The organism is Acinetobacter sp. ANC 4654, from assembly GCF_002135425.1.
Taxonomy (GTDB): domain Bacteria; phylum Pseudomonadota; class Gammaproteobacteria; order Pseudomonadales; family Moraxellaceae; genus Acinetobacter; species Acinetobacter kyonggiensis.
Window position 1 is genome coordinate 1 of sequence record NZ_NEGL01000016.1, and the last position, 48,674, is coordinate 48,674.

Annotated in this window: 43 protein-coding genes, 1 tRNA gene and 1 pseudogene; 21 read left to right on the top strand and 24 right to left on the bottom strand. The window is 37.9% G+C overall.

Features of this window, described 5'->3' with window-relative positions; genetic code table 11:
• Positions 1–42 precede the first annotated feature (42 nt).
• From B9T24_RS16165 to B9T24_RS16180, 4 genes are all read left to right on the top strand, one after another.
• Positions 43–423, top strand: coding sequence for a hypothetical protein (locus B9T24_RS16165; protein ID WP_086166734.1), 381 nt, complete (start codon positions 43–45; stop codon positions 421–423).
• Complete coding sequence (locus tag B9T24_RS16170) at positions 417–1,595, top strand: CsgG/HfaB family protein (RefSeq protein ID WP_086166735.1); 1,179 nt, start codon at positions 417–419, stop codon at positions 1,593–1,595. The genes B9T24_RS16165 and B9T24_RS16170 overlap by 7 nt, the downstream gene beginning before the upstream one ends.
• A 97-nt stretch (positions 1,596–1,692) precedes the next feature.
• Positions 1,693–2,295, top strand: a complete 603-nt coding sequence (locus B9T24_RS16175; protein ID WP_086166736.1) for a hypothetical protein — start codon at positions 1,693–1,695, stop codon at positions 2,293–2,295.
• A 331-nt stretch (positions 2,296–2,626) separates the two neighbouring features.
• Positions 2,627–3,979 carry a PQQ-dependent sugar dehydrogenase gene (locus B9T24_RS16180; RefSeq protein ID WP_086166737.1) on the top strand — a complete coding sequence of 451 codons (1,353 nt, stop codon included), beginning with the start codon at positions 2,627–2,629 and terminating at the stop codon, positions 3,977–3,979.
• Here the strand turns inward: B9T24_RS16180 and B9T24_RS16185 are convergent.
• Positions 3,976–4,401, bottom strand: coding sequence for a DNA breaking-rejoining protein (locus tag B9T24_RS16185; RefSeq protein ID WP_086166738.1), 426 nt, complete (start codon positions 4,399–4,401; stop codon positions 3,976–3,978). The genes B9T24_RS16180 and B9T24_RS16185 overlap by 4 nt on opposite strands.
• Positions 4,402–4,485: 84 nt before the next feature.
• A complete protein-coding gene (locus tag B9T24_RS16190; RefSeq protein ID WP_086166739.1) occupies positions 4,486–4,806 on the bottom strand; it encodes a hypothetical protein in 321 nt (106 codons plus the stop codon).
• A gap of 736 nt (positions 4,807–5,542) precedes the next feature.
• On the opposite strand from B9T24_RS16190, the pseudogene B9T24_RS16195 reads away from it, so the two are divergent.
• From B9T24_RS16195 to B9T24_RS16205, 3 genes and pseudogenes are all read left to right on the top strand, one after another.
• Positions 5,543–5,750, top strand: a pseudogene (locus B9T24_RS16195) (hypothetical protein).
• Positions 5,751–5,857: 107 nt separating this feature from the next.
• Positions 5,858–5,934, top strand: a tRNA-Met gene (locus B9T24_RS16200).
• A 799-nt stretch (positions 5,935–6,733) separates the two neighbouring features.
• A complete protein-coding gene (locus B9T24_RS16205) occupies positions 6,734–7,006 on the top strand; it encodes a hypothetical protein (RefSeq protein ID WP_086166740.1) in 273 nt (90 codons plus the stop codon).
• A gap of 363 nt (positions 7,007–7,369) precedes the next feature.
• On the opposite strand, the gene B9T24_RS16210 is transcribed toward B9T24_RS16205, so the two are convergent.
• Complete coding sequence (locus B9T24_RS16210) at positions 7,370–8,923, bottom strand: sensor domain-containing diguanylate cyclase (RefSeq protein ID WP_086166775.1); 1,554 nt, start codon at positions 8,921–8,923, stop codon at positions 7,370–7,372.
• Positions 8,924–9,369: 446 nt separating this feature from the next.
• Between B9T24_RS16210 and B9T24_RS16215 the strand changes: the two genes are divergently transcribed.
• The 4 genes from B9T24_RS16215 (at position 9,370) to B9T24_RS16230 (ending at position 12,648) form a co-directional block, all read left to right on the top strand.
• Positions 9,370–10,071 (top strand): DUF1003 domain-containing protein, encoded by a 702-nt coding sequence (locus B9T24_RS16215; protein WP_086166741.1) that lies wholly within the window; start codon positions 9,370–9,372, stop codon positions 10,069–10,071.
• A gap of 217 nt (positions 10,072–10,288) precedes the next feature.
• Positions 10,289–10,468: a hypothetical protein gene (locus tag B9T24_RS16220; protein ID WP_086166742.1), complete on the top strand. Its 180-nt coding sequence runs from the start codon at positions 10,289–10,291 to the stop codon at positions 10,466–10,468.
• A 517-nt stretch (positions 10,469–10,985) separates the two neighbouring features.
• A complete protein-coding gene (locus B9T24_RS16225; RefSeq protein WP_086166743.1) occupies positions 10,986–12,032 on the top strand; it encodes a linear amide C-N hydrolase in 1,047 nt (348 codons plus the stop codon).
• Between the two features lie 304 nt (positions 12,033–12,336).
• The gene (locus B9T24_RS16230; RefSeq protein WP_086166744.1) at positions 12,337–12,648 is read left to right on the top strand and encodes a hypothetical protein; all 312 of its coding nucleotides are present in this window, start codon (positions 12,337–12,339) and stop codon (positions 12,646–12,648) included.
• 188 nt (positions 12,649–12,836) lie between these two features.
• Here B9T24_RS16230 and B9T24_RS16235 read toward each other — a convergent pair whose 3' ends face one another.
• The 7 genes from B9T24_RS16235 to plsB all read right to left on the bottom strand — a co-directional run bounded on the left by B9T24_RS16235 (position 12,837) and on the right by plsB (position 21,970).
• Positions 12,837–14,108, bottom strand: a complete 1,272-nt coding sequence (locus tag B9T24_RS16235) for a mechanosensitive ion channel family protein (protein ID WP_086166745.1) — start codon at positions 14,106–14,108, stop codon at positions 12,837–12,839.
• Positions 14,109–14,316: 208 nt separating this feature from the next.
• Positions 14,317–14,853 carry a DUF2058 domain-containing protein gene (locus B9T24_RS16240; RefSeq protein WP_086166746.1) on the bottom strand — a complete coding sequence of 179 codons (537 nt, stop codon included), beginning with the start codon at positions 14,851–14,853 and terminating at the stop codon, positions 14,317–14,319.
• Between the two features lie 14 nt (positions 14,854–14,867).
• Positions 14,868–15,542: a YoaK family protein gene (locus B9T24_RS16245; protein WP_086166747.1), complete on the bottom strand. Its 675-nt coding sequence runs from the start codon at positions 15,540–15,542 to the stop codon at positions 14,868–14,870.
• A gap of 32 nt (positions 15,543–15,574) precedes the next feature.
• The gene (gene sstT, locus B9T24_RS16250; protein ID WP_086166748.1) at positions 15,575–16,768 is read right to left on the bottom strand and encodes a serine/threonine transporter SstT; all 1,194 of its coding nucleotides are present in this window, start codon (positions 16,766–16,768) and stop codon (positions 15,575–15,577) included.
• Positions 16,769–17,135: 367 nt separating this feature from the next.
• Positions 17,136–18,863 carry a SulP family inorganic anion transporter gene (locus B9T24_RS16255; protein ID WP_086166749.1) on the bottom strand — a complete coding sequence of 576 codons (1,728 nt, stop codon included), beginning with the start codon at positions 18,861–18,863 and terminating at the stop codon, positions 17,136–17,138.
• A 101-nt stretch (positions 18,864–18,964) separates the two neighbouring features.
• Complete coding sequence (locus tag B9T24_RS16260) at positions 18,965–19,282, bottom strand: ArsR/SmtB family transcription factor (protein ID WP_086166750.1); 318 nt, start codon at positions 19,280–19,282, stop codon at positions 18,965–18,967.
• A 189-nt stretch (positions 19,283–19,471) separates the two neighbouring features.
• Positions 19,472–21,970: a glycerol-3-phosphate 1-O-acyltransferase PlsB gene (plsB, locus tag B9T24_RS16265; protein ID WP_086166751.1), complete on the bottom strand. Its 2,499-nt coding sequence runs from the start codon at positions 21,968–21,970 to the stop codon at positions 19,472–19,474.
• Between the two features lie 266 nt (positions 21,971–22,236).
• Here plsB and cysK point away from each other — a divergent pair, with 266 nt between their 5' ends.
• The gene (gene cysK / locus B9T24_RS16270; RefSeq protein ID WP_086166752.1) at positions 22,237–23,235 is read left to right on the top strand and encodes a cysteine synthase A; all 999 of its coding nucleotides are present in this window, start codon (positions 22,237–22,239) and stop codon (positions 23,233–23,235) included.
• Between the two features lie 361 nt (positions 23,236–23,596).
• On the top strand, positions 23,597–24,532 hold the full coding sequence (locus tag B9T24_RS16275) for a LysR substrate-binding domain-containing protein (protein WP_086166753.1): 936 nt from the start codon (positions 23,597–23,599) through the stop codon (positions 24,530–24,532).
• Positions 24,533–24,639: 107 nt separating this feature from the next.
• Here B9T24_RS16275 and B9T24_RS16280 read toward each other — a convergent pair whose 3' ends face one another.
• Positions 24,640–25,248: a TetR/AcrR family transcriptional regulator gene (locus tag B9T24_RS16280; protein WP_086166754.1), complete on the bottom strand. Its 609-nt coding sequence runs from the start codon at positions 25,246–25,248 to the stop codon at positions 24,640–24,642.
• Positions 25,249–25,728: 480 nt separating this feature from the next.
• On the opposite strand from B9T24_RS16280, the gene B9T24_RS16285 reads away from it, so the two are divergent.
• Positions 25,729–26,898, top strand: coding sequence for a thiolase family protein (locus tag B9T24_RS16285; RefSeq protein WP_086166755.1), 1,170 nt, complete (start codon positions 25,729–25,731; stop codon positions 26,896–26,898).
• Between the two features lie 304 nt (positions 26,899–27,202).
• On the opposite strand, the gene pcaD is transcribed toward B9T24_RS16285, so the two are convergent.
• The 12 genes from pcaD to B9T24_RS16345 form a co-directional block, all read right to left on the bottom strand.
• Complete coding sequence (pcaD, locus tag B9T24_RS16290; RefSeq protein WP_086166756.1) at positions 27,203–27,979, bottom strand: 3-oxoadipate enol-lactonase; 777 nt, start codon at positions 27,977–27,979, stop codon at positions 27,203–27,205.
• A gap of 105 nt (positions 27,980–28,084) precedes the next feature.
• A complete protein-coding gene (gene pcaF, locus B9T24_RS16295; RefSeq protein WP_086166757.1) occupies positions 28,085–29,287 on the bottom strand; it encodes a 3-oxoadipyl-CoA thiolase in 1,203 nt (400 codons plus the stop codon).
• Positions 29,288–29,503: 216 nt separating this feature from the next.
• Positions 29,504–30,157, bottom strand: a complete 654-nt coding sequence (locus B9T24_RS16300) for a 3-oxoacid CoA-transferase subunit B (protein WP_086166758.1) — start codon at positions 30,155–30,157, stop codon at positions 29,504–29,506.
• Between the two features lie 17 nt (positions 30,158–30,174).
• A complete protein-coding gene (locus B9T24_RS16305; protein ID WP_086166759.1) occupies positions 30,175–30,861 on the bottom strand; it encodes a 3-oxoacid CoA-transferase subunit A in 687 nt (228 codons plus the stop codon).
• 27 nt (positions 30,862–30,888) lie between these two features.
• A complete protein-coding gene (benE, locus tag B9T24_RS16310) occupies positions 30,889–32,109 on the bottom strand; it encodes a benzoate/H(+) symporter BenE (protein WP_086166760.1) in 1,221 nt (406 codons plus the stop codon).
• Between the two features lie 60 nt (positions 32,110–32,169).
• A complete protein-coding gene (gene benD / locus B9T24_RS16315; protein WP_086166761.1) occupies positions 32,170–32,955 on the bottom strand; it encodes a benzoate diol dehydrogenase BenD in 786 nt (261 codons plus the stop codon).
• 17 nt (positions 32,956–32,972) lie between these two features.
• Complete coding sequence (gene benC / locus B9T24_RS16320; protein ID WP_086166762.1) at positions 32,973–33,989, bottom strand: benzoate 1,2-dioxygenase electron transfer component BenC; 1,017 nt, start codon at positions 33,987–33,989, stop codon at positions 32,973–32,975.
• Between the two features lie 81 nt (positions 33,990–34,070).
• Positions 34,071–34,562 carry a benzoate 1,2-dioxygenase small subunit gene (benB, locus tag B9T24_RS16325; RefSeq protein WP_086166763.1) on the bottom strand — a complete coding sequence of 164 codons (492 nt, stop codon included), beginning with the start codon at positions 34,560–34,562 and terminating at the stop codon, positions 34,071–34,073.
• On the bottom strand, positions 34,559–35,944 hold the full coding sequence (benA, locus tag B9T24_RS16330) for a benzoate 1,2-dioxygenase large subunit (RefSeq protein ID WP_086166764.1): 1,386 nt from the start codon (positions 35,942–35,944) through the stop codon (positions 34,559–34,561). The genes benB and benA overlap by 4 nt, the downstream gene beginning before the upstream one ends.
• Positions 35,945–36,025: 81 nt before the next feature.
• Positions 36,026–36,946: a catechol 1,2-dioxygenase gene (catA, locus tag B9T24_RS16335; RefSeq protein ID WP_086166765.1), complete on the bottom strand. Its 921-nt coding sequence runs from the start codon at positions 36,944–36,946 to the stop codon at positions 36,026–36,028.
• A 161-nt stretch (positions 36,947–37,107) separates the two neighbouring features.
• Positions 37,108–37,398 carry a muconolactone Delta-isomerase gene (gene catC / locus B9T24_RS16340; RefSeq protein WP_086166766.1) on the bottom strand — a complete coding sequence of 97 codons (291 nt, stop codon included), beginning with the start codon at positions 37,396–37,398 and terminating at the stop codon, positions 37,108–37,110.
• A gap of 15 nt (positions 37,399–37,413) precedes the next feature.
• Positions 37,414–38,523: a muconate/chloromuconate family cycloisomerase gene (locus B9T24_RS16345; RefSeq protein WP_086166767.1), complete on the bottom strand. Its 1,110-nt coding sequence runs from the start codon at positions 38,521–38,523 to the stop codon at positions 37,414–37,416.
• Between the two features lie 115 nt (positions 38,524–38,638).
• Between B9T24_RS16345 and B9T24_RS16350 the strand changes: the two genes are divergently transcribed.
• The 3 genes from B9T24_RS16350 (at position 38,639) to B9T24_RS16360 (ending at position 42,644) form a co-directional block, all read left to right on the top strand.
• The gene (locus tag B9T24_RS16350) at positions 38,639–39,553 is read left to right on the top strand and encodes a LysR family transcriptional regulator (protein WP_086166768.1); all 915 of its coding nucleotides are present in this window, start codon (positions 38,639–38,641) and stop codon (positions 39,551–39,553) included.
• Positions 39,554–39,841: 288 nt separating this feature from the next.
• Positions 39,842–41,215 (top strand): MFS transporter, encoded by a 1,374-nt coding sequence (locus B9T24_RS16355; protein ID WP_086166776.1) that lies wholly within the window; start codon positions 39,842–39,844, stop codon positions 41,213–41,215.
• Between the two features lie 118 nt (positions 41,216–41,333).
• Positions 41,334–42,644: a DcaP family trimeric outer membrane transporter gene (locus tag B9T24_RS16360; RefSeq protein WP_086166769.1), complete on the top strand. Its 1,311-nt coding sequence runs from the start codon at positions 41,334–41,336 to the stop codon at positions 42,642–42,644.
• 429 nt (positions 42,645–43,073) lie between these two features.
• On the opposite strand, the gene B9T24_RS16365 is transcribed toward B9T24_RS16360, so the two are convergent.
• Positions 43,074–43,961, bottom strand: coding sequence for a DUF4198 domain-containing protein (locus tag B9T24_RS16365; protein ID WP_086166770.1), 888 nt, complete (start codon positions 43,959–43,961; stop codon positions 43,074–43,076).
• A gap of 105 nt (positions 43,962–44,066) precedes the next feature.
• Between B9T24_RS16365 and B9T24_RS16370 the strand changes: the two genes are divergently transcribed.
• The 4 genes from B9T24_RS16370 (at position 44,067) to B9T24_RS16385 (ending at position 48,360) form a co-directional block, all read left to right on the top strand.
• Positions 44,067–45,626 carry a DUF2271 domain-containing protein gene (locus B9T24_RS16370; RefSeq protein WP_086166771.1) on the top strand — a complete coding sequence of 520 codons (1,560 nt, stop codon included), beginning with the start codon at positions 44,067–44,069 and terminating at the stop codon, positions 45,624–45,626.
• 10 nt (positions 45,627–45,636) lie between these two features.
• Positions 45,637–46,227 (top strand): PepSY-associated TM helix domain-containing protein, encoded by a 591-nt coding sequence (locus B9T24_RS16375; RefSeq protein WP_086166772.1) that lies wholly within the window; start codon positions 45,637–45,639, stop codon positions 46,225–46,227.
• Between the two features lie 13 nt (positions 46,228–46,240).
• A complete protein-coding gene (locus B9T24_RS16380; RefSeq protein ID WP_086166773.1) occupies positions 46,241–47,731 on the top strand; it encodes a sulfite reductase subunit alpha in 1,491 nt (496 codons plus the stop codon).
• Positions 47,732–47,871: 140 nt separating this feature from the next.
• Complete coding sequence (locus tag B9T24_RS16385) at positions 47,872–48,360, top strand: MarR family winged helix-turn-helix transcriptional regulator (protein WP_086166774.1); 489 nt, start codon at positions 47,872–47,874, stop codon at positions 48,358–48,360.
• The last annotated feature ends 314 nt before the right edge of the window (positions 48,361–48,674 follow it).

Consider the following 48,674-nt stretch of genomic DNA (forward strand, 5'->3'; position numbering starts at 1 on the left):
GAAAAATAAATAAACATCTTAGATCAAAGGGTGGTAAGAATTATGAAAATATCAGTGATCAATGTTGGTTTATTTTGTGTATGTTTTCTGAGCAATGCTTATGCAACCTCTGATGAGTGGAGTCAGCGCTGGAAAGCATCAAGTAGTCGCACCAATGATAATTTAGTCCAAGCAAATCTCATTGAGCTTAAGGATTCAGATTATTATTCTGGACTGGGAAAAACCACAATAAACAGCACATCGACAAGTTCTATAGGTACACTTAATTCATCTACTAGCAATGTAAATGTAAATGGTTCAAACAACGGTGTAGATATCTCGAATGATACTGCAAATGACGGTTCTGTAAATTCAACTACCACTCAAAATAATCAGCAATGTCCTAACTTAAGCACTCAACCAGGGGGAGAATCACTATGTTGAATTTTCCTTGGTTGAATAGAAGAAAAATATCTTCTGTGAGCATCACGATCCTTTTTAGCCATCTTCTGACAGGATGTACTGGCATGGCTCTTTCAAACAAGGAGCCTGTCAGCCTTGTACAAGGACCGCCTATTACTGATATTTTTACGCCTTTTGATATGGCCTTATCCTGTCTGAAAGGACAATTGCGCAATGATGTTAGTTTCTCCGTTGGCGCGATTTTAGACCAAACAGGGAAAGATGTTGTAACGAATGGCGGTAGTGGCAAAATGGTTACGCAAGGCGCTGGAGATATGGTGCAATCTGCATTGTTTCAGGCGGGTGTCAACTTATTGAATCGGCGTGATCCTCGTATTATAGAAAGCGAAGCCAAGTGGGGAATTCGTGACCCAAGGCAAATTCAAGCTTCTGATTATTATGTGACAGGTAGTATTAACAGTTTGGATTTTATTCCCGGTGGCGGTTTTGACATGCAGATTGGCGGTGTTGGTCCCAATTATAGTCAAACTCGAATTATGGTCGGTTTAGATTTATCTTTGACAGATACGCGTAGTAGTAAAGTCGTTGCTAATGTTTCGCTACAGAAGCAAATTGCAGCACAGGATTACGGCATAAATGCAGGCAGGTTTGCTGGTCATACTTTACTGAACATTCAGATTGGAAAAGGAGAGAGAGAAGCGACCAACTTTGCTTTACGTCAAATGTTGAATTTGGCTACTTTTGAATTGCTCAGTCAGGTCATTCCGCCCGTAACATTTGAAAGTTGCCGCGCTGAAATACCACCTGAATTTGGCAGCTTAGGTTTAACGAGAAGTTCTGTTGCTCTGTATAAATATAAAGAAAGCCAGCAGAAAAACACTGTGGATTCAAGCGGGTCTCTTCTGGACTCCTCATCAGATAAAACAAGTTCATCGAATGAAAAAAATAAATCGACAAACTCACCAAACAAAGATACGCAGCCGCATAAGAATAAAGAATCTGACCTGATTAAAAATCCTGAAGGTGATTCTGAAATGAGTAAAAAGGATTTAATTAAATATATCAGTATGAAACAGCGCTCATCTCCAAACAAAGTGAATGAGGAAAAAAAAGAAGATGAGAAGGCTAAAATGTTATGGGATGTAAATCCTGCGATGATCGAAAATTACTGGTCAACAACTCAGCGTGATTAAAAGATATATAAAAATGGGCTCGCTCCCATTATAAAAAGAAGTGCTTAGCGAGAAGTGCTTCAAAACTAGAAAAGAAAACTAGAAAAGGAAATTAACCATGAATAAGACTATCACAACAATCGCCTTATCCGTCGCCTTCCTGTCCAGTGCAGCCATGGCAAATAATGTACATGTAGATACTGGTCTACAAGCAACCCTAGATCTTTTATCTCAACATGCCAAAAATGGTAGTGCACTTAACCTTGCAATCAATACCAATAATATTGATGCAACTGTCAACATAGATGGTCGTTATAATTCACTCAATAATGTTGGAGACAAAGTCTCGGCAGAAACTTCAGCAATTGGTGCCGTGAATACAGGTAGTATTAACTTACAGCAAGGCAACTTCAGCGCTGTTACTGCGGGTACATTCAATGGAACTTTTGACGCTGAAAAAAATAAATGGAGTACAGTGGAAGGATGGCATAATGAAAAGTCATCTGAACTCGAAAGCTCTATCAGTGCAGGAGTGAATACTAGCTATTATGATCAATTCTCTACAACGCTGAGCAATTACAGCGCAGCAAATTTAGCCTTTAATTCAGGCGCTATTGATGCATCTGTAAATGTAGATGGAAAAGTGAATCATATTGATGGCATCAAAACTTCTGCCATTGGTGCTGTGAACACCGGTAGCATTACAGTGACCGTAAAGTAAATCAACCCTTCAACATGATTCAGGGTCTAACTATTAACGGATAGTTAGACCTTTTTTATTTTGGAATAAATTTGCATTTAAATGCAACAGTTTTTTTATTTACTGATATTACTCAGTCAATGGGCTGCTAACTTAATCCTGTTTCAGATGTTGGGCTTACTTATAGAAGCTAGAAGCGGACACTTCTACTTGGAAATAACAGTAGGTGTTGAATCTGCATTTTTTAACTTGGTATAGCCACAAAAAATATGTTCAATAAAAGTCTGTATCTCTATCATACAAAGAATTATTCTCTATTTAGTGCGACAAAAAAATAAATTGGAGATAAAAAATGTCTGTTCGGTTTTTACTGCCCATTGCGAGTTCTGCCATTGTATTGGCACTAACAGGATGTGCTTCATCATCTAGCTCTCCAAGCACAGACAGCTATGGCCCACAACCTAATTTGCCTGAACCTAAATCAAGTTTACTGCCTACGGTTAATATTGCCACTGCCAAAGGCTGGCCTGCGGGTATTATGCCAACGCCTGCTGCAGGTTTAAAAGTACAAGCATTTGCGGGAGAACTTGAACATCCGCGCTGGCTGTATGTGTTGCCGAATGGTGATGTGCTAGTGGCCGAAACAGATGCGCCATCTAAGCCTGATGATAGCAAGGGAATTAAAGGAAAAATAGCGAAACTGGTGATGAAGCGTGCAGGGTCATCGCATCCGAGTGCCAACCGCATTAGTTTGCTTCGTGATAGCAATGGTGATGGTATCGCTGACCAAAAAACCGTATTTCTACAAAATTTAAACTCTCCATTTGGCATGGCACTGGTAGGAAACATGCTGTACGTGGCCAATACTGATGCCTTAATGCGCTTTTCTTACCAAGAAGGTGCAACTCAAATTACAGTAAGTGGAACCAAAGTATTGGATTTGCCGGGTGGTACGTTAAACCATCATTGGACCAAAAACGTAATTGCCAACCCTGCGGGTACCAAACTTTATATTACTGTGGGTTCAAACAGTAACGTGGCTGAAAATGGCTTTGACCAAGAAGTGGGTCGTGCACTGATTATGGAATTTGATATTGCCAGTGGCAAGGCACGACCATTTGCGACAGGGCTGCGTAATCCAAATGGCATGGATTGGCAACCTCAAAGTGGTGCGCTATGGACAGTCGTGAATGAGCGTGATGAATTGGGCAATGATTTAGTGCCCGATTACATGACTTCAGTTAAAGAAGGCGCTTTTTATGGCTGGCCGTATAGCTATTATGGTCAACATGTGGACACACGAGTAAAACCACAAAATCCTGAGTTGGTCGCACGAGCAATTAAGCCTGATTATGCACTGGGTAACCATACAGCATCGTTAGGCTTGACATTTTATGCTGCCGAATTAATGCCACAATACCGCGGTGGTGCGCTCATTGGTCAGCATGGCTCATGGAATCGTAAACCGTATAGTGGCTATAAAGTCGTTTTTGTGCCGTTCCAAAATGGTCAACCTTCTGGTAAACCGCAAGATGTATTGACTGGCTTTTTAAGCGATAAAGGTGATGCGTTTGGGCGGCCTGTTGGTGTAGCAGTGGATTTTTCAGGAGCTATTTTGGTCGCCGATGATGTGGGTGATATGATTTGGCGCGTATCACCAGTTGGCGCAACGATTTATGAGAGTCCAATGAATCAAACACCTTAAGGTGCTTGATTTAAAATTTGGATATCAACATTGAAATTTACAGTTTTGCCGCGCCGTGCTGTATTCCGCATTTGATAAACTTGAAGTGTATATTTTCCCGTGGAGGGTAGAACCACTTCTCCAGCTGAGCCTGCTGTAGAACCAATCCATAAGGCTTCAGCTTTACCTGGCTTATCTTCTGGTGCATAAATATTGATATACGCTAAGTCGCCCGTGCTGGTTGTTTTAAATTTCAATCGTTGGCCCGCTTTGGCATGCAATGTATAACGGGCATCATCATAGCCTTTGAAAGTACCTTTTAAACTTGCGCCATAAGTCCCTTTTTTGAAAGTCACAGGTGTTTCTAATGACTTTGCAACTACAGGAGCAGAACCTAATGCAACTGAAGCAGCTAAAATAGCGAGGCTTAAACTCTTTTTCATTTTATGCTCTCAAATAATAAAATTATGGATTTAGCATATCATTTTCTGTCGGTCTGAATTTAATTATGCGATTAGACGATAAGCTTATTTCTTTAATTTTAAGAGTGTATCTGCTTCAATGATGGACACTTTTTGTTTAGATCGCTGCCATAGACATAATTCACGTCCAAGCTGATTTTTCATATGCGCTTGAGGATAGCGACCCTCTAAAACTACAGCAGAATATCCCACACGATCATCAAAAGGCATAATGTCACTGACGACCTTTGTATTTTTTAACAGACTCGCTTTTATACACGCTGCTTTAAGCTTTTGATCATGTTTTTTCCATGCATCGTCTGAACTGGCTTGAGCGGTGTAAGATGTACACATTAAACTTAATAAAATAAAACTTATCCTTTTCATTCTTTTTATGACCTTGCTTTAAATATTAAATTTAATAATACAGAGGTCATTCAATTTTTAAGAGTTAATTTACAATACTTAAAACTGTTTATTTAACTTTATGCTCACTCTTTCTTCTGTGGACACTTTTTCCGATTTTCATTCAGAAGGCAGTCACATGCGCGACCATATTCATCGAAACTTTTCCAACTTTTTGTGAGCTAAACTCAGCAAACATTGTATTCACTTTTCTTTGTCATAAAGATTACATAAATTTTGATACGCTATATGAATGGAAGATAGTGCTGTCTGAGTGTAAATGAAAATTCACGTGTAATTTTTAAATTTGAAGATGGTGATGCTTACGTTGCAGATTATCCGAACGATCACTAAGCCTTAAGTGTAGGAGAGCTAAAGATACGATGAGTCTTTACTTAAATGAGGTCAGTGCGGTATATAGCAAATCTAAAATGAATACGCTCAAGTTAGTCAAAAGATTTCCCATTTTAATGAAGCCTATCATAAAACTAAAGAGTGTGGATTTATCGGATTATGTAGTCTTAAAAAAGCACTTATTCCAATCGAAGTCGTGTGCGTAGGCACATCAATATGAATAGCTAGAAATATATTTCTTAACGAAGATTTTTTAACGTATATTGATTAGCGTTCAATGTATATAACTACAAAATCTAATAATCATTGAATGCTATTTTTGGCAGTCTCAGACTGTGTGTTATTTTCTTTTTAAGGTGTATTTATGAATAAATTTAATATTAGTGTGAAGGATCAATTTGGTGTGCATTACGCTATTGAAGCAACCTTGGATGAGGTTGTATCAAGTACTGTTAAAACGTATGAACGAATAAAGTATATTATTGTCGATAATGAGGTGATTCGCCCTAGCATTTGAAATACTTTTTCAAAGTACAAGCAGCGGAAAAATATTTAAAATTATTAAACCTTAAATGACATAAAAATATAGGTCTACCTAGCGAATATTGATCAATATCATATTTATATTGAATAATGTTTGTGTTCCTGAGGATTAAGGCGTATAAAGGCACTTCGTTGATGCGGGATGGAGCAGTCTGGTAGCTCGTCGGGCTCATAACCCGAAGGTCGTTGGTTCAAATCCAGCTCCCGCTACCAACGAAAAAATTTAAAGTTTATGCCCTAATTTGCTTCATGCATATTAGGGTTTTTTTATGCTTATATTTTTATTGATATTCTAACTTTCATTGATGTGCTTCTTATTTGTTTCTAGTAGAAATTGACCACAGTTAACAATGTGATTTGTTTTGCATTATTTTTAATTATTGTTATTTTTTGCCACTGTAACTCACTCGATTAGTGTGGAAAATGGCTAGCAGAAACTAGCTGTGGTTTCTAATACCTTTAAGGTATTTAAAGTTTTAGCCCATACTTCCATGTGTGGGCTTTTTTTTGCATTTATGCTTATGAAGAGGCTTTCGATCTTGATGATGGTCACGTAAATACCGAAAATGTGGTAAAGATAGTTAGTATTGCAAACTGTTAAGCATATTACGGCACATTAAACTTTGTCATATTGTGGATGTTAACGGGGTTTTGCTTTTTTGTTTGGTGGTGAATATAGGATAATTTACAATAAAAATTATCGCGAAAACTGTATAAATTATATTATCAACCTACCTGAATACCCAATTAAATTTAAGCCAAATAATATTAAAATGTTGTTTTGTGAAAGTATACATACAATAATTTCGATGTGATTGAGCGAAAGAAAAGGGATTATAGATATTTCAAATTCGTTTAATTATATTTTGTTTAGTTAAACTTAAAACAGTTTTTTTATTTATTAAAGTATTTATGTTGCTAGAATATGAAAATGTAATAATATGACAATGCACTCTATAGAATATATATAATAAAATTATTACAACTTTAGCACAAAGTATGGAACATAATAATGCCTCAAAATAATCCTAAATTTATATTAGAACAAATTTACAATTTCATTGTAGAAAAACCAACCATCGATTCTCAAAGTCAGTTTATGCAATTGAAGACTTTTTTGAGTGAACTACATGAGAGCGATAAATCTACATTTGAAGCGGTGAAACCTTATAATTATAAGGGTATATTTAATGGCAAACAGCAAACCATACTGGCTCATGCAGCTCCCAGTTTTCTGCAAAAAAATGAATTTTTGCATTGGATGAGTAATCAATTAGAGCAATAAAAAGCAGTTTAAAATGAACCACTCGAGGGTGGTTTTTTGATATTAATATTTCATTAATCTCTTATATTATTGAAAATTAATGATAAATTTTAATAAATAATATTCAATAATTATGCTATGTAAAAATAGAGTGCTTGTGTCATGATTCAACTTTAAAGTGAGAAACAGAAAATTTATCTTTAATAAATATGATGATGCTTAAACGGGCATTGAAAGAAAATTATAAACTTAAAATATACCATCTCAGCCGAAATTAAATGCTTTGGCGCAAGCATCTAATAATACATCGTGTGCATCTATTCATTTAGAGCAGCATAAAGATGCATGCTTTAGGTCGGGTAGAATGTCAAAAATAAGAAATGATTACCGAATACAATTTCGGCCAGCGGCTTTGGCTTTATATAGGTTATTATCGGCTTTTTTAAATACCTCTTGAACATCAAAAGAGTCATTAGGCCAATGAGCTATTCCGATTGAGACTGTGACAGGGCCTATTGAGCCAATCATCGTAGATTCTAGTCGTTTTCTCAGTCTTTCAGCAATGGTGTATCCAATTTCAATATTTGTTGTTGGTGTAAGGATTATAAATTCTTCGCCTCCAATACGACAGCAAATATCATTACTTCTAAAATTTTCACGAATGTAACTAGCAATCTGGTTTAGTACTACATCACCTTGATTATGACCATATGTATCATTAATTCTTTTAAAGAAATCGATGTCTATGTAAATAACTGAAAATTTAGTTTCAGTCTTGATAAAACTATCAACGAATAGATCCATACCTCGTCGATTATAGAAACCAGTGAGTGGGTCAGTATTAACCCTATTGTTTAATTCTGATATTTTTTCAGAAAAATTACGTACACTCATTAATAAAGAAATTTTGAATCTTCTTACTTCAAAGTACCATGGTTCAATTTTAGCAATATTTAAATCAATATTGGGCTGATTAAGTCGGCTAGCCATTTTTGCTAAGCTATTTAATGGTGAGGAAATAAGTAAAGAAACTTGCCATACAATGAAAAATATAAAGGCATAAAAAACAAGCATAACCAGTGCAACTTTATAAATGATGGTTGTTGCTTGTTGAAGTAGTTCTTTGGTCGGTTGTTGAGAGACAATAATCCAGTCTGTTGTTGGAATATGAGCAAAACCTGCTAAATTTTTAATCCCGTCAGAATTGATTAATTCAAGACTTCCTGACTCTTTCTCTCTCATATAGGCCAAGCCTGTGTTATTTAAAATTTGCTTACCAATTTTACGAGTATCAGGGTGGAAGACTATTTTATTTGATTTATCAACAACATACATGTAGCTATTTTTGTATCCATATTTTATTGTAAGTAAGTCACTAATAATATTTTTATCTTTCAGATAAATAGCACCTCCAATAAAGCCAATGAATTCTTTTTTGTTATTAAAAATTGGTTGAGAAATGAATATAATTAAGTTATTTCTTACAGAGTAATATGGAGTTGAAATATAAGTACTTTTTGCTTTTAAAGACTCTCGTAGCCCTAAGGTTGTATTTGCTGTCTCTTTTTTTAAATGAAGTTGAGAAGGGGCATAATCTATAAAGTCACCTTTAGAATTGACTATGACAATACTATTAAAGTAATCAGACTGATTTTTTAGGCGCTCAACCTCGGAATGAGTGATTTGATTATTTTCAAAGTTATTACCGAGGACATACGCACTATATTCTAATTCTTTTAATATCGTTTGAAAGTGGTTGTCAGTGCCTATAGCAATTTTTGATGCATATTCAAGATTAACTGACAAAGAGTTACTGATAAGTTGTTGTTTTTGTATATAGTAACTCACAACAACTGAAACAATAAACAAGCTTGAAACACTAAAAACTGATAATAATAAAATCAACTTTCTAAGATTGAGCTTTAGCGGATAAATCATGTACTTAAATAACATAACAGTATATTAGTTTGATTATTGTTTTCCCATTTAATAGTATGTTGTTTTAAATCATAAATCAAAAGAATAGTTTATTTTTTATAATTTAAATTTTAGATATTTAATCAGAGTAATTGCTATAAACTCTCATATCTAATTAGATCGATCCAATTTTAAATTGGCACTATCAGCTTTTTGCCTGTTTAACCGTATGAATTTTGTTTCAATAAAGATGATGGAAAAAAGATTTTGAGAGTGCACTAGGTAGGCCAAAACTGGTCCTTAGGCATTGAAGAGTTATTGAAGATGATTGTTTTTGATCATTTTGCTGGTGCTATCTACAGTTGAAAAAATTAACAATATAGACAATCAAAAATTTTGAATATGAGTAAAATGTACTTAGGTATATTTATCCATTAATTCAACAATGATTATAAAAGAGATCGGTCATGAATGGAAAAAATGAATGTCGTGAATGTTTAGTGTGTGGAAAAGCTTTTCTAATTAAAAGCCTTATCCCGATGGGGATGATACGAAAAGTGATTACAGAAGAAATTTCACATAATTTTCCAGAGTGGTCGCCCCAAGACTATATTTGCCAAGCCGATTTAACCAAGTATCGAATTCAGTATGTGCATTCATTATTAAAATCAGAAAAAGGGGAAGTCACTGATCTTGAATATGAAGTGATTAAAAGTATGCAGCAGCATGAACTCATCACAAAAAATGTTGAGAATAAGCTAGATCAACATTGGACTTTAGGAGAGCGGCTTGCAGATAAAATAGCGACTTTTGGCGGAAGTTGGGCATTTCTGATTTGTTTCGCCATATTTTTGGTCATATGGATTACCGTGAATACAGTCGTTGTAGTGGTTCATCCTGCTGATCCTTATCCCTTTATCCTATTAAACTTAATACTGTCTTGTATAGCAGCCATTCAAGCACCCGTTATTATGATGAGCCAGAATAGACAAGAAGCAAAAGACAGATTGCGTTCACAGAATGATTATCAAATTAACTTAAAAGCTGAGCTTGAAATCCAGCATTTACATGAAAAACTAGATCATCTTTTAATGCATCAGTGGGATAGACTTGCGCAAATACAAGAAATTCAACTGGACTTATTGTCTGAAATGAGCAAAAAATATTAAAAATTTATGTATATTTTTATTGAAGATCTAAGAAAATTGGATTAATTTAACTTTTAGTTAATGATTAAAAAGTACAAGCTTATTTCGTTTTTATATCAAAAGTCATCTAAGTGAGAACTGTTACATAATCAAACCGTTATTTAATAAAAATGACATCAATTTGAAATTTTTATAACCAAAAATATACACCATAATTACATAATATTTTGGAACTTTTATGCTTATTTTAGGAATGGGACTGGTCGCTATTTTATCTATTTTTGCTGTTATAGCGATTGCTTTAGGTTTAATGAGAAGTGATCCTTTATTTGTGATGGTTGGAATTTTACTATTTGTAAGCGCATTGCTGGTATTTATGATGTTTAAAAACAACCTGACGAATCCTTTCAAAGATTAATCTTTGACTAAAAGAATACCAATATTGGCAGAAACATTTGAGTATTGAGTTGTTGCTGCACGATTAAGTGAAATTTGCTGTGATGTAATCGTCTCGATGTGAAAAATACTTACAAATAGTTGGAAAATTGAGTAATTTTTGCATAAATATAGATCTAGCTAGATCAAATTAGCCATTTTTTCTTATAAAAAGCTGTCTACAAATATGACTATACTATAAAGCTATTTTTGAATTGAAAAAATGGTCACATCAAAGTAGACCTTGCTTAAATCATGAAAGACCCCTTCAAAGGGTGGTTTATCATATTTTTAAAAAGAACAAGAATAGATGATGAATGGTACAATTGATTATTTATTAATCAATAAATATGTGATAGAAAATTAAGGATAATAAAGAGAGAGTATTTATGAACTTTATAAAATATACATGTTATCCATTCTAATAATTTTAACTGGGCTATTCGCCAACATAGCTCTGTCGTTTGACTAAATTTGCCTATTTAAAAAAGGATAACATAATGACTAAAATGTTAAAAAAAGTATTATTTGCTGCGGGTCTTTTAATCGTTGGAGAGTTAACCATGGCATGTACTCGTGTGGTTTATCTTGGTGATAATGATGTAATGACAGCGCGCTCTATGGATTGGAAAAGTGATATCGGTACAAATTTATGGATTTTACCAAATAAGGTGAAGCGCAACGGCATGGCGGGGCCTAACTCGATTAAATGGACTTCTAAATATGGCAGTGTTATTGCCTCAGGTTACGATATTTCCACCACGGATGGCGTAAATGAAAAAGGCTTGAATGCAAATTTACTTTGGTTAGTTGAGTCTGAATATCCTGATATTAAAAATAATACTAAGCCATCGTTAAGTATTTCACTATGGGCACAATACGTCTTAGATAATTTTGCAACAGTGAATGAAGCAATTGCAGCATTAGAAAAAGAGCCATTTCTAGTGATGACAGATGCGGTGCCCGGTGAGGAACGTCTTGCTACATTGCATTTGTCTATTTCAGATGCAACAGGTGATAGTGCAATTATTGAATATATTAATGGAAAGCAGGTAATTCATCATAATCGTGCTTATCAGGTGATGACCAATTCTCCTATATTTGAACAACAACTCGCGTTAAATAGCTATTGGAAACAGATTGGCGGTACAACCATGTTGCCTGGAACGAATCGTGCTGCAGATCGGTTTGCAAGAGCTTCATTTTATATTAACGCTATTCCAAAAAATGCAACGCCTGAACATTCTCTGGCAAGTGTATTTAGCGTGATCCGTAATGCTTCAGTACCATTTGGTTTAAATACAGAAGAAGAGCCGAACATTTCCTCTACGCGCTGGCGTACTGTTGTCGATCATAAGAGAGGATTGTATTTCTTTGAGTCTGCGGTATCGCCAAATGTGTTTTGGGTAGATTTAAAAGATATTAATTTTAATGATGGGCAGACTAAAAAACTTGAATTAGGTCGAGATCAGGCAAAAACCTATGCAGGGAAAACCAATTCATCATTTAAGGTCACTCAACCCTTCGAGTTTCTCGGCATTAAATAAGGCAAAAATAATAGCTGGTTTGATATGCATGTAAACTCATCTTTGGATGTAATGCCAGTCAGTTAAGAAATTGACTGGCATTTTATTTTTTAAGTTCATGATGTTCTTCGATAAAAGGTATTTGGCGAGTTTTGCGGTGAGGTGCACTGCGCTGCAAGATGCCTTATCTCATGCCTTGTTTGTATTGTTTAATGAAAATGTTGTATGGCTGAAATGGTCATTCCCTAATTAAATTGAAGGGAATCTGATTCAGATGGGGCTTGATCTGCTAATCTATAAAGAACAAAAAAAATAGAATGTATTTATGAAAAAATTAATTTTATTAAGCTGTTTATTTGTTTCAAGTGCGGTATTGGCTTCAGGTGATGACGCTCAAATATGCAATGAAATTGCGGATCTTGCGGCAACGGTAATGCAGCAAAGACAGGATGGAGTGCCGATTGAAACTCAAGAAAGAATAGCATTAGAGTTTGAAGGTGATTCCAAGGATGTGTATGAGTTTATCGTCGAGGATGCATATGATCAATTATTGCTGAATACTGATCTGGGTAAACAGCAGATTGTAGATAATTTTCGTAAGCATTATTTTGAGCTTTGTATGAATGAAGAAAAGTAGTCATTTATATTTTTAATTAGTCATAATTGATTACCGCTTTTTTATTGCCCGAGCTGAAGTTGAATACAAAATAAATAGGCAATTTTGAAATTTCGTTGTAATTAAAAATACGCCATCTTTACATTATTTACGGTAAAACAATTTTAATACAAGCAATTGTTTTACCTTGTTTTTAAGAGTTAAAAATTTTAAACCAATAGATTGTTAGATTTTACGGAAGGAGTTGACACCGCAGCGAACTGTTTAAAGTCAGAACCAGAAGGCGCTTGATAAATTTTCAATCCAAATTCTGGAATAATCGCAATGAGATGATCAAAGATATCGGATTGTATTGCTTCATAATCCTTCCAGACAGTGGTATTGGTAAAAGCATAAATTTCAAGGGGTAAGCCTTCACTGGTCGGTTGTAATTGGCGAATGATTATTGATTGATTTTGTGCAATACCTGAATGCTGTTTAAGATAAAATTCGACATAGGCTCGAAATGTACCTAAATTGGTTAAACGGCGTTGGTTGTATACAGACTGGTTAGACAATTGTTGATTGAAATTTTCCAGCTCATCTTGCTTTGTATCTAAATATTGATCTAACAATAAAAACGCTTTTAATTTTTTTTGCTCCTCAAAACTCATGAAATGCACACTGCTTTGATCAATAAAAATAGAGCGTTTGATACGACGAACCCCTGCATGTGCCATACCACGCCAATTTTTAAATGTATCAGTGACTAATTTATTGGTTGGAATAGTGGTCAAAGTTTTGTCAAAGTTTTGTACGGTAATGGTATGTAATGACATATCAATGACATCACCATCTGCATTTAAGGATGGCATTTCAATCCAATCGCCAATACGAACCATGTCATAAGATGAAATTTGAACCGATGCAACCAAAGACAAAATGGTATTTTGGAACACGAGCATAAGTACCGCAGCCATTGCTCCGAAGCCTGCAAGTAAGGTAAAAACATCTTTTTTAAGGAATGTACCTAAAATCATTAAGCCACAGACAATAAAAATAATCAGCTTAACCAGTTGTAAATAGCCTTTAATAGGTTTATTTCTAGATTTTGGATTACGTTGATAAAGCAGATTAAAAATACTTAAAAATTCACTAATTGCCAACGCAATCGTGAGGAAAATAAATGCTTGTGCACCCATTTGAATAAAGGTAATTATTTTTTCTGAAAGGTATGGAACAGTTACGATTCCATTCATAATCACAATAGCAGGGACAATATTGGCAACGCGGCTGATCACACTGTGTTGGGATAAAACTTCATTATTTGCAAATTTCATTTTGGAAATAAGTTTACGAATACCCCGAACCACCACTTGTTTTGCAATAAAATTGGCGAGGGCTGCCAGCAAGATTAACAGACTTAGCGAGCTCAGCATTTCTAACCATGGATATTGATTTGACCAATCTTGAATATTCTGTATAAAAGCAAAATGCTCCAAAAGTACACCTTTAACATCGTTATTTAAAAATTCTTTATAGTTTATATAGTTATATTTTAATTGCAGTTAAAGGTAACGTTTTATATACATGAACTCAAACTGAATTAACGACATGAGTATCAAAATTAAGCTAATTTTTTGAATGTGGTTTTGAGTGCAACTTATATGAACATAAATTGCACTCTTTTTAATGATCAATGTGCTGAACTTACCACATTAAATCATCAGGAATAACATAGGCTGCGTATGGATCTTCTTCATCTGTGGTTTGTTCATTATTTTCAGAATTATTGACAATAATGAAGCCTTCCATTTTGTCATTGATACGATCTGCTAAGGCTTTTGGTAAAATGGCATAGCCATCACTTTCTTTAGCCACCACCAATGAACCAGAAACGAGCGCATTATAAATTTGTTGATTGAGATAAATCTTTTTGACTTTACTCTCATCAATAAATTGATATGACACTTCGCCATCGATATTACGAATTTTATGCTGATTGATCATTTGAACAATGGCAGCTTTGAGCTCTTTACCTTGCAATAGACGTTTTTTCTCTAAATCTAAGGCTTGGTCTTTTTCAAGTTTTTCTTGCTGATCTTGTGCAATTTTTGCTTTTAATTCAGCTTCATCGCTTTGCCCAGTACGTTGCTCATGAACTGCCTGTTTAGACAATTTTTTAGCCTTTTTATTATCGACTAAACCGGCTTTTAGCAATTGAGCCTGTAATGCATTTTTGACCATAATAAATTCCGAAACTACTCTTGAATACGTCGATAACGAAAATAAATAACCCAATATACGATGCTGAGTATCCAACTTAACAGCGCAGGGATAAGGAATGAATTTAATTTTAAATAAGGATAAATCATGCTGGCAACTAAACCACCTAAGAAAAATCCAAATAAAATGACTAAATGTAGAATAATTCGTCTTCGATCTACATCTAAGCCACGTAAGCGATAGCCTAACGCTAAACCTAAATCAGTCAAAACACCAGATAAATGGGTGGTGCGAATAATTGTGCCTTTGTAATGACTGACCATCGCATTTTGTACGCCCATCGCTACACATGCCCAAAGTAAGGCATAACGAGGGAAATAGGGTAAGAAAGCCCAACAGAGGACAATAAAAAAAGCCACTAAGCTTAAAGGTAAACCATAACGGCGACCTAAGCTAAAGTGGCTATTTCCAAGAATAAATCCGCTATAAAATGAACCAATCACATAACATAAAACAACACAGGTTAAGTAGATAATGGTGTCTGGTTGCCAGTGAAGCAAAGCCATCGCCAACATGCTGACATTACCCGTCATATGTGAAACGGATTGATGCAATACGGTCACCAATCCAAGGACGTTAATTATTCCTGCATTTACTGCAAGAAAAAAAGTACCTAATTGCACCCAAGGCGGTAAAGTTTGAAAAGGCATAACGTCATAAAAAATACTTAATAATGACTATCTTAATCTAAACCGCGGTCAACAGCAGCAGTAAAAAGCACATCTGTAGAAGAATTTAATGCAGTTTCGGTTGAATCCTGTAGCACACTAATCACCATACCAATGGCAACCACTTGCATAGCAATGTCTGAACTAATGCCAAATAAGCCACAGGCCACAGGAATAAGCAGTAAAGAACCGCCTGCAACACCCGATGCACCACATGCTGAAACAGTTGCGATCACAGATAAAATTAACATTGTGGTGAAATCAGTAGCAACCCCCAAAGTGTTGACGGTTGCTAAGGTCAGTACGGTGATGGTGACAGCTGCACCAGCCATATTAATGGTTGCACCTAATGGAATAGCCACATTTGCAGTGGATTCATTGACCCCTAAACGCTTGGCTAAATCCAAGTTGACTGGAATATTTGCAGCCGAACTACGGGTGAAAAAGGCAGTGATACCACTTTCACGTAGACATTGAAACACTAAAGGGTATGGGTTTTTACGTGTAACAAATGCCACCATAATTGGGTTGATGACCAATGCAACAAAAAACATCGTGCCAATCAGCACAGCCAATAAGTGAGCATAGCTTTCTAGTGTACTTAAGCCTGCTTCAGCAAATGTGACAGCAACCAGACCAAAAATACCCACAGGAGCAAAATTAATCACTAAACGGATGACATGGTTGACTGCCGTTGCAGCATCCGTCAACACCACTTTGGTGGTTTCACTTGCATGACGAAATGCAGCACCTAAAGCAACAGCCCACGCCAAAATACCAATGAAGTTTGCTTCACTAATGGCAGTAACAGGATTAGCCACAAAGCTTAAAAGTAGATTTTTAAAAATTTCACTTAAGCTGCCGGGTGGTTGTAAGTCGGCTTGTGTAGAGATGTCCAGAAACAATGTGCTGGGAAATACAATACTGACAATGACTGAACTAAACGCCGCCAAAAGCATCCCAATAGCATACATCAATATAATTGGTTTGATGTTAGTACCGTGTCCGACTTTAAAATTAGCAATCGAGGATAAAACAAGGACAAAAACCAAAATAGGCGCAACAGATTTAAGTGCTTTAATGAACAAGTCACCCAATAAGCTTAAATATGGAGCAACATTTGGGAACACAACAGCAACGCCAATACCTAAAATAATGGCGATAATAATTCGGGAGACTAAACTCAAACGCATTAAAGCATAAAACATAAGGGTGCCTTGTTAGACATATGAGGACTAAAAAATTTACAAATATGCACAGCATTTTATACCTAAAAGGGGAGCTGCTAAAAATTAATTTTTATATAAAAACTAACTGTTTATTTTTAAAGTTGATATTTTTATTTTTAAAGATTTTTTAAGTCAAATTTCAAAAAATCTTAGAATATAAATGTGCTAAATGAACAACATTAAATTGATTTTGATAAATCGTAAAATAGGTTTTATCTTTAAAAATGTGTGGGTAATGAGTGTCGTTTGAAAGATGAATGAGGCGACATTGCTCCGCAAAGCAAATTTTTTTCATATGCTGAATTTTGAGTCACCAACTATATTTTATTATTGAAGCATGCTTTTGTTATTGAAAAACCTCGGGTGAGAGTTGCTGCATTGCTTGGAAATGGGTCAGATAAATTTTCCCACTTAAATGCTTTAATAATTTGGAATGCTGTAATTTATCCATCACAGGACCCTTAATTTCGGATAAATGTAATTTAATATTCAATTTATTTAACTCAGCATTTACGTCCTCCAACATTTCTACAGCACTTAGATCAATTGAACTAATACTTGAACAATTAATCACCACATGTTCTAAATCAATATTATGACTGACAGCATTAATTAAAAAACCTTTAAAAATATGAGCATTTAAAAAGTTTAGATTTTCATCAATTCGCATTGAAAGTAATTTAGATGAGGTCAGCACATGGTGGCGTTGGATATTTCTAAAATGTTGCGTACCTTCAATTAGCCCAATAACTGCAATATGCGGGCGACTAATTCGCCATAATAAAAGAATAAAAGTGGAGACAATACCGATAATTAAACCTGTAGAAATATCAATACAGATCACCCCGAAAAAGGTAATCCACATGGCAATTCCATCTGCTTTTGAATAACGCCACGTTTCAATAAAAGGTTTGAAATCGACTAATTTCCAAATGGAAACAATAATAGTGGCTGCCAGAATGGCTAAAGGTAAATCACGAAAAAAACCTGTGAAATAAAGGCTGACCAACACAATCAGAAGTGATGAAAAAACACCTGCCATTGGAGTTTTAGCCCCAGAGTCTGCATTAACAACCGTTCGAGATAAACTGCCTGTGACTGGAAATGCCGAGCTTAAACCTGCACTTAAATTGGCTAAACCTAAAGCGACCAACTCTTGATTGCTATTTAAGTCACTTCGTTGTTGTAAAGCTGTTGCCTGAGCAATTGATAATGATTCGACAAAGCTAATCATGGCAATCATGGCTGCACCGGGTAACAAGGTGATAACCAAATCCATATTCCAGTAAGGCATGCTAAGGGGTGGAAACCCTGAAGGTATTTCCCCTACGGTTTTAATGCCAATTTCTTTTAAGTTTAGAAAATAGACCGCAGCAATTGAAGCCACCACAAGGATTAAAGGCAGTGCTTTTGAAATAAAAGCGGTAGAGCCCATTCGGCTTTGAACGGCATTTGAGCTTAATATTTTTGGCATATAGATGAGAAAGCACAAAGACAGCATGCCAAAAATGAAGGTTTCAATATTGCTATAACGGATGTATTGCCAAAAACTGAGTAAAAATTCAGGAATATTGTTGGCTTTTAATGGTACATCGACCAGAAATTTGAATTGTCCTAAAGCGATAAGTAATGCCGAAGCAATAATAAAACTCTTAATGACAGGGTGGCTAATGAGTTGAATGAGAAAGCCAAATTTTAATAGGCCTAACAATAATGAAATTACACCAACCATAAAAGCCAGTAAACAAGCCGCTTGTATATAGACTGGGGATCCGACTTCAAACAATGGATTTAAAGTCGCAAAGGTCATCATGGAAATAATAGCCACTGGACCAATAGAAAGTGTAGGGCTACCACCAACCATGGCATAGATCATCATGGGGAGGATACTGGCATACAAACCCATTATAGGCGGTAAACCTGCCAGCATGGCATACGCCATGCCTTGTGGAACCAGCATCGCAATGACAATAAATGCAGAAAGAAGATCCGATTTAAATTTAGCTTGATTATATTTGCGAAGCCATTGCCAAGCAGGCAATAATGTCATTAAGCGAGAATTTAAGTCTGACATATCTAAAGCTAAATCACTATTTTAGATATATTATGCACAAAAAATGCTAAGAAGTCTTAACCCAATAAATTTCTTTCTTTAATTTAATGCTATTTATCGGATTAAATTAGATTTTTAGGGCAATATAATTGATATAACGTATTTAATACGTGCACCAATTTTTCATCTTTAATGGAATAAAAAATTTGTTTACCATCACGACGAGTTGAAACCACATCACTTTTGCGTAACATCATCAACTGTTGAGATAAAGTAGGCTGATTAATTTGTGTTATTTCTTCTATTTGTGAAACATTTAACTCTTGTTTGGCAAGGTGACATAAAATAAGTAAACGATCTGTATTGGCTAATGATTTTAATATGGTGACGACAATATCCACAGAATCATGCATAGAAGCAATTTCAAGATCGGTGTTCATATATTTCTCATGTTACTTGACACTAATACACGCAGTATAATGCTTCAATAATTGAATACATTAATAAAAAGTCATATTTTCAATTCTTTTTAATGAACATAAATATCAAATATTCTTATATCAATTAAAATAAGGCATTTAATTTAAGATAAATGCCTTATACTGGTGCAAAATATTATGAGCTGATAATTATTTATTGAATTGTTTAAATCCTTTTAATTCTTTTTCAGTAAAGTGCAGTGCTGCAATGATTGCTTGACGCATTTCAGAATCATACCAACTAAAAATAGCTGATATTTTTTCTTCAAAATCATCACTAATTACCAGACAATCATCTTTAACACTCAATACGCTATTTTGTTTAAGGACTGAAATAAAGCTTTTTAAGGTCGCACTATCAAAATAATAACCAGATTGAATTTTTTGCGTTTGAGCGAGTTTTTGCAGTACAGCTTTGCTCATGTTTTCTAACTCTTTGAGCGTCAACGATTGAGCTGGAGCGTATTGTTGCAGTAATGCGGAAATGATCAGCATATTATTCAGGCTAGCACTTGATAAATATGCCAGTGATAAAAGCTTACTTTGCATGTGCTCATCTAATGTCATTGAAACAGTATTATCTTGAAGAATAATCCAGCCTAAATGTTCTAAACTATTTAAAATTGAACCAATTTCATTTTCTAATTCATCTAGATTCCATTTTAAGAAGAACTCTTCTTTAAAATAAGGATACATGTTTTTGATGGTGTCGATTAAATAATGACATGAGACTTTTTTATAAGACTGAATCAGCATGGCAACTAATGCTGGAAGAATAAAACAATGCAGGATATTGTTACTAAAATAACTGAGTAAAATTCTTTGACTTTCGGCAACACGAATCCAGTTTTCATTATTTTGACTAACAGATTCAACTTGTTTTAACTTGATGGCATATTGAATAATCTCAACACTAGATAACTCAGTCATCATCATTCTTGGATCGTATTTTACGTCATTGAGTAAATAACGATACTGTTCAATTTGCGAGATTAAATCATTTTCGTTTAAAGCATGATTTTCTGTATTTAATAAAATAAGTGAGATTAAGGAAATAGGATTGATCACAACAGCTTTATTAATATTTTCTAAAATTGAATTTGCCACTTGGTCTACGGTTTGAATGACGGGTTGTGGTAATTCATCATGAATATTTAATTTAATTTGATCTGCATGATTGGCTGTTAAAACTTGATCGAGAAAAATGGGTTCGCCAAAATTGACATGGACTTGACCAAAGATTTTCTCAATTTTACGTGCTGAACTTAAAATTCCCCAAATTGATTCGGCTTCCTTTGGTTTGCCATTCAATTCATTTAAGTAAGATGTACCTTCAATCAACTTTTCATAACCAAAATAGGTTGGAATAAAAGCAATCGGTTTGGTTGCACCACGTAAATGGCTTTGCACTGTCATCGACAGCATGCCTTTTTTCGGTGGTAACAGCAGCCCCGTGCGTGAACGTCCACCTTCAATAAAGTATTCTAACGGTGTATTTCGTGATAAAAGACTGTGTAAATATTCTTTAAAAACAGAAGTGTATAATTCATTTCCACTAAAGGTTCGACGAATAAAATAAGCACCAGCACCGCGCATGATTTGCCCAACTACAGGTAGATTTAAGTTAATCCCTGCTGCAATATGCGGAACCATTAAGCCGCGATTGAAAATCACATAAGAGAGCAGTAAATAGTCGATATGACTGCGATGACAAGGTGTATAGACAATCTCATAGTCCTTGGCTAATTCTCGAACGGTATCGAAATTATGCACTTCAATACCATCATATAACTGCGTCCATAACTTGGTGAGCGCAATTTCAGCAAAACGTAAAGTTGAATATGAAAAATCAGAAACCACTTCAGTTAAATAACCTTTGGCACGATTTTCTGCTTCAAACATACTAATTTTATGGTCAATACTTTCTTTGCGAATTGCATCTTGAACCGTTTCAGTTTTCATTAATTTATTAATCAGATTACGACGGTCTGATAAATCGGGACCTAAAATGGCTTCTTTGTATTTATTAAAGTTTGAATTGAGTTCTTTGACAATAGAATGCGCAGGAGAGAAGTTTGGACGCTCAATTTTGGCCTTTTCAATTGCGGCTTTAAGTGAAATTGGTTTGTGAAACTCAATGTAGTTTTCACGACCATATATGGAAATATTCAGAGCTTGTTTTAATTTGGATGGGGTAGACCAAGCATCAGAAAATAAAGCCTTAAACCAAGAGTCTTCATATTCAGGTGAGCGTCCCCATAAAACAGTCACAGGCACCAGCTCAATATCGTATTCAGGATATTTTTCTAAGACTTCAATCATTCGAATCAATTTTGCCGAATAATGGTAAGCCTCACTTTTTGAGCTGGGCATATTCAATGCCAGTATTGAATCTTCTTCTTGAAATTCTTGAATCATTAAAGGGGCAAAAACAGAAGGTAGTTTTCGTGCTTTGGCTTCGGTGTCGATTAATACCGTGTTACTCAGCGATGAATCTTGCAACACATAACAGATTAATTTTTTCTCGAATTGGTTTTCTATATTTTTTTCTAATTCGGTGGTGTTGCCTAAGACTTGAGGAGTGACGATCTTATCTAGGAGTTTTTGCGTAAATTGGCGATAGAATCGGCTATAACCCTTATTAGACATCGTATTCCCTAAATTAGTTTTCATTTGAATGATATTGTGTGCAATAACATGAATAAATACAAATATTATTGATGACAAATAAGTCATTTAAGTTGTAACTATGTAAGAAAATTTGAACGCTGATGATCGATAATTTTTTTATTTTTAGATTTAAATAGGCCAGTAAAGTTGCATAAAAATTGAATTAGAAAAGCTTATCTTCAATGTATAAATGGCTTATGATGAATCCATGACTTTAAAATCAAAAATCGCTCAATGGAGTTAAAATGAGTACAGATTCAGCTTTTCCAACACCAAAAAATTTAGGTATTGCGGTTTATAGCAATAATGCTGAAGCGATTGGCAACACGCCATTAATTCGGATCAATCGTTCAATTTCGTCACCTGCCACAGTATTGGCTAAAATTGAAAGCCGTAATCCTGCTTTTTCTGTGAAATGCCGTATCGGTGCAGCTTTAATTGCAGACGCTGAAGAAAAAGGTTTACTGAAACCGGGCATGCATATTGTAGAACCAACCAGTGGTAATACGGGTATTGCACTTGCATTTGTTGCTGCTGCAAAAGGTTATGCGATTACTTTAACCATGCCTGCAAGTATGAGTATTGAACGTCGTAAAGTGTTAAAAGCATTTGGTGCAAATTTGGTACTGACTGAACCTGCAAAAGGGATGAAAGGTGCTGTCGATGAAGCCATTCGTTTAGCTACGGAACAACCTGAGTTATATTATTTACCACAACAATTTGAAAACCCAGCCAATCCTAAAATTCATGAGCAGACCACTGGCCCAGAAATTTGGGAAGCGACAGGTGGTAAGGTTGATATTTTAGTTGCTGGCGTAGGTACGGGCGGTACGATTACGGGTATTTCTCGCTATTTTGAGCAAATCAAAAATCAACCACTTTATTCAGTTGCAGTTGAACCGGCTGAATCGCCAATTATTGGGCAAACCAAACGTGGTGAAGCATTAACTCCTGGACCACATAAAATCCAAGGCATTGGTGCGAACTTTATTCCTAAAAATCTAGATTTAGATTTAGTCGATGAAGTGATTGCGATTGAAGGTGCTAAAGCCATTGAATGGGCGCGTAAAACAGCAACACAGGAAGGCATTTTGGTGGGAATTTCAAGTGGTGCGGCAATGGCAGCCGCAGCTGAATTAGCAGCACGCCCTGAAAATGCTGGAAAAACCATTGTGGTGATTTTCCCCGATGCTGGTGAGCGTTATTTGTCTTCTGTATTGTTTGAAGATATTTCTGCTGAATAGTTTTTAGTTTTTTAGCTTATCGTTTCAATGTTTGACTTAAATTTGAAAACTCAGCTTTAAGTCAAACAGATTGCATTATTTTTTTATCGTGTTGATAAACGTGTAATGCGCCTACTATATTTCCAAATTCACAGTGCTCTAAACGTTCAATTATTAAGTTAGACTTGATAAAGTTTGCCCAACAATCGAAAAATGTTGCATGCAAAAAGTCTATTTTTGTCTATCGTTATTCATTTATAATATGAATCATCATTTAATTTCGCTGACACAGCATATTCGGAATAAATGGACATTGGAAATTTGTCTAAAAAAGTCGATGATGTATCACCGTTACATATAGAAAATAGTAGGATTTCGATTAGTGTTTGAGCTTGACTGTAAATTACTCAGTGTTTTTTTGTATATTTATAAATATAAAAGTGTTTCGCTTGCAGCCGAATATTTGTCGATGAGTCAACCGACAGTAAGTAACATTCTGAATAAAATCAGACAGCATTATAACGATCCTCTTTTTTTACGGATCGGTAATGAGATGGTTCCAACCGAACTTTCTAAACAGCTTTTTCCTTTGGTTAGTGAAGCGCTGAGTAAGGTTGAGATTATTAATAATTTTACCATTAATTTTGACCAATCGACTTCACAGCAGAAATTTACCATTGCCATGACCGATGTTTCACATTTGGTTTTATTGCCTAAAATTTCCCAGTATTTAAAAAAACACGCTTCACATATTCGTTTAAATGTTCGTGGTATTACCTCTGAAACCAGTTATCAAATGGCCAATGGTGAAATTGATTTAGCCATTGGCTTTTTGCCGAATTTTGAAAATGGTTTTTATCAACAAAAATTATTTGAACAATATTATGTAGTGATTGCTTCAAAAAACCATCCTCGACTGAGTGAAAATAGTTTAACTACAGAGCAATATATCAGTGAATCACATATTGATATTGATGCAGGAATGGGACATTACCATATTGAAAATGAACTGTTAAATTTAGAATTAAAACGGAATATTTTAATGCGACTCCCGAGTTATTTAGGGGTCGGGCTGGTGGTTCAGGAAACAGATGCAATTGCGACGGTGCCTTATTATTTAAGCGAAGTTTTATTGTCACGTGGTAATTTACAAATTTTTGATGCCCCAATTACCTTTCCAACTTATGCCGTAAAACAATATTGGCATATGTCTTGTCATCATAAAACCAGCCATCAATGGTTACGTCAGATGTGTTATGAATTATTCAGTCAAATGAATGACATAGATGATTCAAACTATGGCATTATTCAGCAATAATTAAACTCTAAGATAGAGTTTAGAGTTCGATTACTTGCATTAATTAAATTATCGGGATGGAAAAGTGATTGGCATTTATGCCAATCACTGAGCAATCAAGACAAGGCTTAACCCACGGAAGGTATTTTATCTGGTGTCATGAGTGCTTGATTAATATAGAGTTTGATTAAGCGTTCTCGTGAACCAATTGATTTTTGATAATGGGTTGAATTGAGTAATAAAGACGCACCATAAGTCACTGTCCAGACATAAGATAAATAATCGCGAATAGACATCGCGCTATCTAAAGATTTTAGATATTCATCCGTCATGTCTTTAATTTCAATAATTCGTTCTTCTCGTACTTGATATAATTCTTCAAATAATTCTTTTAATTTTTTTTCGTTATTGGTCAAGCGGTCTTCAATGACATGTAATAAAATGGTGCGGTTAGAATTTAACATGTTGTAAAGCATGTATTGAGAAACATAGGTTTTAATATTGTTTTTATATTTTTTTGAAATTTCTAATAATTTTCTTTCATTTAAAATAATCAGTTCTAAATAAAGCTGATTTTTACTTTTAAAATGCTTATAAATTGTACCCTTGGCAATATCAAGTTCAGAGGCGAGTTCTCCAAGCGTAATATCTTGATTGTTATCTAGCAACAGCGTTTCTGCCATGGCTAAAATTTTCTCTTTACGTAATAGAAAATTTTGTTGGCGTACTGTATTCATTGCAATTGTCCCAAAAAGACATTAAAAAGCGAGGTGACTATATACTATATAAAATAGCAATAAGTATTCCACCATTGTCGAGTATGACTGGCAATTAATATTTTAAATCAATATTTCATTTTGACAAGTTCTATCCACTGCATAGCCATAATTAAAAGTCAATCAATGAGAACTTTAGAGGTCAATAATCATCAATAAAATTCCAATTAAGGAATAATTATTTTATTGTCTTTTTACACTAAAAAATAGATCCACTGAGTAAATACAAAGAGATGAATATTCTGATCGGGCAGTCTTCCAGTCAGTTATTTAACGGTGATGTTTGATGATGAATCATTCAATTCAATGTCATTTATAGAAAAGATATTTTATTCAAGCATTATTCGAATGGATATATTCTCAATTTTGAACACATAGGGTTATGTCTTTTAAATTGAGGGTTCATGTTAAACAACAAAATTTATAAATTAGGATGAAAAAATGATTGTTATTGTCAATGCTGTTCGCACTGCAATGGGTGGTTTCCAAGGATCACTCTCTTCATGTACAGCACCCGACTTAGGTGCTGTTACCATTAAAGAAGTGGTTGCACGTTCAGGCCTACAGCCATCGGATATTGATGAAGTGATTTTTGGTTGTGTTCTGCCTGCGGGTTTAAAACAAGGTCCAGCACGTCAAGCCATGCGTCAGGCAGGTTTACCAGATTCTACTGGTGCAACCACCATCAATAAAATTTGTGGTTCAGGTATGAAAGCGGTCATGCAAGCTGCTGATGCGATTAAAGCCGGTTCTGCACAAATTGTCGTTGCAGGGGGTATGGAATCTATGAGCAATGCACCTTATTTACTTGAAAAAGCACGTGCAGGTTACCGTATGGGACATGGTAAAATTATAGATCATATGTTCCAAGAAGGCTTAGAAGATGCTGAAACAGGTCTTTCTATGGGCGTACTTGCACAAGATATGGCAGATCAAAAAGGGTATACCCGCGAACAACAAGATAGTTTTGCGATCAGCTCTTTAAATAAAGCAGTGACTGCAATTCATAATGGTTATTTCAAAGCCGAAATTGTTCCTGTAACGGTATCTGGTCGTAAAGGTGATGTCATTGTTGAGCAAGATGAACAGCCTATTAATGCCAAAGCAGATAAAATTCCAACTTTACGCCCAGCTTTCAAAAAAGACGGTACGATTACCGCTGCGAATGCCAGTTCAATCAGTGATGGTGCATCTGCACTCGTTATAACTTCAGGTGATATTGCAGCTGAACGCGGTCTTGAAACGATTGCGAAAGTTGTCGCCTATGCAAGCAACTCCCAACATCCTTCTGAATTTACGATTGCCCCAGTGGGTGCGATTGAGAAAGTCTTGAAACAGACGGGTTGGACTGCGACAGAAGTTGATCTTTGGGAAATTAATGAAGCTTTTGCAATGGTGACGATGGCAGCCATTGATGCCTTTAATTTAGATCAAAGCAAAGTCAATGTGAATGGTGGCGCTTGCTCACTAGGACATCCATTGGGTTCGTCAGGTTCGCGTATTATTGTGACATTGATTCATGCATTAAAGCGTACTGGTGGTCAAAAAGGTATTGCCGCTTTATGTATCGGTGGTGGTGAAGCAACCGCAATTGCAGTTGAACTGCTTTAAAAATTTTCTATTCATAATATAAATAAGCAACATATGAGAGAAGCAATAAATGCCATCGTTTCAGCATATTGAAATGGTGGCAAAATTATATTTATTTTGATATTTTTTTAAATGAAAAATGGTTTGATTCATGTTTTTATCTCTTTATATATTACGCACTGTGATTTTTACCTAGTGAAAAGTAAAAGCCCCACAAATAAGTGAGGCTTAACTCGAGTCATTGCTATTTAAGCTATGTATTGTATTTTCGCTAAGGTCAACACAAACAATGCATGAAATATCAACACCCTTTTATATTTTTGTATTAAGCAATAAAGCGCTGAACTGCTTGATTAAACTCATTTGGACATTCAATATTTGAAATATGCGAGGCATTGATTTCAAACATTTGGGCATGAGGAATGTGATCCAACATAAATTGGCCATCTGTAAGCGTCGTTACAGGGTCTTGAATACCCGCAACAATCAAGACTGGAACAGTGATGTCTTTGAGTTGTTCACGGAGGTCCGCTTTAGCCAAAGCTTCACAACAATTTGCATAACCTTCTGCGCTGCTAGCTGCGAGGTCGTTACTCAGCGTTTCCACAATTGTTGCTTGGCTTTGGATAAAGGGATCGGTAAACCAACGTGATGCTGCTGTTGATGCAATTGGTGCTAGACCTTGCTCACGAACCAATGCTGCACGTTCTTGCCAAGCATTTTCTTGACCAATTTTTGCAGCAGTGTTACAGACAATCACATGGTTAAAACGTTGTGGATGATGGATGGCAAGCCATTGACCTGTTAGGCCACCCATTGAAATACCACAAAATGTTGCTTTTTCAATATTTAAATGATCAAGTAAATTCACTACATCTTGACCCAATTGTTCAATGCTATAAGGGCCTTGAGGTGCAGTAGATGCACCATGACCACGTGTGTCGTAACAAATCACAAAAAAATCATTTTGTAGTGCATCAATTTGTGGTTGCCACATCCGATAATTAGTACCGAGCGAATTTGAAAAGATGATTGCAGGTTTCTTCGCATCACCAAAAGTGGCGTAATTGATGGTTGCATCACTTGAAATAAATGTTGGCATAAAATCCCTCCCAACCTCCCTTTAAAAAAGGGAGGAGAAATAGCTGAGCAGCCTCTAATTAAATTTTCTTGTGAAAAGAGAAAATTTAATTAGAGCAATAAATTCTTAAACCCGTTGAATAATGAGCGCGATGCCTTGACCGACGCCAATACACATTGAACATAAGGCGTATGTTCCACCTGTGGCTTCAAGTTGGTTCAGTGCTGTAGTGACCAACCGCGCACCCGATGCACCGAGTGGATGACCCAGAGCAATTGCACCCCCATTGGGATTGACTTGTGTCGAACCATCGGCAATGCCTAAATCACGCGTCACCGCTAAAGCTTGAGCGGCAAAAGCTTCATTCAGTTCAATCACATCCATTTGCTCAAGGGTTAAACCGGTTTGCGCCAAGAGTTTTTTGATTGCAGGTGCAGGTGCAAAGCCCATGATACGCGGTTCAACACCGACTGTGGTTGCGCCAATAATTTTGGCACGGGCTTTTAAACCGTACTGTGTAATCGCCTCATCCGATGCAATCAATAACGCGGCTGCACCATCATTAATGCCCGAAGCATTGCCCGCCGTCACTGTACCGTCAGCTTTCACCACAGGTTTCAGCTTGGTTAAGACTTCAAGTGTGGTGACACGTGGATGTTCATCCTGAGCAATAACCACAGGCTCGCCTTTACGCTGCGGAATAGATACAGGAATAATTTCTTGTTCGAAGAAACCACGCGCTTGAGCTGTTGCGGTGCGTTGTTGACTGCTGAGCGCAAACTGATCTTGATCGGCACGATTAACATTGAACTGTGCTGCCACATTTTCAGCGGTTTGCGGCATGGTTTCGACACCATACAGCGCTTTCAATTTTGGATTGATAAAACGCCAGCCCATGGTGGTGTCTTCAAGTTTCTGCGCACGACCAAAAGCCGTTTCAGCTTTACCCATCACCAAAGGCGCACGGCTCATGCTTTCTACACCACCAGCAATAATTAAATCTGCTTCACCAGCTTTAATGGCACGCGCGGCCATCGCAATCGCATCCAGTGATGAACCGCATAAACGATTCACGGTGGTGGCAGGCACTTGATACGGCACACCAGCAAGCAGTGCCGACATACGACCGACATTACGGTTGTCTTCACCCGCTTGATTGGCACAGCCGTAAATAATGTCATCGACTAATTCCCAGTTCACCGATGGATTACGTTGCATCAGCGCTTGAATTGGAATTGCACCCAAGTCATCGGCACGAATAGCAGCGAGACCGCCCGCATAGCGACCAAATGGGGTACGAATCGCATCTACGATATAGGCATTTTTCATTTTAAATCTTGTCCTTTAATCCATGTCTGGCTAAATTCGAGCAATTCACTATAAGTATTTCGCGGTGGCGACATGGATGTCGCCTCGTTGAACAGGGAGGCAAGGATGCCTCCTCTGTTTAACAAAGATTTTTGTTACTTTTCATCTTTGAAAAGTAAGATAATCGCCTATACAAAAAGCTTCTAAACATTGTTGTAATTTGCGGCAGTGCTCATCTTACGAATTAGTCGCATCAATCAGCGTTGCACCCGTCATCGCCTGCAATTCTGCAAAGCTTAAACCGTCCACTTTCTCAATCACTTTCATCCCTTCAGGGGTGACATCAATCACACAGAGGTCGGTATAAATACGATCGACACATTTTAGGCCAGTGGCAGGATAAGCCAGTTCAGCGACAATCTTCGGTTCACCTTTTTTAGTGACATGATCGGTGGTGATAAAAACTTTTTTCGCACCGACGGCTAAGTCCATGGCACCACCCACCGCAGGAATCGCATCCGGCGCACCGGTATGCCAGTTGGCCAAGTCACCATTTTCAGCCACTTGGAATGCACCCAGCACAGCGATATCGAGGTGACCACCACGCATCATCGCGAAGGAATCTCCATGATGGAAATAAGCGCCGCCTTGCAGCAAAGTCACAAATTCTTTACCGGCATTGATTAGTTCAGGGTCTTCTTCACCTTTGGCAGGTGGTGGACCAAAGGCCAACAGCCCATTTTCAGAATGTAAAAAGACATCTTTGTCTGCAGGCAAATAATTGGAAATCTTGGTCGGTAAGCCAATGCCGAGATTGACATAGGCACCATCTGGAATGTCTTGTGCAACACGTTCAGCAATTTGGTCACGGCTTAATTTGGTATAACTCATTTTGTAATCCTCAGGCCTTAAGCAGATTGTTCAAGTTGTTTAGTGCCCACAGCAACCACGTGTTGAACAAAAATCCCTGGGGTGATGATATGTTCTGGATCTAAAGCACCGAGTTGAACCACTTCAGCAACTTGCGCGATGGTGACATCCGCTGCCATGGCCATGATGGGACCAAAGTTACGTGCCGATTTGTTGTAGACCAAGTTACCCCAACGGTCGCCTTGATGGGCTTTAATCAGGGCAAAGTCGGCTTTAATGGGGTTTTCCAGAACGAAGTCTTTGCCTTCATAATTGAGCGTTGCTTTACCTTCAGCCAGCAATGTACCAAAGCCTGTAGGCGTATAAATTGGACCGAGTCCCATACCTGCCGCTTGAATCCGACAAGCCAGATTTCCTTGAGGCACCAGTTCTAATTCAATTTTGCCAGCACGGTAGAGTTCATCGAAAACCCAAGAATCGGATTGGCGTGGGAAAGAACAAATGATTTTACGCACAGCACCGGTTTTTAACAGTTTGGCCAAGCCATAATCGCCATTGCCTGCGTTGTTGTTCACGATGACTAAGTCTTGAGTACCCAGCTCAATTAAGCCATCAATCAGTTCAGCAGGCTGACCTGCTGTACCAAAACCACCAATCATGATGGTGGAGCCATCTTTAATTTGGGATAAGGCTTCGGTTAACGAAGCAGCGCTTTTATCAATCATAATGTTTCCTAGACAAGTGTTTGCCCATTAACTTTTTGAACTTTGAGTTGAAGGCAGAGCAGTGGTATTCGGTTCGCGTTTAGTCAAAAATAAATGTGCAACAACACCGATACAAATGCCCCAAAAGACTGAACTCAGCCCTAAAAAATGCATACCCGATGCGGTAGCAAGGAATGTAATTAGGGCTGCATCACGATGAGATTCATTTTTCATCGCAACTGAAATATTGGTTGCAATTGCACCGAGCAGAGCAAGCCCTGCTAATGCTGCAACGAGTTCTTTAGGCAGTAAGCTAAACAACATGACAATGCTGCCTGCAAATAAACCGCCTAAAATATAAAAAATACCGTTGGCAATACCGGCGATATAACGCTTTTCTTTGAGTTCGTGTGCATCTTTACCCATACATAACGCGGCAGTAATGGATGCAAGAACAATGGTAATGCCACCGACACAAGCGACCGCAAGCGATGCAATACTGGTTGCCGTGATAATGGGTTTAGCAGGGGTGTCATAACCACTTAATTTCATGATCGCCATACCCGGTAAAAACTGTCCAGAAAGGCTGACTAAAATAAGAGGAATGGTAAGATTCAGGGTTGAATTCCAAGTCCATTCGGGTGCAATAAATTGTGGAATCGCAAGGGTGAAATTGACATCGACAGGATTCATTTTGCCTAAAAATAGACTCAATACTATTCCTGAAATAAGTACCCAAACCATGGCATAGCGCGGCACTAAGCGTTTGGCAACCAAAAATACCATTAACATGCCAAAGACAATTATTGGCATGGTATCTGTAGCCGTAAACAGCCCTAAACCAAACTGAAGAAGAATGCCTGCCATCATGCCAGCTGCGACATCTTGGGGAATCCATTTCAATAGTTTGTCAAAACAGCCGGTAATCCCGATTAGAAAAATGACCACAGCAGAAGTGATATAAGCTGCTACGGCTTCATTTAAAGAAATATGCGGAAATAGCGTGACCAGTAAAGCTGTTCCGGGGGCAGACCAAGCGGTAATTACAGGCACTTTGTATTTAATCGACAGAAAAATACCAGCTGCCGCAGCGCCTATTGAAATTCCCCAAATCCATGAAACCATCATGGCATTTGAGACTTCTGCTTTTTGGGCAGCTTGGAAAAAGATAATTAAAGGACCAGCGTAGGAAATCAGTACTGCCAAAAATCCTGCGACAGTGGCTGAAATTGACCAATCTTCTTTTAACGTTTTGAACAGGGTTGCCATTGGGCTATTGCCTCCATGCTTAGAATTCAATGCACCTGTTGATCTTTGATGAAATCAGGTTTAACCCTGATCACCACCACCTACAGGAACCACCGTTCCTGTTATATATGAAGATTCATCTGAAGCAAGGAATACAATGGCGTTGACCTGTTCCTGAATACTGCCGTAACGGCCCATAAAAGTTCGATCAATAGTCTGATCAACCACTTCTTGCATCCATTGTTGTTCATTTTCAGAAAGTGGGCTGGCATTACGCGGTACTTTACGTGGTGGTGCTTCAGTTCCACCTGTTGCAATGGCATTGACACGAATGCCATCTTTGGCATGTTCAAAGGCGAGGGAGGCGGTTAAACCATTGACCCCACCTTTCGATGCTGAGTACGGCACACGGTTAATGCCACGTGTTGCAATAGAAGATACATTTACAATCGTACCTTTCTGATTTTTAATCATTTCAGGTAAAACTGCGCGGCAACACCACATGGTCGGGAACAATGAACGATTCACTTCCTTAATAATTTCCTGTTCAGAAAACTCTTGGAAGGGTTTCATCCAAATTGCACCACCAACATTGTTAATCAGGGCATCGACACGACCATACGTTGCAATGGCTTTTTCAACCACTGATTGTGCGCCTGCAAAGGTTTCTAAGTCAGCATTGATGATGACAGCATCACCACCCGCCGCTTGAATTTCAGCAAGCACTTCAGCCACATATTCAGATAAATCCGCCATGACCACTTGTGCACCTTCCGATGCCACTTGCAGGGCAACACCGCGACCGATGCCTTGAGCGGCACCCGTCACAATCACGACTTTATCTTTAAATCTTTGACGATCAGACATTTGAATTCTTCCCTTAATTAGTTGGCAGAGAATTTTTCAAATAAGAAGCTTGCCGGTTTAACACCTTCAGCATCGAGCCAACCGCGTACTGCTTCCACCATAGGCACTGGACCACATAAATAGATATCGACATCACCGTTATTTAACCAATCATTTTCAACATGACCCGTGACATAACCTTTACGTTCATGTACAGATTCTGGATTTGCTACTACAGTACGGTATTCAAACCAAGGGAATTTTGTTTGCAGTTCATTTAGTTTTTCAATTGCCACCAAGTCAAAGTCATTGGTTACACCAAAAACTAAGCGGACAGGGTGCTCTGAACCTTTTTCTTCTAAAACTTGTAGCATCGACATGAAGGGCGCAATGCCTGTACCACCTGCCAACATAAGAACTGGACGTGTCACTGGGCGTAAATAGAAACTACCAAATGGACCAGCGAACGTCATTTTATCGCCTGCTTGGGCAGTGGCACTTAAAAATTCACTCATTTTGCCATTTGGTACGTTACGTACCACAAAACTGGTTAAACGATTACCCGGTTTAGAGCTAAAAGAATAAGAACGCGTTTCTGTAGTATTTGGCAGTCCTACATTTACATATTGACCAGCTAGGAAGTGAACGTCAGGTTGACCTTCATCGAGCTGAATATCAAAAGTGATGGTTGAATCTGATAATTTTTCAACACGTTCAAGCGTACCGTGGAATTGGTGAATTTCTGTTTTGCATACTTCAGAAGAGGCTTGAATTTGAAATACAGCATCAGAAGTCGGGCGGCACTGACATGCTAGAACATAGCCTTCAGCGGCTTCTTCAGGTGTTAATGCATCTTCAATATAAGTTTCTTCAGGCATGTCAAACGAACCTGATTCACAAAAAGCACGACACGTTCCACAAGCTCCATCTCGACAGTCCAAAGGAATATTGATTTTTTGACGGTAAGCAGCATCAGATAAAGTTTCGCCTTGAACGACGCTGATAAAACGTGTAACGCCATCTTCAAATTGAAGTGCAACATTAAGGTTTGACATGGCTAGAATCCTATAAATATTTAAAACTGGTGTTCTTCTTCAGCCAATTTTCCATTTGACTGAAGAATTTTTGTTTGTTCTTTACAAGTGGTAGATATCAATCACTTGATTGATATAATCATTTTTAAGTACCACATATTTATTGACGATTTTTGGTTCTGCGCCAGAAAAATCGATGACATAACGTGACATACCGAAATAGCTGTAATTGGTCTTATAACGGAAACTGAGCGTATTCCAGTTAAAACGAATCGTAACTAAATCACCGTTTTGTTCCACAATCTCAATATTGCAAATATTGTGGCTAGTACGGGTATCAGGCATGGTTGCAGAAGAACGTTCAGTCTTAATACGGAATACGCGGTCTTCCAAACCTTGACGGTCTGGGTAATAAATCAAAGAAATTTCAGACTCAGGATCTTCTGTTAATTTGTCATCATCATCCCATGCTGGCATCCAAAATTCTGCAGATGGTGCATAACACTGTAACCAGTCATCCCATTGCTCATCATCCAGAAAGCGTGCTTCTTTGTAGAGGAATTGAGCAATATTTTCTAAAGTCATCGCGCTCATGCGTTTTCTCCTTCAGTTGCAGCAAGTTCTTTTTCAGAGGTAATCGCTTCTTTCATTAGATGTAACCAATGTTCATGTTGAGCAAGGTATAAACCTTCATCTTCAGTTTTAATCCCTGAAAGTTTTGGTTTTAAACCAATTTCATTGGCTGCATCATCTGGACCTTGAATCCAATGTTTTGCACCACGGCTCATATCGTTCCATTCAAGTGCAATACCAGCATAACCTGCTTGGCAAGCACGGAATTCTTCTAAGTCATCTGGAGTAGCCATACCTGAAGCATTGAAAAAGTCTTCATACTGGCGAATACGACGTGTACGTGCTTCTTTGTCTTCACCAATAGGTGCAATACAGTAAATGGTGACTTCAGTTTTGCTCGGAGACAGTGGGCGAAGTACACGAATTTGAGAACCAAACTGATCCATGAAATATACATTTGGGTAAATACATAGGTTACGAGAACGCTCGATCATCCATTTTGACATCGCAGCGCCGAATTTCTCGGTATATTCTTCTGCTTTAGGGAAGTTTGGTCGGTCTTCTGGATTTGCCCATTGCGTCCAAAGGAGCATGTGACCATTGTCAAAACCGTATGAACCACCGCCTTGTTTACCCCAAGAACCCGCACTCATGGCACGAATATTATCGGTTGCTTGAGCTTCTTTACGGTGTTGAGTGGTGGCTGCATAGTTCCAGTGTACGGCAGAAACATGGTAACCATCGGCACCATTTTCAGCAGTTAATTTCCAGTTACCTTCATAAGTATAGGTAGACGCACCACGTAAAACTTCAAGACCTTGATCAGACTGACCCACAATCATATCGATAATTTTTGTCGCTTCGCCAAGGTATTCTTGTAGTGGAGGAACATCAGGGTTTAAGCTGCCAAATAAAAATCCTTTATAGTTTTCAAAACGGGCAACTTTTTTTAAGTCATGTGAACCGTCTTGATTAAAGCAATCTGAATAGCCAGCATCAGAAGGATCTTTTACTTTTAATAATTTACCCGAGTTGTTAAATGTCCAACCGTGGAATGGGCAGGTGTAGGTTGCTTTATTGCCTTTTTTATGACGACAAAGTTGTGCCCCACGGTGTGAGCATGCATTGATCATTGCATTAAGTTCACCTGCACGGTTACGTGCGATGATGATCGGCTGGCGACCCATATGGGTCGTGTAATAATCATTATTATTTGGAATTTGGCTTTCATGTGCCAAGTACACCCAGTTGCCTTCAAAGATGTATTTCATCTCTAAATCGAATAGGGCCTGATCTGTGAATACTGAACGATGAAGTTTAAATTCACCAGTTTCATAGTTTTCAACAAGTAACTCATCAATGCGGTCGAGATGGCTGGTATTAATTACAGGGATACGAGGCATGTCCGTTCTCCAACTTTCCAAATTTAGGCAAGTCCCCGAAATGTCATTAAATTGACATCTCGGTTCCTTATCATAAGATCATTAAGCGCTTGCGCGGCGACGTTCAACTTCAGTAGAAGGTGCAGTTTCAGCATCTTTTACCAGTTCAACATTGAACTGAATGTGTTTGAATGCTTTGTCTAAACCGCGACGTGCAATTTCAGCTTCATCCGTTACATCTTCAGCGGTAGCGACTAAGCCTTCACGGGTTGCAAATGCAAAGTCATCCCAAAGATATTTATCGCCTTCAATATTGAATTGCGTAGTTAACTTACGGTAGCCCGGTGCAGAGACAAAGTAATGTACGTGAGAAGGACGATTACCATGACGGCCAAGTTTGTCTAGAACAAATTGAGTCGTACCTTGTGGCGGGCAACCATAGCCAACGGGCATTGTGGTTTGCGCAACATATTGACCCGCTGCATCACTTAAAATAGTACGACGTAAGTTGAAGTCAGATTGTGATTTATCGAAGAATGAATAGTTACCTAAGCTGTTGGCATGCCAAACTTCAACTTTAGCCCCTTCAATAAGGTTGCCTTCAGTATCTGTTACTGTACCTTCGATAAATAAAGTCGAAATTTTATCTGTTTCTGAACCATCATCCATACGCGCAAAGCCTACAGACTCAGGTGCACCCGCAACATATAATGGACCTTCAATGGTACGTGGTGTACCACCCGTAATCCCTGCTTTCGCATCTGCTTCGTCTGCACGAAGGTCAAGATAGTGCTCAAGACCCAAGCCAGCAGCCAAAAGACCAAGCTCATTGGCTTGACCCGCATCGGTAAAGTACTCTAGACCTTTCCACAATTCTGTTTGTGAAATATCCAGATCTTCAATCGCTTGGAAAAAATCACCCAATAAACGAACAACGATCTGTTGTACACGTGCATCGACAGGGCCTGTCGCTGTATCGACATTCATTTCTTTAACAAGCGCATCAATTTGTTGACGGTTCATACTAATTCTCCTTAAGTATGTAATCTATTTGGGGTGGCTAGCTTTCTCATCCTTTTGACTACGAGAAAACATTAGCTGCCACATCCTTGTTGAGTTACCGATTGGTATTGCTTTTATTTAAAAGTGACTCTGTTTGATACAGTACACTTTCATTGTAAAAATCAGCTGTCATCTTCACGGATTGAAGAAGGGTGGCGGTTCAATGCCATCACTTCAATTTCCATGTACGGATACAATGGAAGTCCCTGTAAAATGCTATGCAGTTCTTCATTGCTTTCAACATCAAAAATACTGGTATTTGAATATTGACCTGTAATACGCCAGATATGACGCCACTTACCTTGGCGTTGCAAATCTTGTGAATAGGCTTTTTCAATCGCCTTGATTTCATTGGCTTGATCACTTGGCATATCCAGTGGAATGTTTACATTCATACGTACTTGGAAAAGCATGTTGATTTCCTTCAATTACTGACGACGTAAATTGTCAATTTTGTTTAAATCAAGTTCGATACCCAAACCAGATACCGTTGGCAGTACCAACTCATAGTTTTGATATTGAAGTGGTGTTTTTAAAATTTCTTCAGTCAACAGTAATGGGCCAAATAATTCTGTGCCATACGCTAAGTGATCAAAGGTTGAAAAAACATGCGCTGAAGCAATTGTGCCGACTGGACCTTCAAGCATGGTGCCGCCATAAAGATCGATGCCTGCAAGTTTGGCAATTTTTCCAACTTCGCAGCCTTCAATTAGACCGCCAGATTGAGCGACCTTCACCGCAAATACAGATGCACCATTATTTCGTGCGATTTGGTAAGCGCTGTGTGGGCCATTTAAGGATTCATCTGCCATAATGGCAATATCAAAACGACGCGTTAAACGCTGCATTGCATCTAGGTTTTCAATTGCACAGGGTTGTTCAATCAGATCAACGCCACCATCTTGTAACGCTTGAATACCCTTAATGGCTTCAAGTTCTGACCATGCACGATTGACATCGACACGAATAGAAATCTCTGAACCTAAGGCTTGTTTAATGGCTAAAACATGAGCGACATCATCTTCAACTGGGCGTGATCCAATTTTAAGTTTAAATACGTTATGACGTTTCAACTCAATCATTTTTTTGGCTTCGGCAATGTCTTTTTCCGTATCACCCGATGCAAGCACCCATAGAACGGGAACACTATTGCGTAAACGACCACCCAAAATTTCGCTTAACGGTAGATCTAAACGCTGTGCTTGAATATCAAGTAGGGCAGTTTGAATCGCACATTTAGCAAAGCGATTACCATTAATGTTACGTTTAATGGTTTGAATTGTTTGTGCAAAATTTAAACCTGAAAGTGATTTCAATAAAGGTGCAAAATATGTCTCGATATTTGTTTTTACACTTTCTGGGCTTTCATCACCGTATCCCAACCCACCAATCGTGGTCGCTTCGCCCCAACCTGTAAAACCATCGGATGTCGTTACTTTTACCAGTACTAATGTTTGGGTTTGCATGGTCGCAACCGCCATTTTATGCGGGCGGATGGTTGGAATTTCGACAAGCAATGTTTCTATAGATTTATACATCTTTAGCCTTCTCAATCTTGCTTTGTGTATCTCTTGTGGTATACCTTAAAAGAATAAACATTTACTGTCGAAGATCAAATTTGCATTTTATTATGCTTATAAGGTATGGAATATTATGGAACTGAGACATCTACGTTATTTTGTAGCGGTTGTAGAAGAGCAGAGTTTTACTAAAGCAGCCGAAAAACTGTTTATTGCTCAACCTCCTTTAAGCCGACAGATACAAAACCTTGAAGCAGAGCTGGGAATACAGCTTTTTGAACGGGGAAGTCGTCCATTATTAACGACTGAAGCGGGTCAGTTTTTTTATCAGCACGCTGTTAAACTTTTGTCTAATGCTGAAGAAATTAAAGCGATGACTAAGCGTGTAGGCATGGTCGAAAAAACTGTAACGATGGGTTTTGTTGGTTCTTTGCTTTATGGACTATTGCCCAAAATCGTCTATTTATTTCGTCAGCAGCAGCAACATTTAAAAATTGAGCTGATTGAAATGAGCACTAAAGAACAAATACAATCACTTAAAGAAGGTCGTATAGATGTCGGTTTTGGTCGACTACGAATTTCGGATCCCGCCATCAGACGTATACTTTTGCGAGAAGAGCCTTTAATGGTGGCGGTACATGCGAGTCATCCACTGGCTTTGCAAAAGGCAGGGGTATATCTGACAGATATCGTTGATGAAAAATTATTTTTATACCCAAGCCACCCTAAACCTAATTTTTCTACGCAAGTCAGATCACTTTTTTCTGAATATAGTTTAGATCCAAAAAATTTAAAAGAAGTCCGTGAAATCCAGCTCGCACTCGGCTTGGTTGCCGCTGGTGAGGGGATTTGTATTGTGCCTGAAAGTGCTAAAACCATTCAGCTATCACATTTGCACTATATTCCATTACTTGATGATGCTGCTGTCAGTCCAATCTTTTTGGCAATACGCAGTATGGATGAGAGTGAAGATATTCGTTCATTATTCGACTGTATTTATCAGGTTTATGATCTAGAAGCGATTAAATATGATCGTGCTGTTATTTAAAAACAGACGGCAATGCGCCCTCAGTTTTAGTCTAGTAGTCAGCACGTCTAAACCATAATTTTTAAAAAAGACCTGTCCATCAAGTCGCATGATTTGATGGGCAGGTCTTTTTTTATACCAAATAAAGCTCGATTTTATTTTTTTGATATTTTTAAAGTATTGTTTTTCTAATTAGAAAATTAAACACGAACTTTTAAGGTATGAATATATATGTAATCGGTTTTGGACAAAAAAAATGCTTTGCCTCATTCTTTGCTCAATCTAAAGATTCATATGCAGGAGCGCAAAGTGAATACCAATAAACTGAACATCAATACTTTAGTGGATGAAGCCAAATTTACCCCTTTTCATTGGGGCGTACTTATTTGGTGTTTAATGATTATTATTTTCGACGGTTATGATTTAGTCATTTATGGCGTAGTTCTACCGATCCTCATGCAAGAGTGGGCATTAACGACAGTACAAGCTGGATTGCTTGCCAGTACCGCGTTATTTGGAATGATGTTTGGTGCCATGAGTTTTGGTACGCTTTCAGACAAACTCGGTCGTAAAAAGACCATCATGATTTGTATTACTATTTTTAGTGGTTTTACTTTCCTCGGCGCATTTGCAACCACACCTACAGAATTTGGAATATTACGTTTCTTAGCAGGGCTAGGAATTGGCGGGGTCATGCCAAACGTTGTGGCACTCATGACTGAATATGCACCTAAGCGTATTCGCAGTACTTTGGTTGCCATTATGTTTAGTGGTTATGCTATTGGTGGTATGACTTCAGCATTATTAGGTGCTTGGTTAGTACCTACTTATGGCTGGAAAATCATGTTCTATATTGCCAGTATTCCTTTGTTTACTTTACCGTTAATTTGGAAATACCTGCCTGAGTCACTGATGTTTTTGACCAAAAAGGGTGAAACAGAACAGACGCGTGCGATTGTGCAAAAAATTGCACCAGAACAAAAGCTGACTGCGGAAACCACATTTGTTTTAAATGAAGCAACAGCTGGTGATGATGCCCCGCTACGTGCTTTATTTCAGCAAGGTCGTACGTTTAGTACCTTAATGTTCTGGGCTGCATTCTTTATGTGCTTGCTTATGGTGTATGCATTGGGAAGCTGGTTACCAAAACTGATGATTCAAGCAGGGTATTCGTTAGGTGCAAGCTTAATGTTCCTATTCGCACTTAATATTGGCGGTATGGTTGGTGCGATTGGTGGCGGAGTTCTAGCAGATAAATTCCATTTAAAACCAGTGCTCACGACTATGTTTACTGTCGGTGCGATTGCGCTTATTTTACTGGGTTTTAATAGCCCGCAAGCTGTGCTTTATACCCTTATTGCCATTGCTGGTGCCGCAACGATTGGCTCGCAAATCTTACTTTATACCTTTGTTGCACAGTTTTACCCAACAGCCGTTCGCTCTACAGGGATGGGCTGGGCTTCAGGTATTGGTCGTATCGGTGCAATTGTTGGACCCGTTCTGACCGGTGCCTTATTAACCTTTGAACTTCCACATCAAATGAACTTTTTGGTCATCGCCATTCCCGGTGTATTGGCAGCGATTGCTATCTTCTTGGTAAATTTAAAAGCTTCTGTAGATGGTCAAACCCACGTGCAGCAAAGCATTCAAACGCCATCACTAGAACGTAAAGTGACGCAGTAATTTTCAATATAGACAATAGTCTAGGTGATATAGATCGCCATCGTAGCACTGGTGATCTATTGCTAGAATCTTGTTGAACAATCATAAGTATTGTCGAATAATCATAAGTGAGTTTAGGATGAACACCACGCAATTAACCCAACCAACAGTAAAACGTAACCTTATGATGAGCATGATTGCTTTAAGTATGGGCGGTATGAGTTTATCAACTCAAGCGCAAACCCAACTACCAAGCAAGCAGAGTCAAGAAGTTGAACAGCTAAGACAAGAAGTCCAAGCTTTACGTGAGCTTATTGAACAACAAAAAGTACAGACAGCGCAGACTGCAACTGCTATTGCAGAGGTTCAACGCCCAGCGCCTGTGGCTATAGCACCTGTACTAAAAACTGCCAAAGGTGCCGAGCTTAATTTTTACGGAAATGTTCGTTTAGATGCCTCTTATCAATCTGAAGGTGGCGGTAATGTCAATATGCCGTACAATCAAATTAATTCGGTGCCACTGAAAGGAAATGCTGAAAACAGTGATCGCTTAAAATCGACATTGGCTGCTACCCGTTTAGGTGTTGATTTTAAAAGCCAAGTGGCTGATCAAGAAGTAAAGGGTAAAATTGAGGTGGATTTTCTGGGGGGAGCAAGCCTTGATAATTTACGTATCCGTCATGCTTACTTAACGTATGCCGACTGGCTCATTGGTCAAACTTGGTCAAATTTTGCAGTGCCTGATTATATGCCTGAAACCATAGATGCATTGGCATATGTTGGTGGGGCTGTGAAACGTACTGCACAGGTGCGTCATACTACTAAATTTACCCCACAAACCAATTTGGTTATGGCACTTGAAGACCCGAAAGATGCTTCAATTACGCAACGTCTACCTGCTTTAACTGCACGTTTAAATCATCAATTTGCCAACAACTTTAATGTTAGTGCGCGTGCCATGGGGCATGAAAAAAGAACCAATACAGATGAAGAAATGGCATGGGGTGTCGGTTTAGGGGCTAAATATGAAGTGGTTCCGGGAACAACTTTAAAAGCAGACTACTACCATGTCAAAGGCGATAGCAGTTTTGTTTCATTTACCAACAGTGGCGTAGTGACACAGGCGGACGGTAGCCTTGTACAAAGTGAGTTTGATTCGATTACTGTCGGTCTTACTCAGCAGTTTAATGAAAAACTGCGTGGTACTGTCGGTTATGGTTATATGACTTTTGATGAAGATCCAAACTATATCAATGCATTAGCGGATAAGACCAAAGCCAATAAAGACTTATGGCAAGCTTGGGCAAATGTTTTTTATAGCCCAAGCAAGCCTTTAAGTTTTGGTCTTGAATATGTCTATGGTGAACGTGAAGCATTTGCTGCTGCGCCAAATGGTAGCAAGACAGGTGAAGATAATCGTGTAAATGCAGTTGCCATTTATAACTTTTAATATTTTGTAATTGCTAAATAAAAAAGCCTCTATTTGAAAATAGAGGCTTTTTTATATGAATTATCTTTTAGATTTTATCGATACATAAAAATTAGACAACTTGCATAAATCAAAAAATGTTCAATATTCGATTCTTTAAAATCAGTACTGCCTCATTTGATTGCTTCAATTTTTATGCCTTTGCGTAGGCATTAGCTTTACTTTTGAAAGGTCAAAATGAGGAGCACTGCTACGCAAGAAAAACCTTTTGTTTCCCATACACGACATCCTGAGCCAGTTTTAAGTACTGCTTTAAAATGCAGCGCAAGGATGGGAAACGTGTGGCATCCATGCCACACCCATCAATCTAACACCTGCCAAAATTTATTTTTAATTTTGGTTTTACGAACGACTTGTATTGATTAAAAAATAACTTATGAAAGAAGCCTATTATTCTGTAACTTCTACAGTTAAACCATAAGTAAAGTTTTCAGTGGCTGGTTTTTTTGTTGCATCAGGATTTGCTTCTGGGTAAGCCGTGGTAATTAAATAAATACCTGCTTGATCGAATTTAATTTCCACTTCGCCTTTAGCATTGGTTTTCACATGCGGCTGTTCGCGTTTTGCATTTGGCTCATAACTGCCTGCGCCTTTAAATACATCTACTTCAAGGTTTGGAACAGGTTTCCCATTCATCAACACCTGAGCTTTAAGTGACTCACCTGCATATAATTCGTTTGGATGAGTCAATAATGTGAACTCAAAGCCTTTTTTACTTGGTACTGGAATAGCAGTAGGTTTGCCTTTAGTGACATAACTTTCAGCAATAAAATGATTGGTCACTTCAAGCGTTTGTGCATTTGCAGGAACTTGATCCGCTGCAATCATGCGTGGTGGTTGAGCATTGACTGATGCTTTTGGTGTTGCGGCTGTTTCAGCAGGTTTATCCGCAGGTGCTTGCATTGGAGCGCGAACTGGGCGGACACGCAACCAACGACCATCAACCAATGCATATTTACCATTATTACCCACTGCATCTTGTGTGCGGATACGGTAAGTCCCTTCTTTAGGTAAATCAAATTCTGCAATATTAAAGCGTTTTAACGCAGCAGCAGCATTGATCGGTTTTTGTTGACCATCAGGTTCAGTAATGACATAAGTAGTTTTAAAATTATTTCCTGCAACAAAGAATTTTTCTATCGTGATGCCACTTTGGAAAGTTATGCTTTGCGCTGCTTTGGTGTCAAACACTTCAGGAAGTAGAAATGGACTCATGGTATGTGCATGACTAAGTACAGGTAATGACGTAAGTAAAGCAATTTTGAACCAATGCTTCATTGTTTGAGACTCCAGATCAACTTTATTTAATAGAATGCACGTAATCTACTTGATAACTACTATCATTATCAATAAAATTCATTAAAAATATTCCGGAGAATCAGCATGTCATCTGCTGTTAGAAATTTTTATCCTATTCGTAAGGCATTTCGTCTTTCGCCATTGGTTATGGCGTTGGCACTGATTTCTCCTTTTCACACAAATGCTGCTGAGCAAAGTGAAAAAGTAGAACAATCAGAACAGATTGCAACACAAACACATCATTTCCATCGTGACCATATATTGGGTACGTCTTTAGATGTGGTGGTTCAAGGGGCTTCTAAGCAAGATGCCAAACGTGCTGTAGATGCTATTCAAAAAGAAATTAGCCAGTTAGATCAGGTGTTGTCGACTTGGCGTGATGACAGTGAAATTACGGCTTTAAATAACAATAAACAGGCGAATGTTTCAGCAGAACTTTTTGAAGTGATTGCAGCTTGTGAAACTTGGCGTGATAAAACTTGTGGTGCTTTTGATGCACGATTGGGGCAACTCATTACCTTGTGGGAACAATCACAAGGTGTGGTCAAACTGGATGAAGCAACTCGTATACAAGTGTTAAATCAGTTGCAATCTGACAGTGTCAAATTAGATGCAGAACAGCGTAGCATCGCAATTGATTCAGCAGTGAAATTTGCACCTGATGCCTATGCGAAAGGTTACATTATTGACCGTGCATTGGTTGCAGCACGTCAAGCGGTACCAAGCATTGAAGGTTTGTTGGTTGATATTGGGGGTGACATCCGTGTTTGGGGTAATGCACCGCAAAAAGAGGGATGGAAAATTGGGGTACAAGATGCCTTTGTACACAATGACAGCAGCGTGCCACTACAAGTCTTGAACTTAAATGATCAAGCCATTGCATTTAGTGGACAGGGCTATCGTACATTGGCAGGACAAAGCCATTTGCTTGACGCAAAAACTGGTATGCCTTTACAACACGTTGAACAATGTGTCGTGGTCGGAACGTGTGCCGCAGATGCCGATGCTTTAGCCACAGCATTAGCTGCAATGACACCATCAGAAGGCTTAGCGTTGATTGAGGCACTTATTGGTTATGAAGCGAAAGTAACTTTAACCGATGGGAAAGTGCATCAAAGTTCGGGCTGGAACAGCTTGGTTCAAATGCCGCAAAATGCAGAAATGCGAACTGTTGCAGCGAGTCAATCCGCAGCTAAATGGCCAGCAGGCTATCAAGCCGTGATTGACCTGACCATTCCTAAAATGGATGTGGAAAAATACCGTGCGCCTTATGTTTCGGTATGGGTGACTGATGCCAATAAGCAAATTGTCCGTACATTGGCAGTTTGGGGTAAAGACGAAAAATGGATCAACTCCAACTATGTATGGTGGCGCCGTTATGGTCGTCAAATGCCAAACTTGGATGCAACGGCTAAACCATCACGTCAGCCCGGTCAGTATAAGTTGGCTTGGGATGGTAAAGATGAAACAGGTAAAGCGGTAGCAGCAGGAAAATATCTGATTCATATTGAAACATCACGTGAGCATGGCGAACATTCTTATCAAACCTTTGCTTTGGATGTAAAAGCCAAAGGTTCAAACCAAACATTGCCTGCACAAAAAGAAATTGGTGCAGTCAAACTCAATTTTCAGAAAGTGAACTAAGGCTGAATACGTGTATCAACGTCGTGATTTTTACCGCCATTCACGTTATGTGCATGGCTGGCTTTCTGCTTTCGCATTTCTGACTTTACTGTTTTTTTCTGTGACAGGATTATTGTTAAATCATCCTGAGTGGTTTGAACCTGCGAAAACAGAAGAAACAACGAAATTGATTTTACCTGAGTCCATTTTAAAGTCGATCAAGCAGCAAGAAAACCCAAGCGATGCTATTTTAAATTACGTGCGCCAACAGCAAAATATGGTGGGACGTTACCAAAGTAGTGAAGTGATGGACAATGAAGTGATGATTCGCTTAGAAAGTCCTGCTGGCGCGACAGATATTTGGGTTATGGCAGATACAGGTGAAACGGAAATTACTCAAAAACCAGCTTCAACAGTCTCTATGCTGAATGATTTACATCGTGGTAAAAATTCAGGTTCGGCTTGGAGCTGGCTCATTGATATCAGTGCTATTGTTGTGATCGCATTGTCTTTAGTCGGCTACATTCTATTTTTAAGCATTAAAACCCGCTTGGTTACTCATCTTGTGCTTACTGCTGCAAGCTTAGCGTTGATTATTTTGCTGATTTGGTCTGCGGTATAGGTAATATCATTTAATGACATATTCTGTTGCTGTGATTTTAATTGCATTAGCGAGCTTACTGGTGCTTTATGTCGTGATTATTGCTTACCTGATTCTAAGTAATCGTTTAAACAATCGTAAGCAAAAACAGCTAGCGACTTTCAAGCAAAATGATTATTTGATAGTTTTCGCCAGTCAGTCTGGTCAGGCAGAGAATATTGCTCATCAGACGGCACAACAGTTACACGCTGTGGGACAAAAGGTCAGCCTTGTCGATATGCAATATTTGACAGTAGAACAATTGTGCCAAGCTCAGAAAGTGCTGTGGTGTGTGAGCACCTATGGTGAGGGCGATGCGCCTGACACTGCACAGTCCGCAATCAAGCACATCTTTCGCCATGCAAATTTAGATTTGTCACATCAGTCTTATGCAATTTTGGGTTTAGGGGATAAACGCTACACACATTTTTGTCGTTTTGGACAAGTTTTAGATCAATATTTACAGCAGCACCATGCTCAAGCTTTATTTGAAATGGTGTGTGTCGATCATTTAAAACAGGCCGATTTAGATTGCTGGCTCAAACAATTAGAACAGTTAAGCGCTCAAAAATTATCTCGAATAGCACAGCAGCATGATTGGACTGCATTGATTTTAAAAAATCGAACTTGTCTCAATCGTGGCAGTCAAGGTAATCCAATTTACCAAATTCAACTATCCTATGACAATGCTCTAAACTGGTCATCTGGGGATATTCTTGAAATTCAATGTGGAAATTCACTTAAAGAGATACAGTACTTTTTAGCAGCACAGCAACAAACAGTGAGTGAAAATTTAGTTGCGATATTGCAGTTTAAAGATTTAAGACAATTACCCGAGCAAGGTCTTAATGAATCTTTTCAAGATTGGATTTTGGGCTTTGCTGATTTAGCGATACGTGAATATTCTATTGCTAGTATTCCTGAACAAAAAATATTGGAATTGGTGGTACGACAGGAAAAAACAGCAACTGGTCTCGGTTTAGGTTCAGGCTGGTTAACCGAACATGCTGTACTTGGGCAAATGATTACTGCAAAAATTCGCTCCAATCCAGCATTTAATTTAAAACAGAATCATAAGCCTTTAATTTTGATTGGTAATGGAACAGGTATTGCTGGTTTAGTTGCTCATTTGGCGCAACGACAACAGCACGGCAACCCACAGAACTGGCTTATTTTTGGTGAGCGTCAACAGCAATTTGATCATCTTTATAAACAGCAGATTGAGCTGTCGCAAGAACAAGGTTTTTTACCTGAAGTGGACTATGCTTTTTCCCGTGATCAAGCCGAAAAAGAGTATGTGCAGCATATTTTACAACAGAAATCGGAACAGCTTGTAAATTGGATAGAAGCGGGTGCCGCAATTTATGTCTGTGGTAGCTTAAAAGGAATGGCACAAGAGGTGGAGAAAACTTTGATCAATATTTTAGGTGCAGAACAACTAGAACAGTTAAAGAAAAACAAGCGTTATCAACGTGATATTTATTAACAAACTTAAATTAAGTAGCATTCAGCACAGTGAAAATTAAGATACTTGATTTGTTAAATATCAATTAAGCACTTTGCGTATTCATTTATCTATGCTAATTAAGCAATATTAATTTAAATAATGACGATAGGTTTTAAAAAATGAGTCAAGTAGACCAAAATGTCTATCAGAATTCAGTAGCTCCAATTCATAATCGACTTTTTTTTCGTTTATTTCAGGCCAGCAATACCTTAGATCGCCAATGTCAGAAAGAATTAGGTATTTCATCTATACATTGGGCCGTTTTGGGGGCTTTATCACGGCCATCAGTTAAGACGGGCATGTCTTTTTCTGACTTAACCAATTATTTAGGGGTTAGCCGACAAAGTTTGGATGGCGTATTAAAGCGTCTTGAACGCGATGGGGAAGTTCAACGTATTAGCGATACACAGGATCGTCGGGTTAAAAATGTAGCCCTCACTGAAAATGGTCAACACGCATGGGTACAATTACAACTTAAAGTTGCTGATTTTTATCAACAAACTTTCGAAGGTTTTTTATTTGATGATATGGTGGCGCTTGCTCATTTAATGAACAAATTAAATGCCAGTATTGCGAAAGTGAATCTGACGGATTTAGAGGTAAAATAAAACCTGATCGACTATAGCTCCCCAAATATATTGATTCTTTTTTCATACCAGCTAAATCTTTTAGATTTAGCTTTTTATTTGGCAGAGTTATCACAATTCACAGAGAAAACTGCTCATCGAGCAAATCATTATTCTACTAAACGATAATAACTATAACTGCATATTCAATCTATTAAAATGTAGTCACGTGAAATTTCATTTATTATTTCCATGTTACTTTTCTTTTTTTAATTCATCTAAGCAAATTCATTAAAAGATGTCTTAAATGTGATCTGTTTAAATCGTTATTATTTATCAGTTGAAATCTGTAAATA

What these genes read in the sequence shown, in the direction of transcription:
- B9T24_RS16345 (WP_086166767.1), bottom strand. Translation starts at nt 38,523, where the DNA reads ATGTATAAATCTATAGAAACATTGCTTGTCGAAATTCCAACCATCCGC.
- pcaF (WP_086166757.1), bottom strand. Translation starts at nt 29,287, where the DNA reads ATGAAAAATGCCTATATCGTAGATGCGATTCGTACCCCATTTGGTCGC.
- catA (WP_086166765.1), bottom strand. Translation starts at nt 36,946, where the DNA reads ATGAACCGTCAACAAATTGATGCGCTTGTTAAAGAAATGAATGTCGAT.
- B9T24_RS16370 (WP_086166771.1), top strand. Translation starts at nt 44,067, where the DNA reads ATGTCATCTGCTGTTAGAAATTTTTATCCTATTCGTAAGGCATTTCGT.
- benC (WP_086166762.1), bottom strand. Translation starts at nt 33,989, where the DNA reads ATGTCAAACCTTAATGTTGCACTTCAATTTGAAGATGGCGTTACACGT.
- B9T24_RS16205 (WP_086166740.1), top strand. Translation starts at nt 6,734, where the DNA reads ATGCCTCAAAATAATCCTAAATTTATATTAGAACAAATTTACAATTTC.
- B9T24_RS16285 (WP_086166755.1), top strand. Translation starts at nt 25,729, where the DNA reads ATGATTGTTATTGTCAATGCTGTTCGCACTGCAATGGGTGGTTTCCAA.
- cysK (WP_086166752.1), top strand. Translation starts at nt 22,237, where the DNA reads ATGAGTACAGATTCAGCTTTTCCAACACCAAAAAATTTAGGTATTGCG.
- B9T24_RS16215 (WP_086166741.1), top strand. Translation starts at nt 9,370, where the DNA reads ATGAATGGAAAAAATGAATGTCGTGAATGTTTAGTGTGTGGAAAAGCT.
- B9T24_RS16210 (WP_086166775.1), bottom strand. Translation starts at nt 8,923, where the DNA reads ATGATTTATCCGCTAAAGCTCAATCTTAGAAAGTTGATTTTATTATTA.
- B9T24_RS16175 (WP_086166736.1), top strand. Translation starts at nt 1,693, where the DNA reads ATGAATAAGACTATCACAACAATCGCCTTATCCGTCGCCTTCCTGTCC.
- B9T24_RS16245 (WP_086166747.1), bottom strand. Translation starts at nt 15,542, where the DNA reads ATGCCTTTTCAAACTTTACCGCCTTGGGTGCAATTAGGTACTTTTTTT.
- benA (WP_086166764.1), bottom strand. Translation starts at nt 35,944, where the DNA reads ATGCCTCGTATCCCTGTAATTAATACCAGCCATCTCGACCGCATTGAT.
- benB (WP_086166763.1), bottom strand. Translation starts at nt 34,562, where the DNA reads ATGAGCGCGATGACTTTAGAAAATATTGCTCAATTCCTCTACAAAGAA.
- B9T24_RS16240 (WP_086166746.1), bottom strand. Translation starts at nt 14,853, where the DNA reads ATGGTCAAAAATGCATTACAGGCTCAATTGCTAAAAGCCGGTTTAGTC.
- B9T24_RS16225 (WP_086166743.1), top strand. Translation starts at nt 10,986, where the DNA reads ATGACTAAAATGTTAAAAAAAGTATTATTTGCTGCGGGTCTTTTAATC.
- B9T24_RS16230 (WP_086166744.1), top strand. Translation starts at nt 12,337, where the DNA reads ATGAAAAAATTAATTTTATTAAGCTGTTTATTTGTTTCAAGTGCGGTA.
- B9T24_RS16170 (WP_086166735.1), top strand. Translation starts at nt 417, where the DNA reads ATGTTGAATTTTCCTTGGTTGAATAGAAGAAAAATATCTTCTGTGAGC.
- B9T24_RS16165 (WP_086166734.1), top strand. Translation starts at nt 43, where the DNA reads ATGAAAATATCAGTGATCAATGTTGGTTTATTTTGTGTATGTTTTCTG.
- B9T24_RS16300 (WP_086166758.1), bottom strand. Translation starts at nt 30,157, where the DNA reads ATGAGTTATACCAAATTAAGCCGTGACCAAATTGCTGAACGTGTTGCA.
- B9T24_RS16190 (WP_086166739.1), bottom strand. Translation starts at nt 4,806, where the DNA reads ATGAAAAGGATAAGTTTTATTTTATTAAGTTTAATGTGTACATCTTAC.
- B9T24_RS16350 (WP_086166768.1), top strand. Translation starts at nt 38,639, where the DNA reads ATGGAACTGAGACATCTACGTTATTTTGTAGCGGTTGTAGAAGAGCAG.
- B9T24_RS16185 (WP_086166738.1), bottom strand. Translation starts at nt 4,401, where the DNA reads ATGAAAAAGAGTTTAAGCCTCGCTATTTTAGCTGCTTCAGTTGCATTA.
- catC (WP_086166766.1), bottom strand. Translation starts at nt 37,398, where the DNA reads ATGCTTTTCCAAGTACGTATGAATGTAAACATTCCACTGGATATGCCA.
- B9T24_RS16255 (WP_086166749.1), bottom strand. Translation starts at nt 18,863, where the DNA reads ATGTCAGACTTAAATTCTCGCTTAATGACATTATTGCCTGCTTGGCAA.
- B9T24_RS16360 (WP_086166769.1), top strand. Translation starts at nt 41,334, where the DNA reads ATGAACACCACGCAATTAACCCAACCAACAGTAAAACGTAACCTTATG.
- benD (WP_086166761.1), bottom strand. Translation starts at nt 32,955, where the DNA reads ATGTCTGATCGTCAAAGATTTAAAGATAAAGTCGTGATTGTGACGGGT.
- B9T24_RS16280 (WP_086166754.1), bottom strand. Translation starts at nt 25,248, where the DNA reads ATGAATACAGTACGCCAACAAAATTTTCTATTACGTAAAGAGAAAATT.
- B9T24_RS16380 (WP_086166773.1), top strand. Translation starts at nt 46,241, where the DNA reads ATGACATATTCTGTTGCTGTGATTTTAATTGCATTAGCGAGCTTACTG.
- B9T24_RS16220 (WP_086166742.1), top strand. Translation starts at nt 10,289, where the DNA reads ATGCTTATTTTAGGAATGGGACTGGTCGCTATTTTATCTATTTTTGCT.
- pcaD (WP_086166756.1), bottom strand. Translation starts at nt 27,979, where the DNA reads ATGCCAACATTTATTTCAAGTGATGCAACCATCAATTACGCCACTTTT.
- B9T24_RS16260 (WP_086166750.1), bottom strand. Translation starts at nt 19,282, where the DNA reads ATGAACACCGATCTTGAAATTGCTTCTATGCATGATTCTGTGGATATT.
- B9T24_RS16365 (WP_086166770.1), bottom strand. Translation starts at nt 43,961, where the DNA reads ATGAAGCATTGGTTCAAAATTGCTTTACTTACGTCATTACCTGTACTT.
- plsB (WP_086166751.1), bottom strand. Translation starts at nt 21,970, where the DNA reads ATGTCTAATAAGGGTTATAGCCGATTCTATCGCCAATTTACGCAAAAA.
- sstT (WP_086166748.1), bottom strand. Translation starts at nt 16,768, where the DNA reads ATGTTTTATGCTTTAATGCGTTTGAGTTTAGTCTCCCGAATTATTATC.
- B9T24_RS16305 (WP_086166759.1), bottom strand. Translation starts at nt 30,861, where the DNA reads ATGATTGATAAAAGCGCTGCTTCGTTAACCGAAGCCTTATCCCAAATT.
- B9T24_RS16385 (WP_086166774.1), top strand. Translation starts at nt 47,872, where the DNA reads ATGAGTCAAGTAGACCAAAATGTCTATCAGAATTCAGTAGCTCCAATT.
- benE (WP_086166760.1), bottom strand. Translation starts at nt 32,109, where the DNA reads ATGGCAACCCTGTTCAAAACGTTAAAAGAAGATTGGTCAATTTCAGCC.
- B9T24_RS16180 (WP_086166737.1), top strand. Translation starts at nt 2,627, where the DNA reads ATGTCTGTTCGGTTTTTACTGCCCATTGCGAGTTCTGCCATTGTATTG.